We start from the raw sequence: 57,671 nt of genomic DNA, 5'->3' as shown, positions 1-57,671 counted from the left end.
CATGACATGAAGATCAAGAATAAAGCGTTCGTTGCCCGCGGCCACGAAGTGCCGGCCAATGCGTTTTACGGTTACCAGCAGATCACTGATATCGGTGGGTTGCCAGCGTTGGTCGGTCTGTAACAGCACACCAAGGGGTAATACATGGGCAGTGAATCCTATTGGCTCGACACCGCACCGGCATTTACCGGTGCCCAGTTGGGCGGCTTGCCCAAGCAGGTCGATGTCGCGGTGGTCGGCGGTGGGTTCACCGGCCTGGCGGCGGCGCGGGCGTTGGCGCTCAAGGGCGCAAGCGTAGTGGTGCTGGACGCTGGGCGCGTGATCGGCGAAGCCTCGGGGCGTAACGGTGGGCAGTGCAATACCGGGGTGGCCCAGGATTATGCCGGGTTGCACGCGAGCCTCGGGGCCGACAAGGCGCGTGCCTACTACCAAGCCTATGAAAGTGCGGTGCAGACGGTGGTCTCATTGGTCGAGCAGGAAGGGATCACCTGCGACCTGGTGCGTAACGGCAAGCTCAAGCTGGCGGCCAAGCCGATGCATTACGAAGGCCTGGCCCGCACGTGTGAGTTGATCCGCCAGGAAGTGGATGCGGATGTCGAGTTGCTGACCGCCGAGCAGACCCACGCCGAAGTCAACTCGGCGCAGTTCCACGGCGGCTTGCTGCAACGCAACGGTGTGCAGATGCATGTCGGGCGCTTCGGCGTGGGTTTGGCCGAAGCGGCTGCGCGGCGCGGCGCGATGATTTACGAGCACATCCAAGTCAAGGACTGGAAGGCCCAGGCCGGCGGTTATCAGGTCAACACCGCCAAGGGTTCGCTGCATGCCGGGCAAGTATTGTTGGCGACCGGCGCCTGCCAGCATGGCGACCTCGGCTGGTACCGCCGCAGGATCGTACCGGTGGGCAGTTTTGTGATCGCCACCGAAGTCTTGCCTCAAGCGCTGATCGACCAGTTGTTGCCCCAGCACCGGGCCTATGTGACCAGCCGCATGATCGGCAACTACTTTCGCCTGACCCCGGACAACCGCCTGCTGTTTGGCGGGCGGGCGCGGTTTGCAATGTCCAACAGCGTCTCCGACGCCAAGAGCGGCAAGGTGTTGCAAGCGGCGATGCTGAACATGTTCCCACAGTTGGCGGACGTGAAAATCGACTACTGCTGGGGTGGCCTGGTGGACATGACGTCCGACCGCCTGCCCCGCGCCGGACAGCATGGCGGGGTGTTTCACTCCATGGGCTACAGCGGTCATGGCGTGCAGATGTCGGTGCACATGGGCCAGGTGATGGCCGAAGTCATGGCCGGCAATCCTGCGGCCAATCCGTGGCGCGAACTGGAATGGCCGGCGATTCCCGGGCATTTCGGCAAGCCCTGGTTCCTGCCGTTCGTGGGGGCCTACTACCGGTTCCAGGATTATTTGCACTGAGTTGCCGTTGTTGCGTCACCGTCGTTTGCGTTTCCAGGACGCTGCGGACATCCGTAGCACTCGATTCTCCCGATTATCGACAGGTAGCCTTGATATGACTGACAACAAAAACACACCCGAGCTCATTTCCGGCCAGGAAAGCCTGCGGGTGTTCGAAAGCCTCAATCGTGGCATGTCACGCCGCAACGCATTGCAAATGCTCGGTGTTGCCGGCGTGGCCGCAGCCGGCGCGGGCAGCCTGTTCGGCGCCGCCGGCAAGCTGTTCGCCGATGAAGCAAGCACGGCGGGCAAGGGCAAGCCAGGCGGCAAGATCCGTGTCGCCGGCATGTCCAGCTCCACCGCCGATACCCTCGACCCGGCCAAGGGCGCGCTGTCCACCGACTACGTACGCCACTACATGTTCTACAACGGCCTGACCCGTTTCGATAAGCACTTGGTGCCGCAACTGGAACTGGCTGAACGCATCGACAATTCCGACGCGACCCTGTGGACCATCACCCTGCGCAAGGATGTGACCTTCCACAACGGCAAGAGCCTCACCGCCGCCGACGTGGTGTTCTCCCTCAGCCGTCACAAGGACCCGCTCACCGGCTCCAAAGTCATGCCGTTGATGGAGCAGTTCGCCGAGATCAAGGCCAGCGGGCCGAACGAGGTGCAGATTCGCCTCAGTGCGCCCAACGCTGAGTTGCCGTCGATCCTCGCCGTGTCGCACTTGTTGATCGTTCCAGAAGGCACTACCGACTTCAGCAAAGGCATCGGCACCGGACCGTTCACTGTGGGCGAGTTCAAGCCGGGTGTACGTTCGATTGCCGTGCGCAACAAGAGCTACTGGAAGCCGGGCCTGCCGTACCTCGACGAGATCGAGTTTATCGCGATCGCCGACGAGCCATCGCGCGTCAACGCGCTGCTGTCGGGCGACGTGCACATGATCAACGAGGTCAACCCGCGCTCCACCACGCGTATTGCTGCCAGCGCCAAACACCGGGTCGTCGATGCACCGTCGGGCAACTACACTGACTTGATCATTCGCCAGGATCAACTGCCTGGCAAAAGCCCGGAATTTACCCAGGCCATGAAGCTGCTGCTCGACCGTGAGCAGGTCAAATCTGCGGTGTTCCGTGGGTTTGCCGTGGTCGGCAACGATCACCCGATTGCGCCGGGTTCGCGCTACTTCAACACCGACTTGCCGCAGACGGTCTACGACCCGGAAAAAGCCAAGTTCCTGCTGAAAAAAGCCGGCATGGAAAGCATCACCATGCCCGTCATGGCGTCGCCTGCGGCCACCGGTTCGGTAGACATTGCTGTGCTGCTGCAGCAATCGGCCAAACAAGCCGGGCTCAAGCTCGACGTCAACCGCCTGCCGAGCGACGGCTATTGGTCCAACCACTGGATGAAGCACCCGTTGAGCTTCGGCAACATCAACCCACGGCCGAATGCCGACGTGATGTTCTCGCAGTTCTTCCAGTCCAAGGCGCCGTGGAACGAGTCCGGCTGGCAGAACGATCAGTTCGACCAACTGCTGATGCTGGCCCGTGGCGAAACCGATGACGCCAAGCGCGCGAAGATGTATGGCGACATGCAGACGCTGGTGCACGATCACTGCGGTATCGGTGTGCCGGTATTCATCAGCAACATCGATGGTGTCGACCAGCGCGTCAAAGGCTACGACAGCAACCCGCTGGGCGGTTTCATGGGCTACATGTTTGCCGAGCAGGTGTGGTTGGACGCGTGAGGAGGGCGGTACGATGAATAGCAATACACTGTGGTTGATCGGCCGGCGCTTCGGTGCCGGGGTCGTGACCTTGTTGATCGTGTCCATGGTCGTGTTTGCGATCACGGCTGTCCTGCCGGGGGACGCGGCTCAACAATCCCTTGGCCAGTTCGCAACCCCTGAACAGGTGGCGGCACTGCGCCTGAAGCTGGGGTTGGACCAGCCCGGTGTGTTGCGGTACTTGCACTGGTTGATGAGCCTGCTGACCGGCGACATGGGGGTATCGGTGTCCAACGCCATGCCGGTGGGTGAGCTGATGGCGGGCCGCGTGCCCAACACCCTGATGCTGGCGGGCGCCACGGCGCTGGTCTCGGTGCCGGTGGCGCTGGTATTGGGCATCGGCTCGGCGATGGGCCGGGGCGGGCGCATCGACAGTTGCCTGAGCTTTGTCACCCTGGCGATGGTCGCGGTGCCGGAGTTCCTGGTGGCAACCCTCGCGGTGCTGATTTTTGCGGTCAACCTTGGTTGGCTTTCGGCACTGTCTTACGCCAGTGACATCACCTCACCGCTGCAATTCATGCGTACCTATGCCTTGCCGGTGATGACGCTGTGTTGCGTGATCGTCGCGCAAATGGCGCGCATGACCCGCGCCGCGGTGATCGACCAACTCGACAGCCCCTACGTGGAAATGGCCCGCCTCAAAGGCGTCAGCCCGATACGTATTGTGCTGCGCCATGCCTTGCCCAATGCGATCGGGCCGATTGCCAACGCCATTGCCCTGAGCCTGTCGTACCTGTTGGGTGGGGTGGTGATCGTTGAAACCATCTTTAACTACCCCGGCATTGCCAGTTTGATGGTCGATGCCGTGACTAACCGCGACATGGCGCTGGTGCAAGCGTGCACCATGTTGTTCTGCGCGGCCTACCTGGGCTTGGTGCTGCTCGCCGACCTGTGCGCAATCCTGTCTAATCCGAGGCTGAGAAACCAATGAACAATCTCATTGCGAAGTCAAAGCCTGTCTCTTCCTCCCTGGCACTCGCCAAAGCCTCCAGCGGCCCGTCGTGGCTGGGCCTGGTGGGGGCCGTTGTATGCGTGGCCTGGTTGCTGGTGGCGCTGTTCGGTCCCTGGTTGGCGCCGCACCCGGTGGGTGAAGTGGTGTCCGATAACATCTTCGAAGGTTTTAGCCTCGCACACCCGTTCGGCACCGATTACCTGGGCCGCGACATGCTTAGCCGGGTGTTGGTGGGCGCACGGTTCACCGTCGGGCTGGCGCTGGTGGCGGCGTTACTCGCCAGCACTTTCGGCACTGGGTGTGCGCTGTTGTCGGTGGTCTCGCCCAAATGGCTGGACGAAATCATCAGCCGCATCATGGACGCCTTCATCTCGATTCCGAGCAAAATGCTTGCACTGATCATGGTCTCGGCTTTTGGCTCCTCAGTCACTCTGCTGATCTGCACTGCCGTGATCAGTTATATCCCAGGCTCGTTTCGCGTAGCCCGCAGCATGGCGGTCAACATTGAGGCCTTGGAATACGTGCAGGTTGCGCGTACCCGAGGCGAACGCCGGTTGTACGTGGCGTGCATGGAGATCCTGCCGAACATGCTCAACCCGGTATTGACCGACCTGGGCCTGCGCTTCGGTTACATCGTGTTGTTGCTCAGCGGCATGAGTTTTCTCGGCCTGGGCGTGCAACCACCAGACGCGGACCTCGGCTCGCTGGTGCGCGAGAATATCGGCGGCCTCAACCAGGGCGCGCTGGCCATCATCATTCCGGCACTGGCCATCGGCACGCTGACCATCGGTGTGAATCTGTTGATTGACTATCTGTCGTCTCGACGTAGTCGACGCTCGGGAGGCCATTGAAATGAGCGAATTGATTCGCGTCGAAGACCTGCGCGTGGTTGCCTGTGGCGAGCGCGGGGAAGTGGAAATCGTCAAAGGCGTGAGCTTTTCCCTGGAAAAAGGTGAAGTACTGGCGCTGATCGGCGAGTCCGGCTCGGGCAAGACCACCATCGCCCTGGCCTTGTTGGGCTATGCGCGACGTGGTTGTCGCCTGGCTGGCGGGGTGGTGCAGGTCGGTGAACACGACATGCTCGCCTTGAGCGAAAAGCAGCTACAGGGCCTGCGCGGTAATCGTGTGTCCTACATCGCGCAAAGCGCTGCCGCTGCCTTCAACCCGGCAAAAAAACTCATCGACCAAGTGGTGGAGGGCGCGTTGATTCATGGGCTCGGTACTCGCGCCGAGCTGGAAGCCAAGGCCATCGGTTTGTTCCGTGACCTGGCCCTGCCCAATCCTGAGCGTATCGGTCGGCGCTACCCGCACCAGGTCTCCGGTGGGCAACTGCAACGGGTGATGGCGGCCATGGCGCTGATCAGCGACCCGTTGCTGGTGGTACTCGACGAACCGACCACCGCGCTGGACGTGACCACCCAGATCGACGTGCTGCGTGCGTTCAAGCGTGTGGTGCGTGAGCGCGGTGCAACGGCTGTTTATGTGTCCCACGATTTGGCGGTGGTCGCGCAGATGGCCGACCAGATCGTGGTACTCAACGGCGGTCAGATCTTCGAACAGAGCGCCACGGAGCCGTTGCTCAAAGCCCCAGCCCATGAGTACACCCGCAGCCTGCTGGCTGCCGCGCGCCCCGATACCTCCATTCGCCCGCCCAGCGGGATTGCCGAAGACCTGCCGTTGCTGACCATCAGCGGCCTGACCGCCGGCTACGGCAACAAGAACATGCAGGGCATGCCCGCCATCCGGGTGCTGGAAGACATCGACCTGACCGTGCGTCGCGGCCAGGCCATCGGCGTGATCGGTGAGTCGGGCTCGGGCAAGTCGACCTTGGCGCGCGTTGTCGCGGGGCTGCTGACCCCGGCCCTCGGTGGGCTGACGTTCGACGGCCAGCCGCTGGGCGGCAGTCTGTCGGAGCGCACGCCTGAGCAATTTCGGCGCATACAGATGGTGTTCCAGAACGCCGACACCGCGCTCAACCCCATGCACAGCGTTGCAACCATCCTCAGCCGCCCATTGAAGATGTACTTCGGCCTCAAGGGCGCGGCGTTGCAAGCCCGTATCGGCGAACTGCTCGATCTGGTGCGCCTGCCGCGTGACATGGCAGAACGCCGCCCGAGTGAGCTGTCCGGTGGGCAAAAGCAGCGAGTCAACCTGGCCCGCGCACTGGCGGCCAAGCCGGATTTGATCCTGTGCGATGAAGTCACCTCGGCCCTCGATACCGTGGTGGGCGCGGCTATCCTCGAACTGCTGCGCGACCTGCGTCAGCAACTCGGCGTGTCCTACCTGTTTATCAGCCACGACATCTCCACTGTACGTGCGCTGTGTGATGACATTGTGGTGATGTACAGCGGCCACAAGGTGCAGGCCGGCAGCCGCCAGTCGTTTGCCGAGGCACCGTTCCATCCCTATACCGACCTGCTGATCCACTCGGTGCCGGAACTGCGCCAGGGTTGGCTGGAAAACTGCGGCGCTACCTGCAGCACGTTGCCGCCGATTGGCGAGCGCGCCAACGTGCCGCAGTTGTGCACCTTTCTCGATCGCTGCCCGGTGCGTATCGACGGCCTGTGCAACCACACCGCACCGAACCGCCGCACGCTGGACAACGGCAGTGAAGTTCTCTGTCACCACGACAGCGCCCAATTGCTCAAGATTCAGCAGGGCGTTACTACCATGACCTTGGGAGCGTATGCATGAACGGTCGTTTTGTGAGGCTGGCCGAACAGGGCCGGCCGACGGTCAGCCTGATCGTGGATGGGGCACCCATCCAAGCGTTGCAAGGCGATACGGTGATGGTCGCGCTGCTGACCCAGGGCAACGCGCTGCGTCAATCGGAATTCGACAGCGGGCGCCGCGCCGGTTTTTGCCTGATGGGCGCGTGCCAGGATTGCTGGGTATGGACCCGCAGCGGCGAACGCCTGCGCGCCTGCTCCAATGAAGTCCGCGATGGACTGGATATTGTCACGACGCAACCGGAGGCGACATGGCCACTGCACGGGTAGTCATAGTCGGTGCCGGACCGGCGGGGGTTCGCTGCGCTGAAACCTTGCTGGCTGCCGGTATCAAACCGATCCTGATCGATGAAAATCGCCGCGACGGCGGGCAGATCTACCGCCGCCAGCCAGAAGGTTTTACCCGCGACTATACGACGTTGTACGGCACTGAGGCCGCCAAGGCCCAGGACCTGCACCAGAGTTTCGATCGCCTGCGCGGCGCCATCGACTACCGCCCCGACACCTTGGTGTGGAACCTCACGTCGGGGCAGTTGTGCTGCGCGAGCCAGGGCCGCCACAGCACGGTGGATTACGACGCGCTGATCCTTTGCACCGGCGCCACCGACCGCTTGATGCCGATTGAAGGCTGGCAGCTGGCGGGCACCTACAGCCTGGGCGGGGCGCAAATCGCGTTGAAAAACCAGGCCGTGTCCATCGGCCATCGCGTGGTGTTCATGGGCAGCGGGCCGTTGCTGTACCTGGTCGCCAGCCAATACGTCAAAGCCGGCGCCGAAGTGGCGGCGGTGCTCGATACATCGCCGCTGAGCCTGCGCATCAAGGCCCTGCCCAAACTGCTGGCGCGGCCAGGTTTGCTGTTCACCGGGATCAAGTTGCTGGTGCAGCTGTATCGGGCCAAGGTCGCGGTGCACTTGGGGATCAAACCGCTGCAAGTCATGGGCGATGCAGCCAATGGCGTGATGGGGGTGCGGTTCACCACCGATGGCGGGCGGACTGAGACGGTGCAGGCCGATGCGGTCGCGCTGGGTTACCACTTGCGCCCTGAAACCCAACTGGGCGACCTGGCCGGTTGCGCCATGGCGTTTGATCATGCCTCCAGCCAATGGTGGCTGGCCACCGATGACGCCGGGCGCACCTCGGTGAAGGGCATGTATGCGGCCGGAGACGGTGCGAAAATTCGCGGTGCCGACGCTGCCGAACATGCAGGGCGCCTGGTGGCGTTGGCGCTGCTGGAAGACCTTCAACAACCGGTCGACAGCGGGCTGCGTGAAGAACAACAGCAAGCATTGGCGGTGATGGATCAATTTCGCCTCGGCCTGGCCCAGGCGTTCCCGTGGCCGAGCGAGCAGGCCAAGGCTCTGCCGGACAGCGCCATTGTGTGCCGCTGCGAGATGATCAGCGCCGGCGAGTTGCGCCGCACAGTGAACGAGAAGGGCGCCTGTGAAGTTAACCGCGCCAAGGCGTTCAGCCGAGTGGGCATGGGCCGTTGCCAGGGGCGTTATTGCTCGCAGGCGGGGGCCGAAGTGATTGCAGCCGCGGCCGGCGTGCAAGTACAAGAGGTCGGTCGCCAGCGCGGCCAGGCGCCCGTTAAACCGTTGTCGATGCTCACCGAGGAGGTGTCGCCATGACCCTACAGAAAGCCGATGTAGTGATTGTCGGCGGCGGCCTGATGGGCTCGGCGGCGGCATTTTTCCTGCGCCGTCGCGGGCAGTCGGTGATTCTGCTGGAACGTGACCAGATCGGTCAGTACGCCAGCGGCGTGAACTTCGGCAATGTCCGGCGCCAGGGTCGCTATCTCGGTCAGTTGGAACTGGCTAATCGCTCCTGGGCGCTGTGGAAACGTTTGCCTGAGTTGATCGACGATGACCTGGAATTTATCGCCAGCGGCCATATGCGCGTGTGTTATCGCGAAGACGAAATCGCTGAACTCGAGGCGTATGCCGCTGCGCCTGAGGCGGCGCAACTGGACCTGAAAATCTATCGCGGTGCCGAGTTGCGTGAGCGTTTTCCGTTCCTCGGTCCGGACGTGAAGGGCGGCTCCCATGCGCCGCACGATGGGCATGCCAACCCGCGCCTGGCGGCTCCGGCGTTTGCCAGGGCGGCACGACGTATTGGCGCGCAGATTGAAGAACAGACCGAAGTCGCCGACGTGCAGAAGGTCGGCGGCGAGTTTAATGTCACGACCACCGACGGCCGCCAATTCAGCGCTGCCCAGCTATTGATTACCGCCGGCGCCTGGGGCCAGAAGCTGTCCCAGCAATTCGGCGAGCCGGTGCCGCTGGACACGCACGGCCCACAAATGGCGGTCACCGAGCCGGTGCCTTACGCCTTGCCGACGGTGATCGGCGTGTACACCAAGATTCCCGAGGAGGTCATCTACTTCCGGCAGATTCCACGCGGCAACATCGTTATCGGCGGTGGTTACCGCAGCAAGCCGGACATGCTCAATCGTCGGGCCTATGTCGAGCCGCGCAGCATTCTCAACCAGATGCAGCAGATGCGGCGCCTGTTGCCGGGTGTCGGCAACCTGAACATCATCCGGGTCTGGAGCGGCATTGAGGGTTACCTGCCCGACTCCCTGCCGATCATGGGCCCAAGCGGCACGGTAGACGGCTTGTTCTACGCATTTGGTTTCTGCGGGCATGGCTTCCAGCTCGGCCCCGGTGTCGGCGACGTGATGGCCGAATTGATCAGCACCGGCAGCACCAGCACGCCGATCGCGCCATTCTCCATCACGCGTTTTTCCCTTCCTGCCGCACAACGGAGCCAGGCCTCATGAAACCCCGCGTTCTCGAGATTCTCAAACAGTTGATGGCCTTCGAGACCGTGTCTTCGGAGTCGAACCTGGCCCTGATCGACTACGTGCGCGACCTGCTGCTGACCAAGGGTATTGAGTCGTTGATCGTCAAGGACCAAAGCGGCAAAAAGGCCAACCTGTTCGCCAGCACCGGGCCAGAGGACCAGCCGGGCGTGTTGCTGTCCGGGCACACCGATGTAGTGCCGGCGGCGGGGCAGGCGTGGACCTTTCCCGCGTTTGCGGCCACCGTGCAGGACGGGCGCATCTACGGGCGAGGCAGTTGCGACATGAAGGGCTTTATCGCCCTGGCCATCGACGCGATGCTTGATGCCGCCGACCACACCCTGAGCCGCCCATTGCAACTGGCCTTGTCCCATGACGAGGAGATCGGTTGTGTCGGCGTTCGGCGCTTGCTCGATGTGCTGCACCTGGCGCCAGTGCGGCCGTTTTTGTGTGTGATCGGTGAGCCGACCAACATGCAGTTTGTACTCGGCCACAAGGGCAAGGGTTCCTACCGCACTTATTGCCGGGGCCAGGAGGCGCATTCGTCGCTGGCGCCGCGTTCTGTCAACGCGATCCATGTTGCTTGCGACTTTATCGCCGCCCTGCGCGACAGCCAGCAGCAACTGCAAAAACACGGCGCCCAGGACAATGACTATGACGTGCCCTACAGCACCGTGCATGTTGGGCAGATTGTCGGCGGCAAAGCGCTGAATATCGTGCCCAACCTGTGCACCCTGGATTTTGAAGTACGCAACTTGCCGGCCGACGACCTGGACCAATTCCTGGAACAGATGCGCGAACGCGCCGAAGTGATCGTGCGTGAAGCGAAAAAGCTGTCCAGCGTGGCAGCCATCGAGATTGAAACCGTCAACGTCTACCCCGGCCTCGATACGCATCCCAGCGTCGAAGCGGTGCGTTTCCTCAAGCAATTTGCCGCGCCGGATACCGGCACCTCAAAGGTTTCGTTCGGCACTGAGGGCGGGCTGTTCAAGCAGCGTCTGGATGTGCCGGTGGTGGTCTGCGGACCGGGCTCCATCGAGCAGGCGCACAAGCCGGACGAGTTTATCGAGATCAGCCAGATGGATGCCGGGGAGCGGTTCCTGGGAGGACTGCTCGGCTCCCTGAAACGCTAAAGATCAAATGATCGTTCCCACGCTCCGCGTGGGAACGCCTTAATGGGCGCTCTGCGTCTGCTTTTGGGTCGCGGAGCGTCCTGGGCAGCATTCCCACGCAGAGCGTGGGAACGATCAAATAGACCTTTATTTCCTCGGTAGAGCCTGCCGTTCCCACGCAAATTTCAGCATCCGACACTGTCCTCAAATCGCTTTCAGCATCCTCATCCGTCGTATCTCCCTAGACTGAAACCTGTCTCGGATCAGGACTCGACCATGCTCAAGAATCGTTTGAAAGACCCCAGCCTTCTGGCAGAACTCGCCTATGTGAACGGGCAGTGGATCGGCGCCGACAACGCCGCGACCCTGGACGTCATCGACCCGGCCAGCGGCCAGCTACTTGCCCGAGTACCGGCGATGCAAGGCGCTGAAACCCGCCGCGCCATCGAGGCCGCCGACACCGCCTGGCCAGCCTGGCGCGCGCGTCCGGCGGCGGAACGTGCGGCGCTGCTGGAGCGTTGGTATCAGGCGATGATCGACAACCTCGATGACCTGGCGCTGATCATGACGTGCGAGCAGGGCAAGCCGCTGAACGAAGCCAAAGGTGAAATCCGCTACGGCGCCGGCTTCGTCAAATGGTTCGCCGAAGAGGCCCGTCGCGTCTATGGCGAAACCATGCCGGCCCCCAGCGGCGACCGCCGCTTGCTGACCCTCAAGCAGCCGGTGGGCGTTTGCGCGGCGATCACGCCGTGGAACTTCCCCAACGCGATGATTACCCGCAAGTGCGCGCCGGCCCTGGCCGCCGGTTGCCCGATCATCGTCAAGCCGTCGGACCTGACGCCGCTGTCGGCATTGGCCCTGGCCGTATTGGCCGAGCGCGTCGGCATTCCGGCCGGGGTGTTCAACGTGTTGACCGGCATGCCCACAGGTATCGGCGAAGAGTTGACCAGTAACCCGACGGTTCGCAAAATTTCGTTTACCGGCTCGACAGCCGTCGGCCGCTTGTTGATGCGTCAGAGCGCCGGGCACATCAAACGCTTGAGCCTGGAGCTGGGTGGCAACGCGCCGTTCATTGTGTTTGACGATGCCGACCTGGAGCAGGCCGTGGCCGGGATTATGCTCAGCAAGTTCCGCAACGCCGGCCAAACCTGCGTGTGTGCCAACCGGATTTTGGTGCAAAACGGTATTTACGAGCGCTTCGCTCAACGGCTGGTGGAAGAGGTGGGCAAGCTCAAGGTCGGCAATGGCCTCGACGCCGACGTCACCATCGGCCCGCTGATCAACCCGGCGGCGGTGAACAAAGTCGCCCGGCATATCGACGATGCCCTGAGCCAGGGCGCACAGTTGCTTTGCGGGGGTATCCCTGAGGGCGACAGCCAGTTCGTGCAGCCCACCGTCCTCGGCGAGACCCATGCGGGCATGCTGCTGGCCAATGAAGAGACCTTTGGCCCGGTTGCGCCATTGATGCGTTTCACCGATGAGGCCCAAGCCCTGGCGCTGGCCAACGCCACACCTTACGGCTTGGGCGCCTACTATTTCACTCAGGATCTGCGCCGTTCATGGCGTTTCGGTGAGGCGTTGGAGTTCGGCATGGTCGGGCTCAATACCGGGATCATCTCCATGGAAGTTGCGCCGTTTGGCGGTATCAAGCAGTCGGGCCTGGGCCGTGAAGGCAGCAAGTACGGCCTGGATGAATACCTTGAAGTCAAAGCCTTCCACATCGGCGGGCTGTAATTCACAGAGACGGGGAGCAGCGTTTGATGAGCAAGGTATTCAGAATCGCCGCGATTGCCGGCGATGGCATCGGCAAAGAAGTCCTGCCGGAAGGGCTGCGGGTGCTGGAACAGGCGGCGAAGAAGTGGCAGCTGGATTTGAGCATCGAGGTACTCGACTGGGCGCACTGTGATTACTACCTGGAGCACGGGCAGATGATGCCCGACGACTGGTTCGAGCAGCTCAAGGGCTTCGATGCGATCTACTTTGGCGCCGTAGGCTGGCCGGACAAAGTGCCGGACCACATTTCCCTGTGGGGCTCGTTGCTCAAGTTCCGCCGTGATTTCGACCAATACGTGAACATCCGCCCGGTGCGGCTGTTTCCCGGCGTACCGTGCCCGTTGGCCGGGCGCAAACCGGGCGACATCGATTTTGTGGTGATCCGCGAGAACACCGAAGGCGAGTACTCCTCGGTCGGCGGCAAGATGTTCGAAGGCACCGAGCATGAGTTCGTGCTGCAAGAATCGGTATTCACCCGCCGTGGTGTGGACCGGATTCTCAAGTTCGCCTTCGACCTGGCCCAGACCCGCCCGCGCAAACGGCTGACGGCGGCGACCAAATCCAACGGGATTTCCATCAGCATGCCGTACTGGGACGAGCGCACGGCATTGATGGCGGCGAACTACCCAGAGGTCACCTGGGACAAGCAACACATCGACATCCTGTGCGCGCGTTTTGTGCTGCAACCGGACCGGTTTGATGTAGTCGTGGCCTCGAATCTGTTTGGCGACATTCTTTCCGACCTGGGGCCAGCCTGTGCGGGGACCATCGGGATTGCGCCTTCAGCCAACCTTGATCCGCAGCGGCGGTTTCCGTCGTTGTTTGAGCCGGTGCATGGCTCGGCGCCGGATATCTACGGGAAAAACATCGCCAACCCGATTGCGATGATCTGGTCCGGCGCGTTGATGTTGGACTTCCTGGGGAACGGGGATCAACGTTATCGGGCGGCGCACGATGGGATTCTGCAGGCGATTGAAGAAGTGATAGGCGAGGGGCCGATTACCCCGGACCTGGGCGGGAAGGGCTCGACGCAGGACGTGGGGCTGGCGATTGCAGGAAAGTTGCACTAGACACCGACGGGCCGGCGATGCTCAGCATCGCCGGCGCTTTCAATACCCTTGGCGCCGATCCACCTCACCCACCATCGGCTCACCGCGCTGATGCCGTCGAATATTGTCCAACAACACCCCAAAAGCCGTGCTCGGCTGGGTCATTGCTGCAATGTGTGGTGTCAGCGCAATCTGCGGATGGTCCCAAAAAGGATGATCCGTTGGCGCCGGCTCTTCCTGCAGCACGTCCAGCACCGCGCCGCTGAGCTGCCCGCTGGCCAATGCCTCAAGCAGGTCATTTTCCACCAGATGCCCGCCACGCCCCATATTGATCAGGGCTGCACCGTGTGGCAGTTGGGCAAATAACCCCGCGTTGAGAATGCCTTGGGTTTGCTCGGTGAGCGGTAGCACGCACAGCAGAATATCGCACTGGCTGAGGAACGCCGGCAGTTGTTGTTCGCCGGCGTAGCAGTCCACGCCGGGTATTTGATGGGCGCTGCGGGCCCAACCGGATAACGCAAAACCGAGCGGTTTCAAGGTGGCCAGGATCTGCTGCGCCTGGGTGCCCAACCCCATCACGCCGACGCGTCGACTGACTGCCGGTTGCAGCAGATGCGCCTGCCAGCAGCGCGCGGTCTGCTGCTGGCGGTAACGCAGCATGTCCCGGTGCAGGCTAAGCACGGCCCAACTGGCGTATTCACACATGCCTCGGGTGATGCCTGGGTCCAGCAGGCGCACCACCGGCAGCTGCGCCGGCAAGCGATTGAGGTCCAGTTGATCGACCCCGGCCGAGAGCGCAAACAGCACTTTAAGGTTGGGCAGCACGTGTTCGAGATTATCCGGGGCCTGCCACGCGGCCAGGTACTCGATCTCGTTGGGGTTGCCGATGTCTGGCCAGGCGCGCCACTGAATGTCCGGTGCGTGTTCGGCGAACAGTGCCTGCCAGTGTTGGCCGCGCACCGGGTCAGCTTTGTAGAGCAAGGCCATGGGCATTTCCTGCTGGGTGAAGGGAGCGTTCATGATCGCTCAACCCCGGCGCAGGATCTGTTGAAAGGCAGGGGTAAAACAGTCGATCCGAATTTCTCACGGGGCAAGTTCGGCTGAGTCCGTTTCGTACACGTCGTAACCTGAATCCATCGCAACCACCTTCCGGTTGCCGGACTCACGATGGGAATTACCATGAACAGCAAAGTCGACGAAACCCCTCATTTGCTCCGTCAGCGCGATCAATTCGTGCCGCGGGGGCTTGTGACCGCACACCCGCTGGTGATCGACCGTGCCCAGGGCGCAGAGTTGTGGGATGTGGATGGCAAGCGTTACCTGGACTTTGTCGGTGGCATTGGCGTGTTGAACATCGGCCACAATCATCCCAAGGTGGTCGCGGCGGTGCAGGCTCAGTTGCAAAAGGTTTCCCACGCGTGCTTCCAGGTGGTGGCTTATCAACCTTACTTGGACCTCGCCCAGCGCCTGTGTGAAATGATCGGTGGGCAGGAAGCCTACAAGGCGGCCTTTTTCACCTCCGGGGCGGAGGCCGTGGAAAATGCGGTGAAGATTGCACGTGCCCACACCAATCGCTCGGCGGTCATCGCGTTCCGCGGTGGGTTCCATGGGCGGACCTTGCTGGGCACCACGCTGACCGGTATGAGCCAACCCTATAAGCAGAATTTCGGGCCGTTCGCGCCGGAGGTTTTTCACACGCCTTACCCGAACGCCTATCGGGGTGTCACCAGCGCCATGGCACTCCAGGCTCTGGATGAGTTGCTGGCGACCCAGGTTGCCCCGGAGCGTGTGGCCGCGATCATCATTGAACCGGTGCAGGGCGACGGTGGTTTTCTCACGGCACCCGCCGAGTTCCTCCAGGCCTTACGCGCCCTCGCTGACAAGCATGGCATCGTGTTGATCCTCGATGAAATCCAGACCGGTTTCGGCCGCACGGGCACCTGGTTCGGTTTCCAGCACGCAGGTATCCAGCCGGATCTGGTCACCGCGGCCAAGAGCCTGGCGGGTGGGTTGCCGCTTTCGGGTGTGGTCGGCAAGGCGCACATCATGGACGCGCCGCTGCCTGGCGGCCTGGGTGGCACCTACGGTGGCAACGCCTTGGCGTGCGCGGCGGCGCTGGCAGTGATCGATACGTTTGAGCAGGAGCAGTTGCTGGCCCGCAGCCAAGTGCTGGGCGAGCGCTTGCGCCAAGGCTTACTCGCTTTGCAAGCGCGTTACCCACGCATCGGTGACGTACGTGGTACGGGCTTCATGCTGGCGATCGAACTGATCAAGGACGACCCGGTTCGCAGCCCGGATGCGGACCTCAATCAGCGCGTGATCGATGCCGCGCGCGAGGGTGGTTTGCTGGTGATCAAGTGTGGTGTATACCGCAACGTGTTGCGCTTCCTTGCGCCTCTGGTTGCCACCGAAGCCCAGGTTGACGAAGCCCTGCAGATTCTTGAGGGCGCTTTGGCACGGGTCTTGAACTGAGCCAGTGCCCGCGTGAGCCGTTATTGAGCATGGGTAAATAAAATGCATCATTGGAGGCTTGACCCACCATGGGGCTGACAACGTATCGAGCATTGCTGATTGATTGCGACGAAGTGCTGGTGGATCGGGATTCGGGGGTCTGGACAGCCTTGCAACCGTTACTCGACAGCCGTGGCGGCCAGCCGAACAAGGAGCAGGTGCTGGCCGAATACAATACGGTGGTGGCGGCACTCTACCCACGCTTTGCTGAGCTAGGCTTCAGTGGTGTGTTGTGCTTTGCCCATCGCCAACTGGCCGAAGGTTGGGGCTTGCACGCCAGCTGGGAGGAGGGCATGAGCTTCGCCCGTTCAGCCAGCAACTGGTCGCTGTTCGAGGATGCGCCGGGCGCCATGCTTTACCTGCGCAAGTTCTACCGGTTGCTGGTGCGTGGCGACCGCGATGCGGAAGATCGAGCGGTGTTGTGTGAGCGGCTGGGGATCGCGCCGGAGGATTTTATCTCCCTGGCGGAGGATCCCGAATGGCTCAATCACCCAGCGCTGCAAGCAGAGCCGGTCCTGCACGTGACGCGAGCCTCAGGCGGTGCAACCCTGGCGCTGGACCGCTGTTTGATTGGCCGTCATCGTGCCAGGCAGCCCACGCCTTGTGCGGCGGATTACTGCATCAGCAGCATGGCGGATCTGGTGGCTCAGCATCAGCTGTCTTTACGGCGCTGATTTTGCTAGAAGATTGTCTTACAAATGGCAGTCAAGAGGTACGCGATGGAAGGGCAAGTGAAACTGGACCGGATTGACATCAGCATTTTGGTCGAGCTGCAAAAGGACGGTCGGATGACCAACGTCAGCCTCGCCGATGCCGTTGGTTTATCGGCCAGCCCCTGTCTTCAACGGGTCAAACGGTTGGAGTCGGCCGGGTATATCTCCAGCTACAAGGCGCACTTGAACCTGGCCAAGATTACCGATTCGGTCACGGTGTTTACCGAAATAACCCTCAGCGACCACAAGCGGGAAGACTTCGCCAAGTTCGAGTCCAACATCCGCCTGGTGGATGAAGTGCTCGAATGCCATTTGATCAGCGGCGGCTACGATTACCTGGTGCGCTTCATGACGCGCAGCATTCAGCATTATCAGGAAGTGGTCGAAAGCCTGCTGGACAAGAACATCGGCATTTCCAAGTACTTCAGCTACATCGTCATCAAGTCGCCCGTGCTTAAAGACGGCGTCCCTCTGCGCAAACTGCTGCGCCACTGAAATAAACCCATCGCCCAAAGCCCCCTGTGCTGCCTCCAAAAAAGGCGGCTCGGGTGGTTTCGCCTTGGCAAATGGGGGGCTCACGGCCCCTTGGCTTTGCACCCCGATTGGACACGTTCACGCCTTGGCGCCGCTAAACGCCTCATATCGACGCAAGCCGCATAAAGCACTGTTTTGGCCCGTTAAAACAGTCATCTGCCCCGGCGTGTGCGCGCAATTCGGCGCAAAGCGCAAAAGTGCCTGCGTTGTAATGCATCCAGAGTGAGGGCGCGGAGTGTTGTGCGGTGTTTTCAAACCTGTTGAAGCCGCTGCAGCGATTCGTTGAACACCACCAATCGGAGCGAAAAAAATGCGAATGAGCAACGCAAAAGCACTGTTGGGTTACGGTGCGTTGATGCTGGCGACGACCAGCGAGGCGCATCAGATTTGGTACGAAGCACTTCCCGGCCAACCTTTGGCATTGTATTACGGGGAATATGACAAGAATGTACTGGAAGTGACGCCGGGGGGAATGGACCGGTTCAAGCAACTCAAGACGTGGTCGATCGTCGACAGGTCTGCACCATTGAGCCTGACCTTGCAGCGTCAGGCATTCGCCCTCGCTCAACAACCCAGTCGCGATGACTCGTTGTTGGCCAGGGACCTGCACTATCCGATTTTCGATCTGCATGAGGCCGGCAAGACCTTGAAGGCCTATTGGACGCCGGCCACCCGTTGGGTCGGTGATTTACGCGCGCGCACCCCTGAGCTGACCCTGGACATCGTACCTACCGGCGTCGCCGATACGAACCGGGCGCAGTTTCAGGTGTTCTACGCATCCAAACCGCTGGCGAACCAGGACGTGGTGTTGGAAACCGCATCCGGTGAAGTCTTCAGCCAACGCAGTGACGCCGCCGGCAAGGTCAGCTTCGAGTTGCCGTGGCAGGGGACGTACGTGGTGGCTGTGGAACATCAGGACTACAGCCCCGGCGAGCGTGTGAACCATGAGGGCAAGGCCGAGGCGTATGACGTCAAGCGCTTCAGCTCCACGCTGTCGTTCTCCCGGCAGCAGGGCCAACCCCCATTACCTCGGGCACCGTCGCAACTGCCGGCCTCGGAAGTCGCCAGGCTGAAAAAACAAGCCTGATTCATTGCCTCCTTCATGAGTGATTGATATGACCCTTTCTTCAGGATTGGCAGGTCAGGCGGGCACTGCTGCCCCGGCACTTGCCCGCAGTAAAGTCGCGACCTCCACGCGGATGTTGGCCATCGATGCCTTGCGTGGTTTTGTGATGCTGTTGATGTTGATCGACCATGTACGGGAAACCTTTTTGCTGCACCGTCAGGTCACCGACCCGATCGACGCGTTGAGCGTAACCCCGGACTTATACTTCACCCGTATGCTCAGCGAGATCTGCGCGCCGGCGTTTATCTTCCTGACCGGGCTGTCGGCGTGGCTGTATAGCCAGAAACACAGCGCTCGCGAGACGTCGGTGTTTCTGCTCAAGCGCGGCATGTTCCTGGTGTTCCTGGAAATTACCTTCGTGTGCTTCGCCTGGAACGCCGAGCTCCCACCCAAGACATTATGGTTGCAGGTGATCTGGTGCATTGGCCTGTGCATGATCGTGCTGGCCGGGCTGCTGCACTTCAAGCGCAGTTGGCTGATCGTACTGGGGATAGCGATTGTCGCGGGGCATAACCTGTTGGATGGCGTGACAGTGGGGCCGGAGTCGCCGTTCTTTGTTCCGTGGTCGATCCTGCATCAGCGGGTATTTATCGACATCACTGAATTCACTCGGGCCCGGACCACTTACCCGATATTGCCGTGGATTGGGGTGATCTTGCTGGGCTGGGGCATCGGCCCCTGGTTCGGCAAAGACATGCCGCCCGCCGAGCGTATATCCCGGTTGGTCAAGCTGGGCGCCGGCTTGCTGGTGGCCTTTGTGTTCATCCGTTACCTGAATGTCTACGGCGAGAAGCCTTGGGTGCAGACCGGTGATTCGTTGCGTACGTTCATGAGTTTCATGAGCGCGAAGAAATACCCGCCGTCGCTGATGTTCCTGATGCCAACCCTGGCCCTGTCGTTGCTGTTATTAGCGCTGTTCGAGAAATGGCAGGATCGCTGGTCCACGGCGATGCTGGCGATTTACGGGGGCGCGCCGATGTTTTTCTACCTGCTGCATCTCTACGTACTCAAGGCCATGTACCTGGTCGCGCTGGCGATCTGGGGCGCGAACCAAGGCACTTACTACGGCTTTGACGACCTGCCGATGGTGTGGTTGTGGAGCGTGATTCTTGGGGTGTTGCTGTTCTTCCCGACGCGTTGGTTTGCCGACCTCAAGCAGCGCCGTCGCGACATCGCAATCCTCAAATACCTCTGACGTACCCACGGGTGTTCCCCGCTCGGCGGAGCACCCTGGCCTCAAGCGTTCTGGAGTCAAACCGTGAAGACCTTATCGACCCACACCCTGCTATTGGCATTGGGAGGGCAGTCCCTGCTCGCCTTTGCCGCGGAACAAGACACGGCCAAAGGCTTTGTCGAGGACAGCCAATGGAGCCTCCTCAATCGCAGCGTCTATGACCGCCGCGACTATCAGCACGGCGCACTCAGCAATGGTGCGCGCAACGCCTACAAACCCCGAGCCCAGCGCAGTGATCTTGCCGAAGAATGGGCGTATGGATTAATGGCCGATTACACCTCCGGTTTTACCCCTGGAACCGTCGGCTTTGGCCTTGATGCCCACGTTTATTCCGGCTGGAAATTGGACAGTGGCGGTGGGCGTGCCGGAAAGGCACGGCTACTGGGAGTGGACAACGACGGACACCCCAAGGACGAATTCAGCCGAGGCGGTGCGGTAGCCAAACTGCGGTTTTCCTCGACAGAACTGCGTTACGGCGAGCAACGGGTGAAAACCCCGGTCTTTGGTTCGTCCGACAGCCGCTTGCTACCCGAAACGGCCACCGGGTGGTTGTTGACCAGCCGCGAACTGCCGGCCACCACGCTGTATGCCGGGCACTTCAACGAGAGCACCGACCGCAACGCCAGCAGTCATGACCGAGGATTTGTCGTCAACTACTCCAACGGCAAGCAGGGCAACCGCTTTGACCTGGTAGGGGTACGCAACACGGCAATCAAGGGGTTGAGCGCCAGCCTGTTCAGTGCTGTCTACGAGGACACTTGGCGCCAGCATTACCTGGGAGCGATCTACACCCAACCACTGGTTCCCGGCCAGTCCTTGAGCATGGACTTCAACCTGTACCGAACCCAGGACACCGGCAAAGCCTTGTCCGGGCGCATCGACAACACCACCTGGAGTTTGCTGTCGACCTATCGACTCGGCGCCCACAGCTTCGGTGTCGGTTATCAGAAAGTCGCGGGGGATACGCCTTACGACTACGTCACTCGTGGTGCCATTTACCTGAGCAACGCCGTGGCACTGTCCGACTTCAACGCGCCTCGGGAAGCGTCCTGGCAGGCCCGCTACGACCTGGATCTGGCCGGTTACGGCATTCCAGGCCTGACCTTCGGGGCGTTGTACGTGCGCGGCAGCGGCATCGATGGCAGCCACATGGACCCCAACGGCGGCTACACATGGCTGGGCTACGGCAAGGGTGGCAAGCATTGGGAACGTGATGTGCAAGCGCGCTACGTGGTGCAGTCCGGTGCCGCGAAGAACCTGGCATTTACCCTGCGCCATGCGGTGCACCGGGGCAACGCTGCCCAGGCTGAACTGGACGCCAACCAGATTCGTCTGGCGGTCGAGTATCCGTTGGGAGGGCGCTTGCAGTAAGACAATACAAAACCACCTGCCATGGGATGGCAGGTGGGCGTGTTGCCAGTGACAGTTTGTGCTGACCAACGACAGCAGTGCGCTGGTCATTCACTGCGCCAGGCTGCTGTCAGTGCATGCGAGTGCCGATGGCGGCGCTGCGTCGGGGCTGCGGCGGATCTGTACCACACAGTTCTGGCGTACGGTGGCATCCAGCAGCAGGCTTTGCACGGGCATCAGGTCCCCGATCAGCAGGTTCTGCAGCATGGGTTTGCCCTGATATCGGTTGTGTCCCAGCACCACGTTGTCGATCCCTTCGACCCGCACCACGGCCTTGCCAATCGCGCCCAAGCGGTTGCCGGTCAACGCCAGTTCACCCGGCAGTGGCGCAGCGTTGCGTAGGCTGATGGCGTACTCGGGGCTTGTGGTGATGCGGTTATCCAGTATCGCCAATGACTGCACTTCACTGGCGTCGATGGCGCTGCCCTGGCTGTTGCTGATCAGGTTGTCGACGATCATCAAGGCGCCGTCGTTGCCGCTCAGGTTGCGCAGTTGAATGCCATTACCCTTGGAGTCGCCGATTCGGTTACCGGTGATCAGCAGGGCACCGGCCTGTTCACTGACTTCGATACCGGCCTTGGCGGTGGTGAGGATCAGGTTGTCTTTGATCAATGCACGGGTTTGCCCGCGTACGCGGATGCCACTGTTGTTTTCGACGCCGCGAATGCTGTTGCCGCGCAGTTGTGCCTGGCTGTTGTTGAGGTCGATGGCGTATTGCTGTTGTTGCTCAAACGTCGACTGCTCGATCTGTGCCCGGGCGTGTTGCAGGTTGACAGCGGTGGACAGCTCAGTGAAGTGACTGTTGCGGATCAACACATTGGCCGCTGGTGTGCTGGCCGCCTGTTGGGTGCTGATAGCGGTGCTCAGGCCTTGCGACAGGTTGGCGTTGTAGCCCAGGCGGCTGAGGGTGGAGTCCAGGATCTGCGTGGAGCTGCCCGCCCAGGACACCACGAAAGGCCGATAGGCGCGGTCGGTGTCGCTGGTCTTTTCACCGGTCCAGCCTTCCAGCCGGGACTGGTTCAGGCTCAGCAGGCCCTGATTGATCAGTGCGGTACCGGAAAAGTTGTACAGGTACAGGCTGGTGCCTTCCAGTATCAACCCGCCATTGGCGGTGATCATCAGGGGGTAGCTCAACAGGTAACCGTCTTTGTGCCGCCGCAACACACGCGGGTCGTGCAGGGCGTCGGCCAGTTGCGCCAGGGTGATGCTGCCACCACTGATCACCACGGCTTGCGGGTGATGCGACTGGTACCCGGCAATCGCGCGGAACAGGCCGTTATTGACGAACGGCTCGAACGGCCAACTGCCTTGCTGGGACGAAAACATCGGTTGCAGGCTGACCTGGGCGCGTCCAGCGGGTCTGCGGATTGCCACGTCGGCCATCTGCACCGCTTGGCGGGTACGGTTCAACAGCTCGACCTGTTGGTCGTGGTGCTGTTGCGCGGGGATCACGCTCAGCGCACGGTCCAGGGGCAATGTTTGCGGCTCGGCCTGGCAAGTCAGGGCACTGCCCAGCAGGGTGGCGAACAGGCTGATGCGAATGAGTGGCGGCATGCTAATCGTCCTTGGCTCAGTGGCCGGTGGAGTACAGCGGCTTGAGCGGGCCGCCGAGCTGGCTGTAGTTGTCGACGTCGCCGTCCAGGGAGTCATACAGTTTGCGCGCCAGCACATGCTGCGGGCTGCGCTGTAAAAACGGGATCAACCAGGCCATTTTGTAGGGGGCGATGTCGACCTGGGACTGGCCTTGCAGCTCCGGCAAGCCTTGTGGGTCGAGTACGCTACGGGCGGCGAAGTTGGCCAACAGTTCCAGGCGCGTCTGGTCTTCGGCCGACCAACCCAGGTTGTTGCTGCGCGCGGCCTCGGCCAGCATCACCAAGGGCACGAGGGCGTACTGACTGTAGCTGGCAGCCAGTTTTGCGCGCGCCACTTCAAGTGGCAGGTAGGCGTAATCCCCCGCGCTGGACAGCGTGGCCTGCTGCAAGCCACGGCGCAGATTGCTGTCGCCCCACTGGATGAAATCGTCGCGCTGAATCAGCATGCCGGTCGCCGACACGGCCCAGCCGGCCCAGTAGTCGTGGTTGTTGAAGTAGGCAAAACCCGGCGCGTGACGTGGTTGGTACTCTTCGATGATCAGTGCCCCGAGGCGCGCGAACCAGTCTTTCTGCACGGGTGAAAGCACGCGTTTGTTGTCTGCCATGGCTTCGGTCATGAGCAAGGTGCTGCTGATGGCCGCCACCGCCCATTTACGCGCGGCCATGCCCGTGCTGCTGGCGTCGCGATTGAGCAGGGCCCCGGCCTTGGCCCAGGTTTCCAGCCATTGGTCCTGGCAGGCCAGGGCCATGTTTGCCTGTTGCGGGGTTTTAGCCCGCTCGAACTGCTTGGTGGCGTAGATCAGCCCGCCAATGAAGGCTTTGACCTGCTTGCCGATGTCCTCGGTGCCTTGGTCGGGGCTGGCGGCCAGGGTCGATTTGCTGGTGTCGCTCTGGTCGTACTTGCTCTTGAGTTGCAGGCTGCCGGTGTAGGGCGGCGGCGGATCCTTCACACAGCTCAGGGTGCGGTAATCGGCGATCATGGCCGAGGGGACCGTGGCGCGCGCCGGCCAAATCGAGCTGGTCGCGCCGGCAGCGGCCAGGTGCAGGCCGGCAGCCGTACCTAACAGCGCCAGCAGCAAGGGTTTCAAAGGCATAGTTTGGTTTCCACCTGGGTCGCGCCACTGGAAGGTTTGGTCGGTTCCATGAACACCGACAGCAGGTTGGCGCCCTGGAACTCCTTGGCCTTGCTCAGTTCCAGGTAGTACTGGCCACCGGTCACGGCCGCTTCACGGCGGAACCAGACCTTGTCGCGCTGGCCATTGTCGTAATACACGATGACGTAGAAGTCTTTGACGTTCTTGTCGCTGATCTTGATGTCCAGGAAGCCCGCCGAGCCCTTGAGGTTGCTGCGGTTTTCGCCGGCATTGCTCAGCAGCTCGAGGCGGTCACTGACCTTCAGCGCCGGGTGGCTGAGGCGATTGCTCAACAGCGTCTGCGAGGTGCTGCAGCCGCCCTTGATCGCGGGCACCAGTTGCCGGTACATCTGCGGCGACCCCAATTGGTAGTTGGCCGGCAGTTCCCAGATCACTACCTTGGGCGGGGCTGCGGGTTTGTAACTGTCCGACAGCAGGTACTCCAGCAAGGAGCCATCCTCCCCGGCACCGGGCAGGGCGAAGTTGAGGATGTCCACGTCCAGATACTGCTTGAGGTAGCCGTCGAAGTTGAACTGCTTGCTTTCGTCTTCCCGAGCGGCGGCGTTACTGTCGCCGACCAGGATCACCTGGGGGTCGGGCGCTTCGTCGAACAGGGCGTCGGCGCCACCGGCCATGGGCACCGTCTGGTAGCCGCGCACGTATTGCATGCCGAAGTTGTTGCCGCACAGATAGGTCAGCCCCAGGTTCATGGTGCCGTCCTTGGGCACCACCACGCCGGGTTCGGTGCGGTAATGCGTTTTGGTCAAACCGGCATAAAACGGCTGGCGGCGCACTTCGTCGGCCACCACCTGGGCGGTGGCCTGGGCGCCGGAAGGGGTCCAGTGGTGGTCGCGCCGAAAGAAGTACTCACCGGCCGGTGGCTTGGCCACTAATTGCATCATGTCGGGGACTACCGCGCCGCCTGCGCGCATCTGTTGCAGGTAGGCACTGAGGTTGCGATTGGCGCGGGCAAAGTCGAAGCCCATTTCCTGGCCCGGGCGCAGTTTGTCGCGATGCATCAGCCCGCGGGTCGGCTGGATGGCCATGACCACGTGGGTGCCTTGGCGCGCGAAGGCCGCCATCAGCCGCGCGTATTCACTGCGCATGTTGGCCGGGATGCCAAAGTCATTGGTCAGGTCGACCTCGGAGCGAAACAGCCAGCGGTCTTTGCCGGGGACGATCTCGCGCATCAGTTTCATACGCCCCTCGGCGTAGTTCTGCGGGTCTTTGAGCGCCGGGCAGATCAGGCAGTCCAGGCCCGTACAGGCGGGCACGCCCTTGGCTGCGACAGGCTGGGCTTGCGCGGCGAGCGCGGGCAGGCAGAACAGCGAGAGCAATGCGGCGAAGCCGAAATATAGGGGTGTCTTCATGGGCGCGAACTTCATCATCCTGTTGATCGGGGCATGCGGGCTGCCGGTGCAACGCGTCCTCACTCCGTGGGGTCGATACCGTTGGCCAGGCTCATGCTCTTGTAGCCACTGCCCTGAGGCAGCAGCACGTAGCTGTAGGAGCGACCTTTTTTGAGGAACAGTTCGTCAAAGTTGGCCACGTTTTTTTCGCCCACGTAGGCGGCAAAACCGATCTTGATCTCGTTGACCATGCGGCTGCCGGTCTGGTCCTTGCCCAGCGGGTCGACGATCACGTGCTTGCCGTCCACGGTTTTCAATGCAGCTTGGGTCGGTGTCAGGTTGTAGAACGCCACCTGGGCTTTCTTCGGCTCGTTCACGTATTTGTCGGCGATCAGGGTCAGGGTCTTGCCGTCGTACACCACGGTGCTGGCGGCATTGGCCACAAGGTTCGGCTGGATCGACTGACCGGCGACCCCGATGCTGTGTTTGCCGGCCGTGGTGAAGCGGTAGCCGCTCAGTTGCCCGGCGGCGACTTTCTGCGGGTTGGTCTTGCCGCTCAGGCTCACGTCGATGCCAGTGTTGCTAAGGTTCAACACCCGCACAAAGGCCGAGTCGGCCGGGGCTACGGCGTCGTACAAGTCGGCGTTGCCATCAGCCGCCAGCGCGTGTGCGGTTACCAACAGCAGGCCAGTTGCGCCGAGCAGGCGTTGGATCAGGGTTGTGGCAGTCATGGTCAACTCCTTGAGCTTAAATACCGATAGGTAGGGCAGGCAGGCCGGATAAGCCGGCGCGTTGGGCCAACACGGTTCGCAGCGGGAACTCCCAGATCACCGTGTCTAGGCTGTCGTCTTTCAGTTGGTCGCTTTTGAGGAACTCGTTCATGGCCTCGAACGGGCCGCGAGCTTCCACTGCGACGCTGAACAGGTTGGTGCTCAGCGCTTCTTTTAGAAAACCGCTGAAATTCCAGTCATCAATCTTTGTGTAGCTGGTGCCCACCAGGGCTATGTGCTGCGGCTCCTCGCCAAACAGGCTGGAATCGCTGACGGCCTGGCCGGTCTTGAGGGTTTCGAACAGCGCGATGGTGCCGGCGCCGTAAGCCGACGGCTCGCTTTGCTGGTCGAACTGGACGTAGTTCATCAGGTCGCCCTTGATGGATTTTTGTGCTGAGGACTGGGAGGTGTAGGCCGTGCTGCCGATCAGTTCCGGGTGCTGGCGGGCCAGTTCACGGGCGGCTTCACGGGCACCCTGTGGGGTCCAGTGAGTGTCGGATTTGAGGAACAACGGCACCTCGTCCCGCGCGGCCAGGAAACGCGAGCGTAACGGCACTACGGTGACTTTCTGCTGGTTCAGTTGCTCGACAAAATGGTCGTACAAACTGATCGCTCGTGGGTCAGCCGGGCGCAGGGTGTGTTCGGAATAGATGTCCAGTTTCATCGGCAACGGCAGCACGATCAGGCGCTTGTTGTGGGCCGCCAGGCGAGCCTGCACTTCGCCGATCCGCGCCAGTTGCAGGCTGAGGTTGCGCTCCAGATCGTTAGGCACGCGGTATTCCTGGTTGGTGAACAACCAGCCATTGCGGCCCAGCACCACGCCGCTGGTGCCTTCATGAAACAGCTGGTAGCGGGCATCGGCCCACAGTTGCACCGAAGGCTCACGCAGGAAGAAACGTTTGTCGTAGACCTGTTCGAACTTACGTAACAGCTTGCCATCCATGAACAGTGAGTAGGCGTCGTTCTGGTTCTTGGCGAAGCTGAACACCACCGGCAACGAGTAGACGAACATGCCCAGTAGTAACGCGCAGAACAACAGCCCATTGAGTTTGCTCGCCGAATTCATCACCGGGTACATGGCCGCCTCCTAGAACTGAAAGTACAGAAACGGTGAAAATGAGTGCGCTGCCAGGCTGCTCAGCGCTAAAGCAAAGCCCGCCCAGAGCAACAGCATCTGCACGCCGCCCACATGCCGCATGAAGTACTGTTGTTTGTTACCGGCATAGAACCGCACGTTGTTGGCCCCCGAGAGGATCAGCCACACCACCGCGACCAGGGCGAAGGCCATGGCCATTTTCGAGGCGCCCAACACGTACAGGTCCAGGCTGCCTGCACCATTGAAGCCCAGCAGCGCCTTGTAGATTTCAAGGCTGTGGGCCAGGTTGCTGGTGAAGAACAGCGGCATGCTCAAGGTGATCAGAGAGGCGGTACGCAGGTTGCGCAGCACGTTGTAGGGGGTGGTGATCTTGGTGGCGATGCCCAGTTTGCGTTCAGCTACCATGGCCAGGCCGAAGAACAGTCCCCAGCAGATAAAGGCGAAGCTTGCACCGTGCCACAAGCCTGACAGCAACATGGTGTAGACCAGCGCGGGCATGGCGCCGGCCATGCGCTTGCGCACCAGCGGCAGGTACACGTAGTCGCGCAGAAAGTGCGCCAGGGTCATGTGCCAGCGTGCCCAAAATTCTGTGACGCTCTGGGACACATACGGCTGGTTGAAGTTTTCCGGAAAACGAAAACCCATCATCAACGCCAGGCCCAACGCCATATGGCTATAGCCGGCAAAGTCGAAATACAGTTGCAGGGTCGACACCACCAGGCCGAACCAGGCATCGCCCATCTGCAGCGAACCTTCGCTGATGAACAAACCCGCGATGGGTGCCAGTTGGTCGGCGATCAGCACCTTCATGATGAACCCGAGCATGAATCGGCACACACCCAGGCTGAACAGCTCCAGGGAGTGTTCGCGTTGGCGAAGTTGCGGTGCGAGTTGGCTGTAGCGCAGGATCGGCCCGGCCACCAGGTGTGGGAATAACGCGACGAAGGCCGCAAAATCGATGAAGCGATTCGTCGGGGTCGCGTCCTTGCGATAAATGTCGACGATGTAGCTCAGGGCGTGGAACACGTAGAAGGAGATACCCAGGGGCAGGAAGATCGTTTCCAGGGTAAAGGTGTTGATGCCCAGCGGAGCCAGCAGGGCGGCGAGCACATCGGCGCCGAAGTTGGCGTATTTGAAGTAGCCCAGCGTCGACAGGTTACCGACGATGCCGATCCACAACAGGCGAAATGCCCAGCGCTTGTCGCCCGCGTCCAGTCGCGCCTTGATGCGCAGGCCGAACCAATAGTTCCAGTAAGTGATGCCGACGAACAGCAGCAGGAAGTCCGGGCGCCACCAGGCATAAAACAGGTAGCTGGCGGCGACGATCACCGTGGACCGCCACTGTGGGCGCGACAAAAAGTACACCAGCAGGAACACCGGCAGGTACAGAAACAGGAACACGTTGGAGGCGAAAATCATGGCCAGGCCCGTCCTTAGTAACTCATCACGACGCCAAACGAAATTTGGTAGTCGTCGCCACTGGTCAGCGCGTTGCCGGCTTTCAGGTAGCTGGCGGTGATCAGGCCATTAACGTCGAAGCGCTTGCCTTCATAGGCCAGCGGAAACATCTTCCAGTAGTAATTGACGTCGTACATTTGCCCCACAGAGCGCCCGCCGGTGCTGCCGCCGTTGTTGATCTGGGCGTTACGCGCCGAACGCTGATTGGCGTCGACCCGAATCGGCAACGGACCGTCCTGGTCGCGTAACTTGAGGTCGGTGACGCGAAAGTCCAGGCGACTGCGCGCCGTGGGCCGGGTCTCCAGTGCCACGCCGTAGTACTGCACATTGCGTAAATTCAGGCTGACAAAGGAGCTGACCAGCCGGGTGCTGTACGCACCGGCTTGTGTGATGCGGTCGGACTGAATGTCGTTGAGGCGAAAGCCGTCGGTGTCGTCGTGGGTCTTGTCCGTCAGGCCGCCGCGCAAGGCCACACGCGGGGTCCAGGCCAGGTCATCGAAGCGCTTGCCGACCTCACCGAGCACCGCCCAACCGTCACTGTGGTTGTTGCGCGTGGTGGTTTGTGAAGACGGGTCCCTGGAGTTGGTCAGGCTGGTGCGGTCCATCTTGCCGTTCAGCGAAATCGCTTCCAGGTGGTAGTCGCTCAGCAGCGGGGTGAACGTCAGCCGGTCGCCCTTGAAGAACAGGCCACTGCGTACGCCCGTGAAGTCGTAGCGGTCGTTGACGTCGTGGTTGCTCTTGTCGTCCTCGTACATCAACCGCGCGCCGACCCAGTTGTGCTCACTCCAGCGGTAGGCGTATTCGCCCATCGCATAGAAGATGTTCTTCTCGGTGTCGTCCAGCGTATTGACGTCGGTGTTGTAGTGGTAAAACTTCTGCGCCACGGCGACAAAGGCGTGGGAGAACGTGTCGGTGTAGTTGAAGCGCACCGACTCGATACTGTCATCCCACCAAATGCCGTATTCGTCGTTGAAACGCTGGCGCCCGGCCGATACCGAGAAGCGCGGATCGTCCCAAAGCAGGTTGCGTTTAACGTACAGCTCGCGGAACTCGGCGTAAAAGCCTTGCGGCTGTTTGCGGTTGCTGGCGTTGTTCTGATTGGTTTCGTTCTGCACCAGGCTGGCCGATTGGTTGGAGTCATAGTCCAGCCACACACGGCCATACACCTGCCACTTGGCCCAGCGTTTTTCCGGCGAATACCAGGCGAACGAAGGCTCGTAGCGCAGGCTGTAGAACGACTCGCGACCGTTGCCGATTTCGGAGTTTTCCGGGCCGAAGCCACCTTGCAGGGTCAGCTTATTGAAGAACTCCGAAGTGATCGGTGGCTGGCTTCCGTCGGCCGGGGCCATGCGCACCGGCTCGAGGCTGTCGGTTTCGGGGCCGGTCACTTCTTCGGCTGCCAGGGCCACGTCATTGAAGGCCAGGATCAGCAGCGCGCTGTAGAGAGGGGAGTAGGGCTTCACAGTTGAGCTTCCTTCATGAGGTCGGCGCGGGCCAGTTGGGCGCGGTCGATGTCGTCCTTTTTCATCACCCGATCCAGGCGCTTGAGCAGCCCGCGGGCGCGGTTTTCACCCAGATCCAGTGCCACTTGGGCATAGGCGTAGGCCTTGACCGGGTCATTGCACAGCGCACGGGCGCGAAAATAGAGGGTCGCGATGCGGTAGTAGGCGGCGGTGGAACCCAGGCGTGCCTGCTCCTGGTAAATCTGCAAGGCTTTTTCCTGATCGGGCTGGTCCAGGCCGCCCTTGCTGTACAGCTCACCCAGTAGCAACTGTGCGTCGCGGTAGCGGGCGGCGATCAGCTCGTTGATCAGTACCTGGGCCTTTTGCGGGTCCAGGGTCAGCCAGTTGGTGACCATGTAGAACGACGCCTGCAAGGCCTTGGCGCGAGTCGGGTCAAGGGCTTGCACGCGGTTGATCAGGGCCTGGGTTTCTTCGGCGTTGTGCTCGGTGGGGTTGCTGACCATGAAGTTGACCTTCGACACCAGCGCCGGTACATAGCCGCGCTCGGCCGCGTTGTCGAACCAGCCTTGCACGCGGGCAATGGCGGCAGCCTTGGCCTTGTCGGCGGCGATCTGTTCGGGTGTCGGCGGGGCTTTCACCGGCTTTGGGCCCATGCCGCTGGCCAGACGCTCATCCTTGTCGGCTTCATCGTCTACCCGTTGCAGGCTGTTGATACTGTCGAGCAACGCGCCGATGCGATGCACGATCTCCACCGGCAGGCTGGCGCGTTGCGGTTCGAGCGTCGCGGCGAAGCGCTGGAACAGGCTGTCCTGTTGCTCGCCGAGGAAACGGTAGTAGCGGTCCACGGCGCGCACATCGACTTTGACTGCCGCTTGATAGTGCCGATCCGCCAAGCCACGGTTGCCTTCGCGTTCGGCCAGCACCGCCTGGTACAACTCGGAGTGGCAGTTGAGCAGGCAGGATTGCTGGTACAGACTGAGCAGTTGCCGGGCATCGGCCACGTTGAAATCCCGCGGGTAGACCAGAAACACTTCGAGGGTGGTGCTGATGGTGCGTGGGTCCAGGGCGTGCGGGTAAAGCGTCAGCGCCCGGGTCACATAGCCGTGCTGCTGATCGCGCAGGCGCGGGTTGCGATCGAGCAGGCGAACCAGCGAGGCCAGCGCCGGGATTTCCCCTGTGCCATCAGCAAAGGCGTCCTTGTACAAGCCCAGCACCTCGTCCAGGTTGACCGTGTCCGAGTTCGACAGCACGTCGCCCAACAGTTGCTTGGAGGCTCGATCCCCCCGAGCGGATAGCTCGCGCAAGTCGGCCACGACGTTGGCATTGGGATCCTTGTACAGCGCATAGCGCACCTGCTCCAGGCTTTGCCCGGCGAAAACCGGGTCGCCCAGCCACAGGGCTAGCAGCAACAACGACGGGCGCGTGGGCAATTTCATCGCGGCATCCTTACAGCGGTAGGTTGAACGGCAGGTTGAATGGCAGCCCCAAATACAGGTCCACCGCCACAGGCTGTTGGTAGGCTGAGCGGGGCAACGGGCTGTCGGGCTGGATGGTCAACTGCAGGTTGTGGTTGACCGGGTCCACTTCGGAGTCAATCACCTTGCCGCTGAACGTCTGATCGATTCCGAACACCTGCAGGTCCACCGAGCGCACCCGTGGAATGTCGGCCAGGCGTGAGAACGGCACATTGGCCTTCACGAACAGGTTTTCTCCGCTGGGCAACAGATGCATCAGCGGTGCCTGCTTATAGGCATAGCCATCCAGCGGTTTGCTTGGGAAGTACACGTCGCAGTTGCAGGGGCTGGCGATCACGGTCTCGATGGTGGCGCGACCCAGCAGGGTTTGCAGGTCACCGGGTGAGAGGTCCGCCACGGCCTTCATGTCGGCGGGGCTGGTAAAACTGGTGGCCAACTGGGTGGAGACGGTAGCCACCGGTTCGCCTGCGCTCACTTGGGTTTGCCCGGGTTTGAGCATGAATTTCACGTAGCCGTTGTCGGGCATGCTGATGACCTGCGCGTCGGCGCTCACCAGCGCCTGATCGGCCGGAATGCGGAAAAACAACAGGTAGCTCTTGTAGGCCACGAACGCCAGCGCCGCGAGGCCCAGCACCAACCACGCGAGTGTGCCGAGCACCGCGCGCAGGCGGTCCAGCGGGCCACGGGCGATGGCGTATTTGTGCTTGCGTTCCTTGATGTAGTTTTCACGCTGCATCACGTTGAATAGGCCATTGATATCGGCGATCTCGCCCGACATGTAGGCTGAAATGATGTAGCGCAGAATGTCGCGCTTTTGCGAGTCCAGGTCGACGAATTCGGCCCCTACGTTCTGGCCGCGCTGGGAGACGATCTTGATCTTGGTGTCGATGGCCAAGTCCATCTGGTTCAGCCGCAGCTTGATCGAGGCGTTGTACAAGCTTTCAAGCTTAAGTGGCTCGGCATGCAACAAGCCCAGGCCGCCCAGAGAGATATCCTGGATATCACTCTCGAACGACGGCTGGCCACCGCCGTCGAGTTTGACCTTGGCGTTGATCTTGGCGCGCACGTACTGGCGCTCGTCGATTGCTTCATGGACCACATTGGCCGGGAGTACGGTAGTCGTTGAACTACTCATGGCAGGCGCCCTTCCTTTAACGTTGCGTGAGTTCGAGCAGAACAGAGATGACCCCGAAGAACACCGCGATGGAAGAAAACATCATCGCTTTCGAGGACCAGCGGTTCAGGGCGGCATCGAAGTTGACGCTGCCATTGCTGAGCGTGGTTTTTTGCCGGGTCCAGCTCTGTTGGTCCATATGGAACATCGCGTACACCTTCATCACCGAGCCAATGATCTGGTTGTAATACAGAACAAAGGGGTAGGCCGGGCTCACCGGGTGACCGGAGAACACGAACATCAGCGTCACCAGCGTGCGTGACAGCAAGACCCAGAACACGTACACCAACAGGTACTGCATGCCGAAGATCAAGCCGGCGAACACTGAGGCGGTAAGCCCCATCAGGCAGGTCCACATCGACACTCGCTGGTCATACAGCACGTACAGGGTGAACATCCCCAGGCGTGCGCGGCCGAGCAGGGTGGTGGCACGGAAGTTCTGGCGCAGCGAGTTGCCGTACCAACGGAACATCAGTTGCCGGGTGGCCCGGAAGAAGTTGCTGTCAGGCGGATGCTCGACTGTCAGCGTATGGCTGTCGGGCACGTAGAAGGTGTCCCAGCCGGCACGCATCAGGCTCAACCACGATGACTTGTCATCACCGGTAAGGAACTGGAAACGGCCCAGGCGCCAGTGTTCGAGAAAATCTGCCTCCACGTCCTTGATGAAGTCGGGGTCGATCATCACGCTGGCGCGGAAAAACGACAGTCGCCCGGTCAAGGTCAGTACGCGGTGCGACAGGGCCATCGAGCACATGTTGATGTGCCGTTGCACGAAGCGCATCGAGTGCCACTCGCGCATCAGCGTGCTGCCTTCCACCTCGCAGTATTCGTTGGTGGTCAGGCCGCCGACGTTGGGCAGGGCAGCGAACAGCTTGACCGCGCGCTCAACGCAGTGGGGCAGCATCATGGTGTCGCCGTCGACCACACCTACCACTGAGTTTTCCAGCGGCATCTGTCGTGACAACGCCCGAAACGCATGAGCCAGGCCATCGCGCTTGCCGGTGCCACGGGCTCGAACGATGATCAGTTTGATGTCGTCGCGGCCTTGCACCTCGTTGCGCATGATGGTCTTGATAAAGTGTTCGTCACCCTTTTCCACGATCGAAGCGATCACAGTGCACGGCACGTTGAGTCGCTGTACTTCCTGGAACACCGACTGGTAAACCTTGAACGTGGTGTGGGTGGGAATGCGGAAACTGGTCACCACCATATACATATGGTCCGGCAGCGCCGCATCACCCATGCGGTCAACCTGACGGCGTAGACGTGGGAACTTCCAGTGCAGGAAGTACATGCCGCGCAGGTAGTGGATGATGGCATTGCTATAACGCCACATGCCGAGGGTACCGATGATGAAAATGAACTTGGCGTGGTCCGGGTTCAGGTACTCGGGCGCGATCATTTCCGAGGCCAGTGCAATCAGGGAAAACAGGCACGCCCAGGCGCAGAACCGCGCGACGGACGGCTTGCTGAAAACCCCACTGATTGCACTGCTGGCATGTCGATCCATGTGCTGTTGACTCCTCAAAACAATCGTTTGCGAACGGGCTGACCGAATCACGCGTACACGCTGCCAGCCTGGGCATGCGCCAGGGTGGTCGGTGACATAGGCGTGACGCGGGCAGTCAGTCCCTTGGGCGGTTCACCACAGGCGGGCGAATTACCAGCAAATCCCTTCCTGGGTAGCATTGGTGCGATGGCTCATGAAGCCCACCAGGTCGACGATTTTTTTGTCGTCGTTACCTTCCAGCACATCGGCGAAGTGCGGATCGTTGTTGCCCAGGATCAACACCTCGGCGCCTGCGACCACGCTGGCAAGGTCGGCGCACAGCAGTGATGAAACGTGGGGGATCTTCGATTCGATGTATTCCTTGTTCGAACCGAATACGCGGGCATATTCGACGTTGGCGTCATAGATGCTCAGCTCGAAGCCCTTGCCGATCAGCATCTCGGCCAGTTCCACCAGGGGGCTTTCGCGCAAATCGTCGCTGCCGGCCTTGAAGCTCAGCCCCAACAGGCCGATCTTGCGCTTGCCGTAACCGGCGATGATGTCGAAGGCGTTCTGCACCTGGCTGCGGTTACTGCTCATGATCGAGGCGAGCATCGGGTGCTCGACGTCCAACTGGCCGGCGCGGTAGGTGAGGGCGCGCACATCCTTGGGCAGGCAGGAACCGCCGAAGGCAAAGCCTGGGCGCAGGTAGTAACGGGACAGGTTGAGCTTGTGGTCCTGGCACACGACATCCATGACTTCGCGGCCATCGACGCCCGAGGCCTTGGCAATGTTGCCGATCTCGTTGGCGAAACTGACCTTGGTGGCGTGCCAGACGTTGCAGGTGTACTTGATCATTTCGGCGACTTCGATCGACTTGCGAATCACCGGCGCATCCAGGCCGTGGTACAGCTCTTCGAGCATGTCGCCAGACAGCGCATCAAGCTCACCAATGACGGTCATGGCCGGGAAGTCGTAATCCTGGATCGCGGTGCTTTCGCGCAGGAACTCGGGGTTGGTCGCCACGCCGAAGTCGATGCCGGCCTTTTTGCCCGAGGCCTTTTCCAGCATCGGAATGACGACGTTTTTCACCGTGCCCGGCAACACGGTGCTGCGCACCACCACGGTGTGGCGGCCAGTCTTCTCACGCAGTGCAGCGCCGATTTGCTCGCACACCGCTTCCATGTAGGCTAAGTCCAAGTCGCCGTTTTTCTTGCTTGGCGTACCGACGCAAAGCATCGACAGGTCACTGCCCAAAACCGCCTGGGTAACGTCGGTGGTGCCGCGTAACAACCCAGTGGTAATACCTTTGGAAAGCAGTTCACTGAGGCCCGGTTCGACAATCGGCGATAGGCCCTTGTTGATCATGTCGATCTTGCTTTGCGAGATGTCGACGCCAATGACTTCATGTCCCCGAGAGGATAAACAGCCGGCACAGACAGCGCCCACATAACCCAGTCCAAATATACTAATGCGCATAGATCCCTCCCTTTGAGTGCGCAGAGCGCAAACTCAATCAGATATCTGGGCAGAAAAAGTTAGTGTATTGAAGCGAAGTTGGAAGTTGAGTTGTTCTTAGAATGAAATTCATAGTAGGAGAGTGAAATTGACAGCGCAACAGAGTGGGCTGAGGTTTATTAAATAATTTTTCATGTTATGTTACATTATGTGTAAATCCTTATTAATCAATATGATATAAATCGTGAATATATGACGTCAAAAAAATGCGCTCATTAATTGTCATTGCTATGGCGTCATTTTTATGTGATTTCTGCTGGTTTTTCGGCTTCCTGAAACGGTTTTAATTGTCGCGAAGCGACCTATTATTCAATACTTACGGGCACTTAGGTGCGGCGTTGGATCCAATTATTTATTTGGTCGAGCCTGTAGAGGTTCTTTTGTATTAACACTAAATGGTGCTATGAATAAATGGTTCTAAATGCGGATTTCTATCGTTAACTTCCCGTCTTTGCGACCTTCCTGTTGTTAATCACTTAAATGTACGAGGAGGGGGGAGCCGTGTCAGTGACCAGGATTGATAACGTTACGGGGTAGGCGTGCGCTTTAAGGGATAGATCCGGTACGAACCTTTACGGCCTTGCGTTCTCTGCAAAATACTCGTCTATGATGTCTATGTGATATCACCCTTGTAACATCATTCCGTAAGCTCAAGGACGGGTATTTCATGCTTCCTGGTAGCTACAACGGCGTCCTCGTCGTCTCGTCTCTTATTGTTGCCATTCTTGCCTCGTACACGGCCCTCCATATGGTCAGCCGCGTGTCTGGTTCCACGGGGAAGTCTGCCGTTTTATGGCTGGTGGGTGGGTCTTTCGCCATGGGCTTTGGCATTTGGTCAATGCACTTCATTGGCATGCTTGCCTTCAGTCTGCCCATTTCACTGGGCTATGACATACCGCTCACCTTGGCCTCATTGTTAATTGCCATCGCCTCATCAGCCCTTGCCCTTTGGATTTCCTGCCAGAAACACTTGCCTTGGACCCGCCTGGTTCTGGGTGGGCTGTTGATGGGGGCGGGCATCGCCAGCATGCATTACACCGGGATGGAGGCACTGCTGATGACGCCAGACGTGATCTACATCCCCTGGATATTTGCAGTGTCCATCGCGATTGCTGTACTGGCCTCGGGGGCGGCCCTGTGGATTGCCTTTCGTTTGCGCGAGGGCTCTGAAAAGGCCAGGTTTGCCCGGGCCGGTGCCTCACTACTCATGGGTTGTGCCATCGTCGGCATGCATTACACAGGAATGGCTGCGGCGCAGTTTCCGGTCGGTAGCTTCTGCATGGCGGCGAACAGCGGCATTGATACCGAATGGCTGGCGATACTGGTGATTGTTGTGACGCTGGCAGTGTTTGCAATTGCCTGGATCGTCTCGGCACTGGATGTGCGTACCAATAAGTTGCTGGCTACTTCACTGAATCAGGCGACCAGCGAATGGGTCGAGTTGGCCTTGCACGACAACCTGACTCATCTGCCTAATCGTGCGTTGCTCAATGAGCGCCTTGACCAAGCCATTCGCAAGTCCGGCCGACACATGCAGCGTTTTGCCGTGCTGTTCATGGACTTGGATGGCTTTAAGTCGGTCAATGATCTTTACGGACACCATGTGGGCGATCTGTTGCTGGTCGAGGTCTCGCGCAGAATCCTCGACACCACTCGCAGCGAGGACACCGCAGCACGCCTGGGGGGAGACGAATTTGTCGTACTGATTGATCAGGGGCACCCGGATGATGTCGCTGCATTGGCAGAGCGCCTGATTGAAAGCATTGGCGCTGCCTTTAGTATTTCCCAGCACACGCTGCATGTATCCGCCAGCATCGGAATCGCTTTGTTCCCTAAAGATGGTTTGACCGCACATGAGCTGATGGTCAATGCGGACGCCGCGATGTACCACACCAAAGAACAAGGGCGTAATGGCTACACGTTCTTTAAAGGCTCCATGAGCATTTTGAATGACTGATTAGGCTCATGCTGCCCTCACGCTTGGTATTCAGGGAGAGGTTCCTCGGCTTCCTGGTGGTGGGTGGAGCCAATGAACATATACATCGCCGGCACCATGAACAGCGTCAGCAGGGTACCGATCGACAACCCGGTGAAGATCACCAGGCCCATGTCATGCCGCCCCGCAGCCCCGGCCCCGGAGGCCCAGACAAGGGGTGCAACGCCCAGCACCATGGCGGCCGTGGTCATCAAGATAGGCCGCAGACGAACAGCCGCCGCCTCTTCAATCGCCTCGCGCTTGCTGCGTCCTGCACGCTGCAACTCGTTGGCAAACTGCACGATCAGAATCCCGTGCTTGGTGATCAACCCCAGTAGCGTCACCAGCCCCACCTGGGTGTACACGTTGATGGAGGCATACCCCATGGTGATGAAGGCCAGCGCGCCAAACAGTGCCGGAGGCACCGAGAATAGAATCACCACCGGGTCGCGGAAACTCTCGAACTGGAAGGCCAGGGCAAGGTAGACGATGAGAATCGAGAACATCAGCAACCCGAAGAACCCGCCGGACTCCTGCATGAACTGGCGCGACTCGCCCGAGAAGTCCGAGGTGTAACCTGAAGGCGCAACGTTGGCCAGAATCGTGTTCAGTTTCGCCAGCAATTCGCCCTGGGCCACGCCACTGACGCCTGACAGGGTTGCTGAGTTGAGTTGCTGGAAGTGGTTGATCGATTCGGGCTGCGTTGAGGTCTCGATATGCGCCACCGTGCGCGCCTGGATCATGGCGCCTGCGGGTGTACGAATGTAGTAATCGAGAATTTGATCCGGGTTGAGGCGGTTCACCTGCAACACCTGGGGAATGACTTTGTACGAGCGCCCGGCGGTCGAGAAGTAGTTCACGTAGTTGCCACCCAGTGCGGCTGACAGCGCGGCCCCGACATCTGCCTGGGTCATGCCCAACGCGGCAATTTTCTCCCGATCCACCACCAGTCTGGCTTGTGGTTTGTCCAGTTTCAGATCCATGTCGGAGAACCAAAATAGCTGCTGTTTCTGCGCCTCGGCCCTCACTGCTTGAGCCACTTCATTCAGGTTTTCCACCGAGTCGGTGGTGGTGATCACAAATTGCACCGGCAAGCCCTGGGCGCCTGGCAGCGACGGCAACGGGAAGGCTGCGATGGTTGCGCCCGGCACCTGATTCCATTTTTGCTGGAGGTCCACTATCAGTTGGGCCTGGGAGCGTGTCCGGTCGCCCCAGGATTTGAGCAGCACGCCACCCAGGCCTTGGTTGAGTGCGGGCAGGCCGGTCAGTTGGAACATTTGCGCGTATTCGGGTTCTTTGTTGGCGATCTGGAAGGCCTGGTCGGCAATGCGCTCCATCTGCTGCGGCGAGGCCGTAGGCGGGCCTTTGATCTGCATGAAGACCAGCCCCTGGTCCTCGGTCGGCGACAGTTCGCTTTTGGCGGTCATGCCACTGGCGGCCACCAGCAGGAACAGCACAAACCCAAATGTCACCAGCACCGGCCAGACATTCAGCCCACCGGACAGTACGCGGTGGTAACGCCCGCGCAACCAGTCGAAGTACTGATCGAGCTTGCGGGCGAAACGACCTTCTTCCTGTCCAGTCTTGAATAGCCGGGAGGTCATCATCGGCGAGAGGGTCAATGCCACCACGGCGGACACGGTCACCGCACCCGCCAACGAGAAACAGAACTCCTTGAACAGTGCGCCGGTAAGGCCGCTGCGCAGCCCGATGGGTACATACGCGGCAATCAACACGACCGTCATCGCGATGATCGGGCCACCCAGTTCCCGCGCAGCGGTCAGCGCGGCGTCCAGCACGCCTTTGCCTTCCTCCTTGATATGCCGGTCGACGTTCTCCACCACGATAATCGCGTCATCCACCACCAACCCGATTGCCAATACCAAGGCGAGCAGGGTTAGCAGGTTGATGGAGTAACCCAGCAGGTACATGACGAAAAAGGTCCCGACCAGCGACAGCGGTATCGCCACCAGCGGCACGATCACTGCCCGGAACGAGCCGAGGAACAGGTAGATCACCACCGAGACAATCACCATCGCCTCTGCCAGGGTCTTCACCACCTCGTAGATTGAGGTATTGATGAACGCCGTGGAGTCATAAACGATCTCGCCGCGTACGCCAGTGGGCAACTGCGACTGCAACTCAGGGAACGCCTCGCGCACGCTGGTGGCGACGGTCAGGATGTTGGCGCTGGGCGCTGTTTTGATGCCGATGAACACCGAACGCTTGCCGGAAAACGCCACGCTGCTGTCGTAGCTTTCGGCCCCCAGGGTGACGGTGGCCACGTCCTCCAGGTACACCAGCGCATCGCCTTTTTGTTTGACGACCAGCCGTTTGAATTCATCCACCGTGTGCAAATCAGTCCCGGCCGTGAGGTCAACGGTGACCATTTGCCCACGGGTGGAGCCGACGGCAGACAGGTAGTTGTTGTTGGCCAGGGCGGTGGACACGTCCTGCGCGGTCACGTTATGCGCCGCCAGTTTGTCCGGGTCGAGCCAGGCGCGCAGGGCGAACTGGCGCCCGCCGAGGATTTCTGCGGTTTGCACGCCCTGGAGCGAGTCCAGCTTGGGCTTGACCACCCGCACCAGGTAATCGGTGATGTTATTGGTGGGCAGTGTGTCGCTGTAAAAGCCCAAGTACATGGCGTCGGTGGTCTGCCCGACCGCGACCGTCAGCACCGGCTCCTGGGCCTGTGCCGGAAGCTGGTTCTTGACCGAGTTGACCTGTGTGTTGATCTCGGTGAGAGCCTTGCTGGCGTCGTAGTTCAGCCGCAGCGTGGCAGTAATGGTCGAGACACCGGTGATGCTCGACGAGGACAGGTAGTCGATGCCCTGGGCTTGTGCGATGGCCGATTCAAGCGGCTGGGTGATAAAACCGGCGACGGTGGACGCGTCCGCACCGTAGTAGGCGGTGGTGATGGTGACCACGGTATTTTCGGTGCGTGGCCATTGGTTTACCGGTAGCTCGAAGATCGAGCGCAACCCCAGGATCAAGATGAACAGCGAGACGACAATGGCCCAGACCGGTCGCTGAATAAAGGTATCGGTAAGCTTCATGGGACACCCTTAGTGTTCTTGGGGAGTCGGAGCGGGGTCATTCAGCGGTGCGCCGCTGTTATTGACCTGCACCGGCGAGCCATTTTTGAGCTTCATCTGGCCACTGGTGATCAACAGATCGCCTTCTTTCACGCCGGACAGGATGGCCACCTGATCGCCCCGGGGCGGCCCGGTCTTGATGAAGGTTTGTTGCGCCGTGAGGACTTCCTCGCCCTTGTCGTTCTTGCTCGATGTCGCGATGAACACGGTGGTGCCGTAAGGGTTGTAGGTGACCGATGTCTGTGGAACGGTGAGGTAGCGCTGCGGCGCGCCGGAGTTAACAACCGCGCGGGCAAACATGCCTGGCACCAAGCTCTGTTTTGGGTTCTCAATGGTCGCTTCGACGGTGACGTTGCGCGTGGTCGAGTCGAACTGGGTGTCAATGGTGCTGATTCGCCCCGTGAAGGTTTGATTGGAAAGGCCATCGGCAGTCACCGAAAGCCCTTGGCCGATGGCGATTGCCTCCAGTTGGGTCTGTGGCACTGTGAAGTCGATGTAGATGGGATCGAAGGTCTGCAGCGTGGCTATTTTGTCGCCGGGGTTGAGGTACTGGCCGGGGTTGACGCTGGTAATCCCGATACGTCCGGCAAACGGTGCGCGAATGGTTTTTTTCGCAACCAGCGCCCGCTGTTGTTCTGCGGCGGCGAGTTTGGCCTTCAAGTCCGCGGTGTCTGTATCAACCTGTGCTTGGGACACGGCGTTTACCGCCAGTTGGGCCTTGTCGCGCTTGAGCACGATGACGGCCAGGTCGGCAGTGGCCTCAAGCGAGTGCAGTTGCGCGATGTCCGAGTCGGCATTCAACTGCACAAGCAGCGCCTGGGCCGCCACCTCTTGCCCAGGCTTGAAGCCAAGGGTGCGCACGATGCCGCCCACTTCAGTGGTCACATCAACCCCTCTGACCGCCTTCATCGATCCCACGGCGGAGACACTGGGCTGCCAATCACTGAACGGCACCTGCATGGCCGTCACCACGGACGCGGGCAAGGGGACTTTCGATTGGGCGATCAGCGCCGAAATCTGCACGAACTTCACCCCGCCAATGATCGCAACAATCACCAGCACCACCACAACCATGATGAGCATCGGTCGCCACAGCCGACGCTTGCGTGGGCCGCCAGGTGCGCTGGGCTCGGGGGGCAGGGGAGAGGCAGTCTTGACGTCAGCCATGGGTGTTCTCGCTGTTTCAATGATTCAATTCAGTTGAACCGCGCCGCGTCGCCTGGCGCTGCTTTTTTGCTGGCCGGCATGATCTCTTGCCACGACGGCAGGCCGAAGCGATCGGGCTTGCCCTTGGTGGCGGGATCCACGTCCGCGCGGTTCCACCATCCGCCCCCCAATGCCTGGAAGAGGGCAGTGGTATCGCTGTAGCGGGCGGCCTGTGCCTTCACGCGTGCAAGCACGGTGTTCTGGTAGGTTTGTTGGGCCGTGAGCAGGTTGATGTAAGCCACTGCGCCGAGTCGGAACTGTGCTTGCACAAGGTCCAGGTTGGCTTGCGCGGAGCGCTCAGCCACCACCTGCTGGTTGAGCGCATCGGCATCGGCCTCAAGCGCGCGGAGCGCGTTGGCCACATCTTGGAACGCCGTTACCACAGTGCCTCGATAACGGGCCGCCGACTCGTCATAGGCCGCCACGGCTGCACGTTTGCGATGTTCGAGCGCACCGGCATCAAATATCGGTTGGGCGATTGATCCGGCGAGGCTCCAGACGCCAGTGCCTGCCGAAAACAGCTTGGTCCCGCTCGCCACCGTGGAGCCCACGGAGCCGGTAATGCTGAACTGGGGCAACTGATTGGCAACCGCCACGCCAATGTTGGCGCTGGCCTGATGCAGTTGAGCTTGCGCGGAACGCACATCCGGCCGCTGGCCGACGATGGCCGAGGGCAGGCTGACCGGCAGTTCTTCCGGCAGGTGCAGGGAGGCCAGGTTAAAGCGCTCGCCCTGATCCTGGTTGGGAAACCGGCCGAGGTAGGCCATCAACTGGTTGCGTGTCTGCGCCAATTGCTTTTGCAGCGGCGGCAAGGTGGCGCGTGTTTGCGCCAGTGCGGTCTGCTGCGTGAGGACGTCGGTATCGCCGATGGCCCCCAGGCGCCGCTGAGCTTGCAAGAGGTCAAGCTGGCCGCTCTGCAGCCGAATGATTTCCTCGGTGGCGACTACCTGATCACGCACAGAGGCCAGACTAATCGCGGTATTGACCACATTAGAGGTCAACGTGAGGTAGGTCGCCTCCAGCTGGAAGCGTTCGTACTCGGCTTGCGCCGTGGTGGATTCGATTTGCCGCCGAGTACCGCCGAACACGTCCGGGGCATAGGAAACGCTCAGCGACGCAGAACTCACCGTCAGAATGGGCGACGACGGCGTGCCCGTGGTGGCCCCCGATACTTTTTCGCGGGTTTTCTGCACATTGCCGTTCACGGAGGGAAACAGCGACGCCTGGTCGGCATAGACCAATTCGTTGGCCTGGCGCAATGCCGCTTGAGCCGCGCTGACATCCGGGTTGGCGCGTAAGGCTTCCTCGACCAACGCGTTCAGTGCCGGTGAGCGGAACAGCGTCCACCATTGCCCGGGAATATCCATCCCGGCAATCAGTCGCTGTGCAGCGCCGCCGGCGTCTATATCTGCCTGGGCGGTGGCGGTGAGCTTTTCTCGCGAGTAATCGGCATTCGCGGCCACGTCGGGGCGTACGAAATCGGGCCCGACTGTACAGCCGGCGAGGGCAATGCACAGCAAGCTCAGCGGAGCCAGAAGGTGTGACTGTCGAAAAAGCGCGAGGGTGTGCGCCACCTGTTGGGGTCCGGATGCACGCTGCCGAGGCTGCTCTTTCATATTTACTCTAATTAATCAGTTGTTTAACTGCTTTGTTGAGCAATGAATCGAGGTGCATCAAACCGGCCCCTTGAAAAGGGCTCGGGGTGACTGGGTTTAAGTCGTGTTGAACAGGTGCGTTGAACGTTAATTCAAGAGTTGAGTAACCGCCAATAGAGGAAATCTTTATCAACCGGTGCTGGGTAATGCTTGGGGCTATACGATCGCTATTACTTTCCCTGCTGCCTGCGTGCAGGCTCGGTCTGATGAAGATGGACTGCAAAGGTATCCCACGGCGGGGTAATTGAATGCTGCGCGAGTATTCGGCCGATCTCTGCGCGGTGATAGCCACTATGGAGCACAACGTGGGTCAGCATTTCCTCTCGGGTCATATAGCCCTTGTCGCCGTCGGTGAAGACAAAGGGAATGGCCTCGGATAAGTTTTCGGCGGAAGTATTGCGCAAGTAGTCTCGATACCACTGCTCCGAGACCGTCAAAGCGGCACGTAACTCGTCGAGCGTTGGCGTATCGAGCGTGTTGTCGGCGCTATAAGAATGCGGTGTGCCGCTTAGATGCGCGGCAAATATTTGCATCACCACTTGGGAGTGATTGAACAGACGCAAAGAGGTATGCAGTTGCACCTTATATTTCTCCTCATCCAGGGTTCCCAATGTGTCGAGTAAGTCCTTATTGGCCCAGGCATCGTATCGATAGAGTTTTTCAAACAAGACGCTCATGACGGTCGGCCCTTTCGAGTTACACAAAATGTGAGTAATGTTTTTATATTCTGTATGAGGTGATTTTATTGTCTACTCGCATTGCTAAACACAAGCCGACGATGCGCAAGGAGCCACGTCAAGCCCGCTCCCGCGCAACGGTTCAAACCATCATCCAGGCGGGGGCTCGCGTTTTGAGCGACGAGGGCTGGGCGGGATTCACCACCAATAAAGTGGCGGACCTGGCCGGAGTGAGCGTCGGCTCGCTGTATCAGTACTTTCCGGACAAGCTCTCCTTGGTGAGTGCCATTCGCCAGAACCATCTTGATGACTGCCTTAACACCCTGCGAAAAATCAAGGCCAAAGGGCTCGCTCCGGTGCAGTTTTTAGCGAGCGTCGTTCAGGCCATGATCCAAGCCCATAGCGTCTGCCCCGGACTGCATAGGGTATTGCTGGATGAGGCCCCAAGCTCTGAGGACTATCGCAACCCCAACAGCGGGTTTGAGATCGAGTATCTGGCGTTCTATGCAGATGCCGTCTCCACGCATCGAAACCGTCCGCCCAATAAGGCTGATTACATCAGCGCACTGATCATCTCCGATGCGATTGATGGCGTGATTCATAACGCGGCACGCCGTGGTCTGTTGGGCGATCCTGCGATACAAAGCGGGCTTATTCGTTTGATCAGCCAGTACTTGGACGAAGGCGTGGGGAGTAGGGCAGGCATTACCTGCTGACATTCCTGCTCAACACAGAATGTTCATGTACGGTTTCCTGTGGTGAAGATTTCTGGAAAAGATACACACCGCCGCAACGTAGCAACGCTGTACAACGCCCGAATGCAAATCATACAATGAGAAGAATTATCATTAACATCAAGTGAACAGACATGCACGACGACAGCATGGCCTCGCCGGTTGAGCAGCTGTATGTGAATCATCACCGCTGGCTGCGCGGTTGGTTGCATCGCCGACTGGGGCACAGCGCCGATGCCGAGGACCTGGCCCACGACACGTTTATCCGCGTGCTGCGCTCCAGGCATGAAGTCCATGAACTGCGCCAACCCATGGCGTTTCTCGCGACCATCGCCAATGGTTTGCTGATCAACCGCTGGCGTCGTCAGGCCATTGAACGAGCGTACCTCGAGGCCTTGGCGGCGCAGCCGGTGGCGCAAGAGCCGTCGCCGGAAGAGCGGCACATGATGATCGAGACATTGCTGCAACTCGATGTGTTGCTGGTGGGGTTGTCCATGCGGGTGCGGCAGATTTTCTTTTTGTCCCAGCTCGATGGCCTGACCTATCCGCAGATTGCCAAGCAATTGAGCCTGACGGTTGCCCAGGTGCAACGGGCGATGGGCAAGGCATTCAGTGTCTGTTATGCGAGCCGTTTTGAATGAGCGGTGTCGCCGTGAATCCAAATGTGCGCGACAGCGCCATCGACTGGCTGGTCAAGATGCAGTCCGGCTTGATGAATGCGTCTGATCGTCAGGCGTTGCAGCAATGGCGCCAGGCGAGTGCAGAGCATGAACACGCCTGGCTGCGGGTCAGCAGCTTGCCGCTGTTGTTGCAGCCTGGCGCGAACCTATTGGCCGACAGTACGGCGCGTCGGGCACTGGAAGCAGCGGGGACGGACCCGCTACGACGCCGCCAGATGCTCAAATGCTTGCTGGCATTGGGCCTGCTGGGCGGTGTTTCCTGGCAAGGCGCGGAGTCGACGCTGGTGCGTTCGGCGCTGGCAAGCTATCGCACAGGGACCGGAGAACGGCGTCATTGGACGTTGGCCGACGGCAGTGTGTTATGGCTGAACACAGCCAGTGCAGCGAACGTGGCGCTGAGCGCCAACTTGCGCAGCGTAGAGTTGATCGAAGGCGAACTGGCACTGGATGCCCCCGTCGAAACTCGCGCCGTGCAAGTGGTCACGCCGGATGCTCAGCTCTACAGCCACGGCGCCAATTTGCTGGTGCGCCATGATCGGCAGGGCACCTTGGTGAGCGTCTTGCGCGGGTTGGTGCAGGTGCGTTCAAGGCAGAGCCAGGCGCAAATTTCGTTGGAGGCCGGCTGGCAGAGTCGGGTGAATGCGCACGGTGTCGGCGCTCCGAGCCGTATCGATACGTCCCTGGCACAGGCCTGGTTGCGCGCAATTCTGCCGGTGGAGCGCATGCGCCTGGACAGCCTGTTGGTGGAACTCTCGCGCTACCGCACTGGAGTTTTGCGCTGCAGTGAAGCGGTCGCATCGTTGCGCGTAACGGGCAGCTTCCCACTCGACGATGTCGATGCCGCACTGGCACTGCTGACCCATGCGCTGCCCGTGCGCATTGAGCGGCGAACGCGTTATTGGGTCACAGTGGTGCCTGTCTGAAATTTTTTATCTTCCCCGCGATAGTTTTTCAAATCTCGCTTGGCCTACAGGAATAACCCACCGAAACAGGTGGGCCATCACCTCTAGGAGCCTTGCATGACTTCCCCCGTCAGTACTTTTCGCAGCCGCGCGCTGGGTGTGCTTTTTCTGAGTCTGCAGCCACTGTGCGGCGCAGCCGCATTCGCCGACGATGAGCGCCAGCACTACAGCATCGAAGCTGGCCCTCTGGATCAGGCGCTGTCGCGTTTCGGTGTGCAGGCAGGCATCAGCATGGCGGGGAGTGCCGTGCTGACGACCGGCAAGAGCAGCAAGGGCCTGCAAGGTGATTTCAGTGCAGAGGCCGGGCTGACGCAATTGTTATCGGGTACCGGGTTGAACTACCAACGCCAGGCCGATGGCAGCTTTCAGCTGTATCAAGGGGGGGCCGCGTTGATGCTGCCGACGCAAAAAGTCATTGGCGAAGACCTTGATCAGAAAGAGGTTTATTCGGCACCGCGCTCATCGGTGCATATCTCTAACGAAGACATGCAACGTTTTGGCGTGATCTCGGTGGGGGATGTACTGAAGGGCCAGCCGGGTGTCCAGGTCGGTGACAGCCGCAACGGCGGCGGTCTGGATGTGAACATTCGTGGCATCCAGGGCCAAAGCCGGGTGGCGGTGACAGTCGACGGCTCACAGCAGGCGTTAGACGTGTATCGCGGCTACGCAGGCACCCAACAGCGTAGCTACATCGACCCGGACCTGATCAGCGATATCACCATCGACAAAGGTCCCAGCCTGACCTCCAGTGCCATCGGCGGCACGGTGAGCATGCGTACCCTGGGCGTTGATGACATCTTGCGCGACGGCAAGAACATTGGTCTGCGCCTGAAGGGCGACCTGTGGAATAACGGCGTTGCGCCGGCCTCGCGTGACGCCCACTCGCGAACCGAAAGCCTGTATTCGGAACCGCATCGCAGTCGCGGCGGTTTGTTTGGTTCGAAAGCCGAGTCCGGGAGCGCCGCATTTGCCTATACCCATGATTTCTTCGACGTGGTGGCCGCCTACGCGCACCGCAATCAAGGCAACTATTTTGCAGGTAAGAAGGGCCAGGACCGCTATCGCAACTTCGACCGTTACGGCCGTGAAGAGACGACAGTGGCCACCACGTACAACGCCGGTGAAGAAGTGCTGAACTCATCGTCGGAGACTGAGTCCTTCTTACTCAAGACCACCATTCGCCCGGCCGACGACCATACCTTTGACCTGGGCTACCGCCGCTACGATGGGCGCATTGGCGAAATCATGCCGTCGGATATTTTCCGCTTCGGCACCGGTGGCATCTACCAATACCCGTTGGGCCGGACCAAGATCGACAGCTACACCGCCGCCTACCATTACCTGCCGGCAGGCAACCCGCTGGTGGACCTCACCGCCAACCTGTGGATGACGGATGCCAAAAGCAGCCAGTTGACGTCGGTCGCGGCGCCCGCATCCCAAGCCTATCGCTCGGACCGCTCCTGGAGTCGACAAGACAATCAGCGCATCGGCGGTGGTTTGGCCAATACCTCGCGGTTCCAGACGGACTACGGCGACCTGAAACTCGACCTCGGCACAGCCTTCCAGTTCGAAGACCTGCGCCCGCAAAAAGGCGTGTCCACCACCCAGCACGATATCAACGCCAATCGCATGTTGCGCGAGGGCACTCGCGAGGAGTTCAGCTTCAACGGCAAGCTGGAATACAAACCGGTCGAACCCTTGACGCTGTGGGGGGGTGGTCGGTACGCGCATTACCGCACCAAGGACAAGGTGGCGCAGTCGACAGCACGCTGGGAAGAGCGCGACTTGCGGTATGTAGGCGTCTCCAGCCCAGCAGGCTACGGCAACATGTTCTGGTTCCCGGACCAGAATGGCCAATACACCGCGGCCACGGATCCGCGGCTGAACAACGGTGTAGTGTTCTCCAATACCAACTTCCCCTTTGAAGGTGTTCGCTACAACGACTTCGGTGCAACCCATTCAACGGTCTATCCATCTCAAGTCGGCGAGGTCGTGGCCGGGTATGACTACTCCGGCAAAGACACCAACAGCGGCGGTGCGTTTTCCCCGGCGGTTGGTTTCAACCTTGAAGTGGCGCCAGACACTTTTATTTACGCGTCCTACACCCAGGGCATGCGCATGCCTTCGTTGTTCGAAACCAGCCAGGGCGTATTGCAGACCATGCCGGGTAAAGGTTTGAAACCCGAGCGCTCCAGTAACTGGGAGATCGGCGTGAGTACGATGCAAAAAGGCCTGCTGGTCGACAACGACTCGGCGGCGATCAAAGTGGCGTACTTCAACAACACCATCAAAAACTACATCACTCGCTACTACGACCCGAGCCCGGGCTTGATGGGCCTGATGCGCTTCAGCAATACCGACAGCTACAAGACCAGCGGCCTGGAACTGCAATCGCGCTACGACGCGGGCCGTGTGTTTGCGGACCTCTCATCCACCTATTACATCATGACCGAAACGTGCGACTCCGCCTTCGCCGCACGTCTGCGCGCCAGCAGCAACCGCTACAACGACTTGAGCGGTACGCCCAACTGCACGCCCGGCAGCTTCATGGGCTCGTACGCCAACACCCAGAACCCACCACGGCTTTCGGGAAACCTTACCTCAGGCCTGCGTTTCTTCGACCAGACCCTGACCCTCGGCGGGCGCGTCACTTACACCTCCGGCCCGACGGTCACCGCCGACAAGAAGTGGCAAACCGGTGCTACCACGCCGCAATTGGCTTACAGCCAAGTGACGCTGATTGATCTGTTCCTCGACTACAAGCTGCAGGACCACACCACCCTGAACCTGTCGTTGCAGAACCTGACGGACCGCTATTACCTGGATCCGCTGGCGCAAAGCTTCATGCCCGCACCGGGCCGCACGTTGCGGGTGGGGCTGCAAACCAAGTTCTAAACGCCCCGTTACGCATAACTGCTGTGCCGCTGGAGGGGTTAATTGCGCGGCTCTTCGTCCCTATAGTCTCTGCAACGTCGCCGCATCATTCGGGGCGTTGCCAAGACCCGCGAACGATGAGGTGATAAGCATGAACAGCGAATTCAAACCAGACACCGCCACGGTATTGGCTGCCGAGCAACGGCACGCCGAATACTTCGAGTACAGCAAGGCGGCCAATCCCATCAGTGCGAACCTGATCAGCAAGATCCCGTACCACAGCTTTGCAGCATCGCTCTACGACCACGGCCCCTCACGGCTGGTGCCGCTGGACCTGAGCGAGGCCTTGGGATGTGAAGGGCCGGCCACTGGCCCGGGGCTTTGCGCGAACTTCATCCGACTGAACGCGGGTGACGGGCTGACGCTGCAACCTAACGCTACCTCACAGGTTTTTTACGTGATCGAGGGGGAGGGCAGCGTAGTGCAAGGCGAACACCGGATTGAATGGTCCAAAGGCTGCTTCATCGCCTTGCCCGGCCTGATGTCGGCACAGTTCAACGCCAGCCGGGATGCGCGCCTTTACTACGTACATGATGAACCGCTGTTGCGCTATCTGGGGGTTACCCGCAGCGTTGACCGCTTTACCCCGACGCTGTACCCGGCGGATGTGGCCAACGCGAAGTTGCGTGAAGCCGCTGACGACCCACGCGCCCAGGATCGCAGCCGTATCAGCATCCTGCTGGGCAACAGCCACTTTCCTCAAACCCGCACGGTGACCCATGTCCTTTGGGCGATGTACGGGATTCTGCCGGCAGGGTCGATCCAGAAACCCCATCGGCATCAGTCCATTGCCCTGGATTTCATCATCGATTGCCCCCAGGGCTGCTATTCCTTGGTAGGCACTGAGTTGGACGTAGACGGGCAGATTCGCAATCCCCAGCGCGTGGACTGGTCGCCGGGCCTGGCATTCGTGACACCGCCGGGCTATTGGCATGCTCACTTTAACGAGTCGGACAGCGAGGCGTTTTTGATCCCGATTCAGGATGCGGGGTTGCAAACCCACTTGCGTGCCCTGGACATTCGCTTCAGTTGAACCCGGCGGTAACGCTGCTCGAGTGATCGGGCGGCGTTATCGCTTCCAGTAGGGTGTGTGCCCTATATGCTCAACCATATAGTCGATAAAGCAGCGCACTTTGGAGGAGACGATGCGCTTGGGCGGGTAGACAAACCAGACCGCAGACTCCCGCTCTGCGCCTTGTACCGTCCACTCTGGCAACCAGGACACCAGTTCGCCCGCCTCCAGACTCTTCGCCACCAGCCATTCGGGTAACACCGCGTAGCCCAGCCCCTGCCGAACGGCGATCAGACGGGCGTCCAGGTCGTTGATGCGCAAGGGGGCTCTGCTGATCGATTGCTCGGTCCCCGCGCTGGCGCAAAAGGTTATCGACGCGGGGCTATCAATCCCCGTAATCGCTGGTATTTCGTCAAGATCGCCCGGCGTGGTGGGAGCCGGGATCTGCTCGGCCAATGTGCGACTGACTACCAACCGGTAGTGTTCGTCGCAGATCTTGCGAGCTTTTAACGTGGAATCGGGGAGGGTGCCCGTGCGAATCGCGAGATCGGTACCTGAATGGATCAGGTTGGCGTGGGTGTCGTCCAGCACCAGTTCGACCCTGATTTCGGGAAAACGCGTCAAAAAACCATTCAAGGCTGGAAGTATGTGGTGCCGAGCAAACGCAGCAGGCAAATTGAGCCTGAGTAATCCGCGCGGGGTTTGATTCAATGCCGACGTCACCGCCTTGGCTTGCTCAAGGTCCTCCAGCACGATCAGTGCGTGGGTCAGGAAGGTCTTGCCGCCCTCAGTCAGGTGCAGGGTACGGGTCGAGCGGTTGAACAGCGCGATACCCAGGTCCTGCTCCAAGTCCTTCACATACCGTGAAACCGTAGACGCCTTGATCCCCAGGCGTTCCGCTGCACGGGAAAAGTTGTTGCCTTGGGCCGCCTCGACAAAGGCGGTGAGCGCCGCGAAATAATCCAAATGCCGCCTCACTAGAACCAGGTTGAACCGCGGGCTCAGGTTATCGGTTTGCAAACCGGCCTGCCAACCTCGACTTCACAACCCTTGACCAGGGAAACCCGCCCTCGATAGTTCATGATTTTCTGAACTAACTATTTGCTGCTGCCTATTCAATCGTTTGCCAGCGTAGCCTTAGGATTCGTCACAGGGGACCGCAGCCAACAGAGCAGCGGCCTGCAGCAACTTCTTTCGACTGCCCAGAAACGCCCACAGCCCAAACAGCTAGTGGCCTGACGCAGCCGAGAGGAATGCATGAAACTAGAAATTTTCCGCACGTTGTGGGGCTATACCGCCAGCAAGGCACAAGCCCTGGAAGAATTGCTCGCCGCCGGCTTCGATGGCCTCGAAGCACGCCTGCCATTACAGGCCGATGAGCGTGGCGAGTTCGGCGCTTTCCTGCGCAGCAATCAAGTGCCCTACATCTGCACGCTGTTCAGTGCCTACGATGTCTTGCCCGACCAGAGCGCTACGTCCACCCAGCACCTGGTCGACATCGATCGCAAGCTGGGCTGGGCCTCGGAACTGACGCCACGTTTCGTCAATCTGCTGGCAGGTAACGACCGCTGGCCTCTGGCGCAGCAGGTCGAATTCTTCGGCCAGGCCCTGGAACTGGCCGCCAGACATGGCGTGCTCTGCAGTTTCGAGACGCATCGCGCCCGTTCCCTTTACAGCCCTTGGGTGACCCTGGAGCTGATCCGCCAACTGCCGGGCCTGCGTTTTACCAGTGACATCAGCCATTGGGTGGTGTGCTGTGAACGACTGCTGGACGATCCAGCCGACGATCTTTCGGCCTTCGTTGACCGCGTGCATCACATTCAGGCTCGGGTCGGGTATGACCAGGGCCCGCAAGTCCCCCATCCCGCCGCCCCCGAATACGCCCGCGAACTGGCGTTCCACCAGTGCCATTGGGAAGCCATCTGGACCTCTCAGCGGGAACGTGGCTACGCGGTCAGCACGCTGACTCCAGAGTTCGGTGCCGATGGTTATCTGCATCACTTGCCCTTCACCAACATGCCGGTGGCCGACCTCTGGAGCTTGAACCAGTGGATGGCCCGGACCGAGCGCGAACACTTCGACCGTTTCTCCCGTGAAGGAACCCGCCATGCGTGATACCTCGTCAACCCAGGCCAACTTCAACAGCATCCCGGTGGTGAACATCGCCGGACTCTTCAGTATCGAGCTCGAACACCGCCTGGCCGTGTCCGATCAACTGGGCCGCGCCGCCAGCGATGTGGGCTTTCTGTACATTACCGGGCACGGTATCGATCCGACGCTGATCGAGGGTCTGCGCAAGGCCGCAAGGGATTATTTCGCGCAGCCATTGGAAGCCAAGATGCGCCACTACATCGGCGCTTCGCAAAGCCACAAAGGGTTTGTGCCCGAAGGGGAGGAGGTGTACTCCAAGGGCAAGCCGGACCATAAAGAAGCCTTCGATATTGGCTTCGAAGTACCCGTGGATGATCCTCTGTTCCTGAGTGGCACGCCGCTGCTGGGGCCAAACCACTGGCCCGATGTACCGGGTTTTCAGGGCGCGGTGCAAGACTACTACCAGGCTGTGTTTGCGCTCGGCCGTCGACTGTTCGATGGTTTTGCGCTGGCCCTGGGCTTGGAGGAGGGCTACTTCGACGCGCTGGTCACCCGTCCTCCCTCCAAGCTGCGGCTGATCCATTACCCATTCGACGCCACGGCCGTGGACGCTCCGGGCATTGGCGCGCATACCGACTATGAGTGCTTCACCATTTTGCACGCTGATCAACCGGGGCTGGAGGTGCTCAATGATCAGGGGCAATGGATCGACGCACCGCCAATACCCGACGCGTTCGTGGTGAACATCGGCGACATGTTGGAAGTCATGACCGCAGGCGCCTTTGTGGCCACGGCCCACCGAGTGCGCAAGGTCGCTCAGGAGCGCTACAGCTTCCCGTTGTTCTACGCCTGCGACTATCACACGTTGATCAAACCGCTGCCGGCATTCGCCAGAGATGCCCGGGATTACGAAGCGCTGGCGATTGGCGAGCACATGTGGAGCCAGGCCTTGCAGACCTATCAGTACCTGCGCAAACGCGTGGAGTACGGCGAGCTTGAGCTGCCGTCCCAAGCCCGAAAGCCATCGAGCTTCGGTCGTTTGAAAAACACCACCTCTCAGTCCTAAAAAAACAACCAACGGAGCTTTCCACGATGAAAAGTCACTACGCCCTGACGCGACTGAGCCTGCTCGCTGTAGGCCTGTTCTGCGCCAATGCCGCCTTCGCCAGCACCGCGACCCCCGGTGTATTGAAGGTCGGCATGGAAATTACCTACCCGCCGTTCGAGTCCTACGACGCTGACAAAAATGTGGTCGGCTCTGACCCTGAGTTGGCCCACTCACTGGCCAAGGCGATGAGCGTCAAGGCTAATTTCGTCGACACCAAGTTTCCCAATCTGATCAACGGCCTGAACGCCGGGCATTACGACGCGATCATTTCCGGCATGTACATCACCCCCGAGCGCCAGCTACAGGCGCGTACCATCGCCTACGCCAACACCGGTGCCGCGATCATGGTGCCCAAGGGCAGTGAATTGACGCCACAGGTTCCTGAAGACTTGTGCGGCCTGAAGGTTGGCCTGGAGCAGGGCACCACTTGGGTTGCCAAGTTCGCCCAGTTGTCCAGCGACTACTGTGTACCGAATAACAAAGGCGCCATCACCGTCAACGAATACCCCTCGGCCCCCGAAGTGACGCAGGCGCTGCTGTCGAAAAACATTCAGGCCCAAGTGGAAATTGCCGGTGCCGCGCACATGATCGCCCAGCGTACCAACGGGCGGGTGGTGGTCAGCTCGCAGAAACTGGTTTACCCGCAGACCTTGGGCATCTACGTCAAGAAAGACGCCGAGGCAACCTATCAGGCGCTGGTGAAGGCGCTGGCCGACAGCAAAGCCAGCGGTGAGTACGCCGCCATTCTCAAAAAATATGACCTGGAACCGGTCTCCGAGTAATGGCTGAAACCGCGCCCTCGGTCGAGGGCGCGGCTTGCACGAGGTGTCTATGCAATTCGACTGGTCTTACTTTACGTCGCTGTTCTTCATGACTGATTTCTGGGCGGCGAGCCTGACCGTCATTGAACTAAGCCTCTTGGCCTGGTTCCTGGGAATGTTGCTGGGTTTCGTTCTGGCATCCGCCAAGTTGTCCAGCTCGCCCTGGCTGCGCCTACCGGCGGCACTCTATATCTGGTTCTTTCGCAGTATTCCGCTGCTGGTGCTGGTGGTCTTCATCTACAACCTCCCGCAGTTACTGCCCGGTGCGGGGCCAGTGCTGTCGGTACCGTTCTATTCCGGCCTGTTGGCACTGGTGGTGACTGAGGCCGCCTACATGGCCGAAATTCATCGTGGTGGGCTGATCTCGGTTGCAAAGGGCCAGAAGGAGGCCGGCCGGGCCTTGGGTATCGGAGTGTTTGGCCTGCAGCGGCTGATTGTGATTCCCCAGGCATTTCGTATCTCACTCCCGACACTGATCAACGAATACATCACGGTGGTTAAGCTGACCTCGCTGATCTCGGTGATTTCATTGACCGAACTGTTGACCGTCGGCCAGCGCCTGTATGCCCAGAACTTCCTGGTGATGGAAACCCTGGCGGCGGTGGGGGTGTACTACGTGCTGATCGTCACGTTGTTCGGCTTTGCGCTGCAACGTTTGGAACGCTACCTGGATCTCAACCTGCGGGCACCGCAAACCCTCGACAGTGCCAGCGAACAAGTGCTGCGTGAGCGCCTCGCACCTGTGGCATCCAGCAAGATTAAGCTCCCAACCAAAGGCGCCGCTCCGGCCCTGCAACTGCAGGGCGTGCACAAACGCTACGGCGATCATCATGTGCTCAAGGGCATCGACCTAAAGGTACAAAGTGGCCAGGTCATTTCGATCATCGGCCCGTCGGGCTCCGGTAAGACGTCGCTGATTCGTACGATCAATGGTCTGGAGCGTATCGATCAGGGTGAAATCCTGTTGTTCGGGGAGAGCTTCATCAATGCCGAGGACAAACCGGATGGCCGTCGGGTTCGTCAGGGGGTACGGCGCATCGGCATGGTGTTCCAGAACTTCAACCTGTTCCCGCACCGGACACTGCTGGACAACATCAGCCTCGCACCCCGTTATCACGGCGTCAGTCGCGCACTGAGCGAGCAACGCGCCTGTCAGCTACTCGACAAGGTCGGCCTGTTGGCACACATCCACAAATACCCGCATCAACTGTCCGGCGGCCAACAGCAACGCGTGGCGATTGCCCGTGCGATGGCCATGGATCCGGACATCCTGCTATTCGACGAACCCACTTCGGCGCTGGATCCGGAGCTGGTCGGCGAGGTGCTGACGGTGATCGGCAACCTGGCCCGCGAAGGTATGACGTTGCTGATTGTCACCCACGAGATGGACTTTGCCTTGTCGATCTCCGACCGTGTGCTCTTCATGGAAAACGGCAACGTGCAGTTGGATGCCACGCCTCAGGCTATCCGAGAAGAGCCTGGGGCACAGCGTGTGCGGCGGTTTATTGGATTGGAGGAGTGAGAGACGGAGTGTTGCCTGGCAGTTGAAGTAAATTGCGCCGCCGCAGCATTGTGCTGCGGCGCTTGAGTTAGACGTAGATAGTTGCGGGCAATGGCGCCGCGTTGAATCGGTAGGTTGGACAGGTTATGAATATCTATGACACATTATTTAACTTATGGGCGATGTCAGATGTTCATAAGCTGCTCACGGGCCCGAGATTACTGAATCAGTGATCTCGAAATTAACGCGATTGTTCATCTGTTGATGTTCATAGACCTAGTTTTCCCCGCCATCCTTAGCCTCGTCGCCCCTGCCTGTGACGGTCCCAGTCCAGAGGCTTGAATCGCCCCGGATTCTCTAGACACCTTGCAAGCTCATTGCGTAACGCTTTTCAAACTCTACCGGTGACAGCTGATTGTTGAAACCATGGCGGCGTTTTACGTTGTAGAACATCTCGATGTAATCGAACACGTCACTACGAGCATCTTCCCGCGAGGTGTAGATTTTTCGCTTGATTCGTTCCCGTTTCAGAAGCTGGAAAAAGCTCTCGGCCACAGCGTTGTCATGACAGTTGCCTCGGCGACTCATGCTGGCAACCAAATTGTTTGCCTTCAAAAAGCTACGCCAATCGGAGCTGCTGTACTGGCTGCCTTGGTCGCTATGAATCATTACCTCTTGTTTCGGTTTACGCCTCCAAACCGCCATCAATAAAGCATCAATGGCTAAATCGCTGGTCATCTGCGACTTCATTGACCAGCCTACAACCTGGCGAGAAAACAGATCTAGCACCACAGCCAAGTACAACCAGCCTTCATACGTACGAATGTAGGTGATGTCGGTAACCCAAACCTTGTTGGGCTCCACGACATCGAACTGGCGCTTCAGCAAATTGGGTGAGGCGACAGCTGGCTTACCGCCGTACTTTCCAGGGCGGCGTCTATAACCTGTCTGAGAACGCAGACCTTCAAGACGCATCAGCCTCGCCACACGATGTCGACCACAATCTTCACCGACCTCGCGCAGATCGTCATGGATTTTGCGATAGCCATAAACGCCGCCGCTCTCCAGCCAGGAGTGCTTGATCAAACCTAACAGTCTCTGGTCGTCTTTGGCGCGTGCAGATTGCGGCTCAGACAGCCAGGCGTAATAACCGCTGGGATGGACTTTCAGCGTCAGGCAAAGCCGTCGAATCGAATAGTCGCCAGCGCGCTGCTTGATAAAGGCGTACTTCAGCCGCACTCCTTGGCAAAGTACGCGGCGGCCTTTTTTAATATGTCTCGCTCTTCAGTGACGCGCTTGAGTTCCGCTCGCAGACGACGCAGTTCAGCGTGCTGATCATCATCCTGCTGCCGTTCTTCTTGAGGTTTGCTGTAGCGCTTTATCCAGGCATAGAGGCTATGCGTCGACACACCAAGACGGGCCGCTACCTCAGCGACAGCCAGCTTCTTTTCGGTCACTTGATTGACTGCTTGGATTTTGAATTCTTCGGGGTAACGCGGGTTGCTCATGGCACCTCCTAATTGGCCTCAGTTTAAGGCAAAGAGGTGTCTACGAAACCCGGGGCGATTCA

General features: G+C 60.1%; 45 protein-coding genes and 2 pseudogenes (1 of these 47 running past the window's edge). 29 read left to right on the top strand and 18 right to left on the bottom strand.

Going from position 1 to position 57,671, the window contains the following annotated elements; all coding sequences use genetic code 11:
• The 12 genes from BFL40_RS11330 to BFL40_RS11275 form a co-directional block, all read left to right on the top strand.
• Nucleotides 1-123, top strand: partial view of a haloacid dehalogenase type II gene (locus tag BFL40_RS11330; protein ID WP_071484067.1) — the 3' portion only. It extends 546 nt beyond the left edge of the window; 123 of the gene's 669 nt are visible here — the last part of the coding sequence; its start codon lies off the left edge, out of view; it ends in the stop codon at nucleotides 121-123.
• A gap of 21 nt (nucleotides 124-144) precedes the next feature.
• A complete protein-coding gene (locus tag BFL40_RS11325; protein ID WP_071484066.1) occupies nucleotides 145-1,419 on the top strand; it encodes an NAD(P)/FAD-dependent oxidoreductase in 1,275 nt (424 codons plus the stop codon).
• Nucleotides 1,420-1,513: 94 nt separating this feature from the next.
• Nucleotides 1,514-3,151, top strand: coding sequence for an ABC transporter substrate-binding protein (locus BFL40_RS11320; protein WP_071484065.1), 1,638 nt, complete (start codon nucleotides 1,514-1,516; stop codon nucleotides 3,149-3,151).
• 13 nt (nucleotides 3,152-3,164) lie between these two features.
• Complete coding sequence (locus BFL40_RS11315) at nucleotides 3,165-4,121, top strand: ABC transporter permease (protein ID WP_071484064.1); 957 nt, start codon at nucleotides 3,165-3,167, stop codon at nucleotides 4,119-4,121.
• The gene (locus tag BFL40_RS11310) at nucleotides 4,118-4,993 is read left to right on the top strand and encodes an ABC transporter permease (protein WP_071484063.1); all 876 of its coding nucleotides are present in this window, start codon (nucleotides 4,118-4,120) and stop codon (nucleotides 4,991-4,993) included. Before BFL40_RS11315 ends, BFL40_RS11310 begins: the two co-directional genes overlap by 4 nt.
• 1 nt (nucleotide 4,994) lies before the next feature.
• Nucleotides 4,995-6,836: an ABC transporter ATP-binding protein gene (locus tag BFL40_RS11305; RefSeq protein WP_071484062.1), complete on the top strand. Its 1,842-nt coding sequence runs from the start codon at nucleotides 4,995-4,997 to the stop codon at nucleotides 6,834-6,836.
• Nucleotides 6,833-7,141, top strand: coding sequence for a (2Fe-2S)-binding protein (locus BFL40_RS11300; protein WP_071484061.1), 309 nt, complete (start codon nucleotides 6,833-6,835; stop codon nucleotides 7,139-7,141). The genes BFL40_RS11305 and BFL40_RS11300 overlap by 4 nt, the downstream gene beginning before the upstream one ends.
• Complete coding sequence (locus tag BFL40_RS11295; RefSeq protein WP_071484060.1) at nucleotides 7,123-8,499, top strand: FAD/NAD(P)-dependent oxidoreductase; 1,377 nt, start codon at nucleotides 7,123-7,125, stop codon at nucleotides 8,497-8,499. Before BFL40_RS11300 ends, BFL40_RS11295 begins: the two co-directional genes overlap by 19 nt.
• Nucleotides 8,496-9,650: an NAD(P)/FAD-dependent oxidoreductase gene (locus tag BFL40_RS11290; RefSeq protein ID WP_071484059.1), complete on the top strand. Its 1,155-nt coding sequence runs from the start codon at nucleotides 8,496-8,498 to the stop codon at nucleotides 9,648-9,650. The genes BFL40_RS11295 and BFL40_RS11290 overlap by 4 nt, the downstream gene beginning before the upstream one ends.
• Nucleotides 9,647-10,804 carry an acetylornithine deacetylase gene (gene argE, locus BFL40_RS11285; protein WP_071484058.1) on the top strand — a complete coding sequence of 386 codons (1,158 nt, stop codon included), beginning with the start codon at nucleotides 9,647-9,649 and terminating at the stop codon, nucleotides 10,802-10,804. The genes BFL40_RS11290 and argE overlap by 4 nt, the downstream gene beginning before the upstream one ends.
• A gap of 255 nt (nucleotides 10,805-11,059) precedes the next feature.
• Nucleotides 11,060-12,517, top strand: coding sequence for an NAD-dependent succinate-semialdehyde dehydrogenase (locus BFL40_RS11280; RefSeq protein WP_071484057.1), 1,458 nt, complete (start codon nucleotides 11,060-11,062; stop codon nucleotides 12,515-12,517).
• Between the two features lie 26 nt (nucleotides 12,518-12,543).
• Nucleotides 12,544-13,626, top strand: coding sequence for a tartrate dehydrogenase (locus BFL40_RS11275; protein ID WP_071484056.1), 1,083 nt, complete (start codon nucleotides 12,544-12,546; stop codon nucleotides 13,624-13,626).
• 39 nt (nucleotides 13,627-13,665) lie between these two features.
• Here BFL40_RS11275 and BFL40_RS11270 read toward each other — a convergent pair whose 3' ends face one another.
• The gene (locus BFL40_RS11270) at nucleotides 13,666-14,592 is read right to left on the bottom strand and encodes a 2-hydroxyacid dehydrogenase (protein WP_071484055.1); all 927 of its coding nucleotides are present in this window, start codon (nucleotides 14,590-14,592) and stop codon (nucleotides 13,666-13,668) included.
• 192 nt (nucleotides 14,593-14,784) lie between these two features.
• Here BFL40_RS11270 and gabT point away from each other — a divergent pair, with 192 nt between their 5' ends.
• The 6 genes from gabT to BFL40_RS11240 all read left to right on the top strand — a co-directional run bounded on the left by gabT (nucleotide 14,785) and on the right by BFL40_RS11240 (nucleotide 21,094).
• On the top strand, nucleotides 14,785-16,077 hold the full coding sequence (gene gabT / locus BFL40_RS11265) for a 4-aminobutyrate--2-oxoglutarate transaminase (RefSeq protein WP_071484054.1): 1,293 nt from the start codon (nucleotides 14,785-14,787) through the stop codon (nucleotides 16,075-16,077).
• 68 nt (nucleotides 16,078-16,145) lie between these two features.
• A complete protein-coding gene (locus tag BFL40_RS11260) occupies nucleotides 16,146-16,790 on the top strand; it encodes an HAD family hydrolase (protein WP_071484053.1) in 645 nt (214 codons plus the stop codon).
• A 45-nt stretch (nucleotides 16,791-16,835) separates the two neighbouring features.
• On the top strand, nucleotides 16,836-17,324 hold the full coding sequence (locus tag BFL40_RS11255; protein WP_010449292.1) for an Lrp/AsnC family transcriptional regulator: 489 nt from the start codon (nucleotides 16,836-16,838) through the stop codon (nucleotides 17,322-17,324).
• Between the two features lie 355 nt (nucleotides 17,325-17,679).
• Complete coding sequence (locus tag BFL40_RS11250) at nucleotides 17,680-18,450, top strand: DUF4198 domain-containing protein (RefSeq protein WP_235864639.1); 771 nt, start codon at nucleotides 17,680-17,682, stop codon at nucleotides 18,448-18,450.
• Between the two features lie 28 nt (nucleotides 18,451-18,478).
• Nucleotides 18,479-19,684 carry an acetyltransferase domain-containing protein gene (locus BFL40_RS11245; RefSeq protein ID WP_071484051.1) on the top strand — a complete coding sequence of 402 codons (1,206 nt, stop codon included), beginning with the start codon at nucleotides 18,479-18,481 and terminating at the stop codon, nucleotides 19,682-19,684.
• A 63-nt stretch (nucleotides 19,685-19,747) separates the two neighbouring features.
• A complete protein-coding gene (locus tag BFL40_RS11240) occupies nucleotides 19,748-21,094 on the top strand; it encodes an OprD family porin (RefSeq protein WP_071484050.1) in 1,347 nt (448 codons plus the stop codon).
• 90 nt (nucleotides 21,095-21,184) lie between these two features.
• Here the strand turns inward: BFL40_RS11240 and BFL40_RS11235 are convergent, their stop codons facing one another.
• From BFL40_RS11235 to BFL40_RS11185, 11 genes are all read right to left on the bottom strand, one after another.
• Nucleotides 21,185-22,687, bottom strand: a complete 1,503-nt coding sequence (locus tag BFL40_RS11235; RefSeq protein WP_071484049.1) for a right-handed parallel beta-helix repeat-containing protein — start codon at nucleotides 22,685-22,687, stop codon at nucleotides 21,185-21,187.
• A gap of 16 nt (nucleotides 22,688-22,703) precedes the next feature.
• Nucleotides 22,704-23,819, bottom strand: a complete 1,116-nt coding sequence (locus BFL40_RS11230) for a polysaccharide lyase (protein ID WP_071484048.1) — start codon at nucleotides 23,817-23,819, stop codon at nucleotides 22,704-22,706.
• On the bottom strand, nucleotides 23,810-25,228 hold the full coding sequence (locus BFL40_RS11225; protein WP_071484085.1) for an alginate O-acetyltransferase AlgX-related protein: 1,419 nt from the start codon (nucleotides 25,226-25,228) through the stop codon (nucleotides 23,810-23,812). Before BFL40_RS11225 ends, BFL40_RS11230 begins: the two co-directional genes overlap by 10 nt.
• Nucleotides 25,229-25,287: 59 nt before the next feature.
• Nucleotides 25,288-25,938, bottom strand: a complete 651-nt coding sequence (locus BFL40_RS11220; RefSeq protein WP_071484047.1) for an alginate O-acetyltransferase AlgF — start codon at nucleotides 25,936-25,938, stop codon at nucleotides 25,288-25,290.
• 16 nt (nucleotides 25,939-25,954) lie between these two features.
• Nucleotides 25,955-27,055: an alginate O-acetyltransferase gene (locus BFL40_RS11215; protein WP_071484046.1), complete on the bottom strand. Its 1,101-nt coding sequence runs from the start codon at nucleotides 27,053-27,055 to the stop codon at nucleotides 25,955-25,957.
• A gap of 9 nt (nucleotides 27,056-27,064) precedes the next feature.
• Entirely contained in the window at nucleotides 27,065-28,492 is a 1,428-nt protein-coding gene (locus BFL40_RS11210) for an MBOAT family O-acyltransferase (RefSeq protein WP_071484045.1), read from the bottom strand.
• Nucleotides 28,493-28,506: 14 nt separating this feature from the next.
• Nucleotides 28,507-29,994 carry an ion channel protein AlgE gene (locus BFL40_RS11205; RefSeq protein WP_071484044.1) on the bottom strand — a complete coding sequence of 496 codons (1,488 nt, stop codon included), beginning with the start codon at nucleotides 29,992-29,994 and terminating at the stop codon, nucleotides 28,507-28,509.
• Nucleotides 29,991-31,430, bottom strand: a complete 1,440-nt coding sequence (locus BFL40_RS11200) for a tetratricopeptide repeat protein (protein WP_071484043.1) — start codon at nucleotides 31,428-31,430, stop codon at nucleotides 29,991-29,993. The genes BFL40_RS11205 and BFL40_RS11200 overlap by 4 nt, the downstream gene beginning before the upstream one ends.
• A gap of 10 nt (nucleotides 31,431-31,440) precedes the next feature.
• A complete protein-coding gene (locus BFL40_RS11195; RefSeq protein ID WP_071484042.1) occupies nucleotides 31,441-32,604 on the bottom strand; it encodes a PilZ domain-containing protein in 1,164 nt (387 codons plus the stop codon).
• 16 nt (nucleotides 32,605-32,620) lie between these two features.
• The gene (locus BFL40_RS11190; protein ID WP_083374524.1) at nucleotides 32,621-34,153 is read right to left on the bottom strand and encodes a glycosyltransferase; all 1,533 of its coding nucleotides are present in this window, start codon (nucleotides 34,151-34,153) and stop codon (nucleotides 32,621-32,623) included.
• A 150-nt stretch (nucleotides 34,154-34,303) separates the two neighbouring features.
• Nucleotides 34,304-35,611 (bottom strand): nucleotide sugar dehydrogenase, encoded by a 1,308-nt coding sequence (locus BFL40_RS11185; RefSeq protein WP_071484041.1) that lies wholly within the window; start codon nucleotides 35,609-35,611, stop codon nucleotides 34,304-34,306.
• A gap of 706 nt (nucleotides 35,612-36,317) precedes the next feature.
• Between BFL40_RS11185 and BFL40_RS11180 the strand changes: the two are divergent.
• A pseudogene (locus BFL40_RS11180) lies at nucleotides 36,318-37,592 on the top strand (MHYT domain-containing protein); the annotation flags it as partial.
• Between the two features lie 32 nt (nucleotides 37,593-37,624).
• Here the strand turns inward: BFL40_RS11180 and BFL40_RS11175 are convergent.
• From BFL40_RS11175 to BFL40_RS11160, 4 genes are all read right to left on the bottom strand, one after another.
• Nucleotides 37,625-40,681, bottom strand: coding sequence for an efflux RND transporter permease subunit (locus BFL40_RS11175; protein WP_071484040.1), 3,057 nt, complete (start codon nucleotides 40,679-40,681; stop codon nucleotides 37,625-37,627).
• 9 nt (nucleotides 40,682-40,690) lie between these two features.
• Complete coding sequence (locus BFL40_RS11170) at nucleotides 40,691-41,887, bottom strand: efflux RND transporter periplasmic adaptor subunit (RefSeq protein ID WP_071484039.1); 1,197 nt, start codon at nucleotides 41,885-41,887, stop codon at nucleotides 40,691-40,693.
• A 29-nt stretch (nucleotides 41,888-41,916) separates the two neighbouring features.
• A complete protein-coding gene (locus tag BFL40_RS11165; RefSeq protein WP_235864641.1) occupies nucleotides 41,917-43,542 on the bottom strand; it encodes an efflux transporter outer membrane subunit in 1,626 nt (541 codons plus the stop codon).
• Nucleotides 43,543-43,751: 209 nt separating this feature from the next.
• A complete protein-coding gene (locus BFL40_RS11160; protein ID WP_071484038.1) occupies nucleotides 43,752-44,258 on the bottom strand; it encodes a DinB family protein in 507 nt (168 codons plus the stop codon).
• A gap of 68 nt (nucleotides 44,259-44,326) precedes the next feature.
• Between BFL40_RS11160 and BFL40_RS11155 the strand changes: the two genes are divergently transcribed.
• The 5 genes from BFL40_RS11155 (at nucleotide 44,327) to BFL40_RS11135 (ending at nucleotide 50,601) form a co-directional block, all read left to right on the top strand.
• Nucleotides 44,327-44,974 carry a TetR/AcrR family transcriptional regulator gene (locus BFL40_RS11155; protein ID WP_218027735.1) on the top strand — a complete coding sequence of 216 codons (648 nt, stop codon included), beginning with the start codon at nucleotides 44,327-44,329 and terminating at the stop codon, nucleotides 44,972-44,974.
• 152 nt (nucleotides 44,975-45,126) lie between these two features.
• The gene (locus BFL40_RS11150) at nucleotides 45,127-45,633 is read left to right on the top strand and encodes a sigma-70 family RNA polymerase sigma factor (RefSeq protein ID WP_071484037.1); all 507 of its coding nucleotides are present in this window, start codon (nucleotides 45,127-45,129) and stop codon (nucleotides 45,631-45,633) included.
• Nucleotides 45,630-46,595 (top strand): FecR domain-containing protein, encoded by a 966-nt coding sequence (locus BFL40_RS11145; protein WP_071484036.1) that lies wholly within the window; start codon nucleotides 45,630-45,632, stop codon nucleotides 46,593-46,595. The genes BFL40_RS11150 and BFL40_RS11145 overlap by 4 nt, the downstream gene beginning before the upstream one ends.
• A gap of 96 nt (nucleotides 46,596-46,691) precedes the next feature.
• Complete coding sequence (locus BFL40_RS11140; protein ID WP_071484035.1) at nucleotides 46,692-49,529, top strand: TonB-dependent receptor; 2,838 nt, start codon at nucleotides 46,692-46,694, stop codon at nucleotides 49,527-49,529.
• Nucleotides 49,530-49,659: 130 nt separating this feature from the next.
• Entirely contained in the window at nucleotides 49,660-50,601 is a 942-nt protein-coding gene (locus BFL40_RS11135) for a cupin domain-containing protein (protein WP_071484034.1), read from the top strand.
• Between the two features lie 36 nt (nucleotides 50,602-50,637).
• Here BFL40_RS11135 and BFL40_RS11130 read toward each other — a convergent pair whose 3' ends face one another.
• On the bottom strand, nucleotides 50,638-51,546 hold the full coding sequence (locus tag BFL40_RS11130) for a LysR family transcriptional regulator (protein ID WP_071484033.1): 909 nt from the start codon (nucleotides 51,544-51,546) through the stop codon (nucleotides 50,638-50,640).
• Nucleotides 51,547-51,837: 291 nt separating this feature from the next.
• Here BFL40_RS11130 and BFL40_RS11125 point away from each other — a divergent pair, with 291 nt between their 5' ends.
• From BFL40_RS11125 to BFL40_RS34580, 5 genes and pseudogenes are all read left to right on the top strand, one after another.
• The gene (locus BFL40_RS11125) at nucleotides 51,838-52,695 is read left to right on the top strand and encodes a sugar phosphate isomerase/epimerase family protein (RefSeq protein WP_071484032.1); all 858 of its coding nucleotides are present in this window, start codon (nucleotides 51,838-51,840) and stop codon (nucleotides 52,693-52,695) included.
• On the top strand, nucleotides 52,688-53,737 hold the full coding sequence (locus BFL40_RS11120) for an isopenicillin N synthase family dioxygenase (RefSeq protein WP_071484031.1): 1,050 nt from the start codon (nucleotides 52,688-52,690) through the stop codon (nucleotides 53,735-53,737). Before BFL40_RS11125 ends, BFL40_RS11120 begins: the two co-directional genes overlap by 8 nt.
• 26 nt (nucleotides 53,738-53,763) lie before the next feature.
• A complete protein-coding gene (locus BFL40_RS11115; RefSeq protein ID WP_071484030.1) occupies nucleotides 53,764-54,561 on the top strand; it encodes a transporter substrate-binding domain-containing protein in 798 nt (265 codons plus the stop codon).
• 49 nt (nucleotides 54,562-54,610) lie between these two features.
• Nucleotides 54,611-55,204: pseudogene (locus tag BFL40_RS34585) on the top strand (amino acid ABC transporter permease); the annotation flags it as partial.
• Nucleotides 55,184-56,122 (top strand): amino acid ABC transporter ATP-binding protein, encoded by a 939-nt coding sequence (locus tag BFL40_RS34580; RefSeq protein WP_408003969.1) that lies wholly within the window; start codon nucleotides 55,184-55,186, stop codon nucleotides 56,120-56,122. The pseudogene BFL40_RS34585 and the gene BFL40_RS34580, both read left to right, overlap by 21 nt.
• A 336-nt stretch (nucleotides 56,123-56,458) precedes the next feature.
• Here BFL40_RS34580 and BFL40_RS11105 read toward each other — a convergent pair.
• Nucleotides 56,459-57,609, bottom strand: a protein-coding gene (locus tag BFL40_RS11105; RefSeq protein ID WP_139213470.1) for an IS3 family transposase whose coding sequence is annotated in 2 segments (ribosomal slippage) — nucleotides 56,459-57,372 and nucleotides 57,372-57,609 — 1,152 coding nt in all. Because the reading frame shifts where the segments join, the coding sequence is not laid out codon by codon here.
• Nucleotides 57,610-57,671: the final 62 nt, after the last annotated feature.

Origin of the sequence: Pseudomonas costantinii (assembly GCF_001870435.1) — a bacterium.
Taxonomy (GTDB): domain Bacteria; phylum Pseudomonadota; class Gammaproteobacteria; order Pseudomonadales; family Pseudomonadaceae; genus Aquipseudomonas; species Aquipseudomonas costantinii.
The sequence above is the reverse complement of the archived record's forward strand: the minus strand, read 5'-3'. Positions and strand labels throughout refer to the sequence as shown.

Bases quoted from the DNA above. Each gene is read 5' to 3' on its own strand.
- BFL40_RS11325 (WP_071484066.1), top strand. From the start codon at position 145: ATGGGCAGTGAATCCTATTGGCTCGACACCGCACCGGCATTTACCGGT.
- BFL40_RS11320 (WP_071484065.1), top strand. From the start codon at position 1,514: ATGACTGACAACAAAAACACACCCGAGCTCATTTCCGGCCAGGAAAGC.
- BFL40_RS11315 (WP_071484064.1), top strand. From the start codon at position 3,165: ATGAATAGCAATACACTGTGGTTGATCGGCCGGCGCTTCGGTGCCGGG.
- BFL40_RS11310 (WP_071484063.1), top strand. From the start codon at position 4,118: ATGAACAATCTCATTGCGAAGTCAAAGCCTGTCTCTTCCTCCCTGGCA.
- BFL40_RS11305 (WP_071484062.1), top strand. From the start codon at position 4,995: ATGAGCGAATTGATTCGCGTCGAAGACCTGCGCGTGGTTGCCTGTGGC.
- BFL40_RS11300 (WP_071484061.1), top strand. From the start codon at position 6,833: ATGAACGGTCGTTTTGTGAGGCTGGCCGAACAGGGCCGGCCGACGGTC.
- BFL40_RS11295 (WP_071484060.1), top strand. From the start codon at position 7,123: ATGGCCACTGCACGGGTAGTCATAGTCGGTGCCGGACCGGCGGGGGTT.
- BFL40_RS11290 (WP_071484059.1), top strand. From the start codon at position 8,496: ATGACCCTACAGAAAGCCGATGTAGTGATTGTCGGCGGCGGCCTGATG.
- argE (WP_071484058.1), top strand. From the start codon at position 9,647: ATGAAACCCCGCGTTCTCGAGATTCTCAAACAGTTGATGGCCTTCGAG.
- BFL40_RS11280 (WP_071484057.1), top strand. From the start codon at position 11,060: ATGCTCAAGAATCGTTTGAAAGACCCCAGCCTTCTGGCAGAACTCGCC.
- BFL40_RS11275 (WP_071484056.1), top strand. From the start codon at position 12,544: ATGAGCAAGGTATTCAGAATCGCCGCGATTGCCGGCGATGGCATCGGC.
- BFL40_RS11270 (WP_071484055.1), bottom strand. From the start codon at position 14,592: ATGGCCTTGCTCTACAAAGCTGACCCGGTGCGCGGCCAACACTGGCAG.
- gabT (WP_071484054.1), top strand. From the start codon at position 14,785: ATGAACAGCAAAGTCGACGAAACCCCTCATTTGCTCCGTCAGCGCGAT.
- BFL40_RS11260 (WP_071484053.1), top strand. From the start codon at position 16,146: ATGGGGCTGACAACGTATCGAGCATTGCTGATTGATTGCGACGAAGTG.
- BFL40_RS11255 (WP_010449292.1), top strand. From the start codon at position 16,836: ATGGAAGGGCAAGTGAAACTGGACCGGATTGACATCAGCATTTTGGTC.
- BFL40_RS11250 (WP_235864639.1), top strand. From the start codon at position 17,680: ATGAGCAACGCAAAAGCACTGTTGGGTTACGGTGCGTTGATGCTGGCG.
- BFL40_RS11245 (WP_071484051.1), top strand. From the start codon at position 18,479: ATGACCCTTTCTTCAGGATTGGCAGGTCAGGCGGGCACTGCTGCCCCG.
- BFL40_RS11235 (WP_071484049.1), bottom strand. From the start codon at position 22,687: ATGCCGCCACTCATTCGCATCAGCCTGTTCGCCACCCTGCTGGGCAGT.
- BFL40_RS11230 (WP_071484048.1), bottom strand. From the start codon at position 23,819: ATGCCTTTGAAACCCTTGCTGCTGGCGCTGTTAGGTACGGCTGCCGGC.
- BFL40_RS11225 (WP_071484085.1), bottom strand. From the start codon at position 25,228: ATGAAGACACCCCTATATTTCGGCTTCGCCGCATTGCTCTCGCTGTTC.
- BFL40_RS11220 (WP_071484047.1), bottom strand. From the start codon at position 25,938: ATGACTGCCACAACCCTGATCCAACGCCTGCTCGGCGCAACTGGCCTG.
- BFL40_RS11215 (WP_071484046.1), bottom strand. From the start codon at position 27,055: ATGTACCCGGTGATGAATTCGGCGAGCAAACTCAATGGGCTGTTGTTC.
- BFL40_RS11210 (WP_071484045.1), bottom strand. From the start codon at position 28,492: ATGATTTTCGCCTCCAACGTGTTCCTGTTTCTGTACCTGCCGGTGTTC.
- BFL40_RS11200 (WP_071484043.1), bottom strand. From the start codon at position 31,430: ATGAAATTGCCCACGCGCCCGTCGTTGTTGCTGCTAGCCCTGTGGCTG.
- BFL40_RS11195 (WP_071484042.1), bottom strand. From the start codon at position 32,604: ATGAGTAGTTCAACGACTACCGTACTCCCGGCCAATGTGGTCCATGAA.
- BFL40_RS11190 (WP_083374524.1), bottom strand. From the start codon at position 34,153: ATGGATCGACATGCCAGCAGTGCAATCAGTGGGGTTTTCAGCAAGCCG.
- BFL40_RS11185 (WP_071484041.1), bottom strand. From the start codon at position 35,611: ATGCGCATTAGTATATTTGGACTGGGTTATGTGGGCGCTGTCTGTGCC.
- BFL40_RS11175 (WP_071484040.1), bottom strand. From the start codon at position 40,681: ATGAAGCTTACCGATACCTTTATTCAGCGACCGGTCTGGGCCATTGTC.
- BFL40_RS11170 (WP_071484039.1), bottom strand. From the start codon at position 41,887: ATGGCTGACGTCAAGACTGCCTCTCCCCTGCCCCCCGAGCCCAGCGCA.
- BFL40_RS11165 (WP_235864641.1), bottom strand. From the start codon at position 43,542: ATGAAAGAGCAGCCTCGGCAGCGTGCATCCGGACCCCAACAGGTGGCG.
- BFL40_RS11160 (WP_071484038.1), bottom strand. From the start codon at position 44,258: ATGAGCGTCTTGTTTGAAAAACTCTATCGATACGATGCCTGGGCCAAT.
- BFL40_RS11150 (WP_071484037.1), top strand. From the start codon at position 45,127: ATGCACGACGACAGCATGGCCTCGCCGGTTGAGCAGCTGTATGTGAAT.
- BFL40_RS11145 (WP_071484036.1), top strand. From the start codon at position 45,630: ATGAGCGGTGTCGCCGTGAATCCAAATGTGCGCGACAGCGCCATCGAC.
- BFL40_RS11140 (WP_071484035.1), top strand. From the start codon at position 46,692: ATGACTTCCCCCGTCAGTACTTTTCGCAGCCGCGCGCTGGGTGTGCTT.
- BFL40_RS11135 (WP_071484034.1), top strand. From the start codon at position 49,660: ATGAACAGCGAATTCAAACCAGACACCGCCACGGTATTGGCTGCCGAG.
- BFL40_RS11125 (WP_071484032.1), top strand. From the start codon at position 51,838: ATGAAACTAGAAATTTTCCGCACGTTGTGGGGCTATACCGCCAGCAAG.
- BFL40_RS11120 (WP_071484031.1), top strand. From the start codon at position 52,688: ATGCGTGATACCTCGTCAACCCAGGCCAACTTCAACAGCATCCCGGTG.
- BFL40_RS11115 (WP_071484030.1), top strand. From the start codon at position 53,764: ATGAAAAGTCACTACGCCCTGACGCGACTGAGCCTGCTCGCTGTAGGC.
- BFL40_RS34580 (WP_408003969.1), top strand. From the start codon at position 55,184: ATGGAAACCCTGGCGGCGGTGGGGGTGTACTACGTGCTGATCGTCACG.